The 57,671-nt window shown below is 72.6% G+C and carries 43 protein-coding genes and 1 pseudogene (1 of these 44 only partly in view); 19 read left to right on the forward strand and 25 right to left on the reverse strand.

All coding sequences use genetic code 11. The annotated features are described in order from the left end of the window. Window positions 1-300 carry the 5' portion of a YunG family protein gene (locus ACX9I7_RS18480; protein WP_459387930.1) on the reverse strand. The gene continues 99 nt to the left of window position 1, outside the view, so 300 of the gene's 399 nt are visible here — the first part of the coding sequence; the start codon lies at window positions 298-300; its stop codon lies off the left edge, out of view. A gap of 664 nt (window positions 301-964) precedes the next feature. Here ACX9I7_RS18480 and ACX9I7_RS18485 point away from each other — a divergent pair. Continuing rightward, entirely contained in the window at window positions 965-2,095 is a 1,131-nt protein-coding gene (locus ACX9I7_RS18485; RefSeq protein ID WP_459387931.1) for an FAD-dependent oxidoreductase, read from the forward strand. Window positions 2,096-3,274: 1,179 nt separating this feature from the next. Further along, window positions 3,275-4,024, forward strand: coding sequence for an SDR family oxidoreductase (locus ACX9I7_RS18490; protein WP_387571028.1), 750 nt, complete (start codon window positions 3,275-3,277; stop codon window positions 4,022-4,024). A 103-nt stretch (window positions 4,025-4,127) separates the two neighbouring features. Here the strand turns inward: ACX9I7_RS18490 and ACX9I7_RS18495 are convergent, their stop codons facing one another. Continuing rightward, the gene (locus ACX9I7_RS18495; RefSeq protein ID WP_387571025.1) at window positions 4,128-4,274 is read right to left on the reverse strand and encodes a DUF6191 domain-containing protein; all 147 of its coding nucleotides are present in this window, start codon (window positions 4,272-4,274) and stop codon (window positions 4,128-4,130) included. 411 nt (window positions 4,275-4,685) lie between these two features. Here ACX9I7_RS18495 and ACX9I7_RS18500 point away from each other — a divergent pair, with 411 nt between their 5' ends. The 7 genes from ACX9I7_RS18500 (at window position 4,686) to ACX9I7_RS18530 (ending at window position 26,487) form a co-directional block, all read left to right on the forward strand. Then, window positions 4,686-8,534 carry a type I polyketide synthase gene (locus ACX9I7_RS18500; RefSeq protein WP_459387932.1) on the forward strand — a complete coding sequence of 1,283 codons (3,849 nt, stop codon included), beginning with the start codon at window positions 4,686-4,688 and terminating at the stop codon, window positions 8,532-8,534. A 154-nt stretch (window positions 8,535-8,688) separates the two neighbouring features. Further along, complete coding sequence (locus tag ACX9I7_RS18505) at window positions 8,689-9,957, forward strand: cytochrome P450 family protein (RefSeq protein ID WP_387571019.1); 1,269 nt, start codon at window positions 8,689-8,691, stop codon at window positions 9,955-9,957. 121 nt (window positions 9,958-10,078) lie between these two features. After that, complete coding sequence (gene asnB / locus ACX9I7_RS18510; RefSeq protein ID WP_459387933.1) at window positions 10,079-11,893, forward strand: asparagine synthase (glutamine-hydrolyzing); 1,815 nt, start codon at window positions 10,079-10,081, stop codon at window positions 11,891-11,893. Window positions 11,894-11,982: 89 nt separating this feature from the next. Further along, entirely contained in the window at window positions 11,983-13,587 is a 1,605-nt protein-coding gene (locus ACX9I7_RS18515) for an amino acid adenylation domain-containing protein (protein ID WP_459387971.1), read from the forward strand. 36 nt (window positions 13,588-13,623) lie between these two features. Continuing rightward, window positions 13,624-15,417 (forward strand): acyl-CoA dehydrogenase family protein, encoded by a 1,794-nt coding sequence (locus ACX9I7_RS18520; protein WP_459387934.1) that lies wholly within the window; start codon window positions 13,624-13,626, stop codon window positions 15,415-15,417. Window positions 15,418-15,428: 11 nt separating this feature from the next. Next, entirely contained in the window at window positions 15,429-25,106 is a 9,678-nt protein-coding gene (locus ACX9I7_RS18525; protein ID WP_459387935.1) for an amino acid adenylation domain-containing protein, read from the forward strand. Window positions 25,107-25,209: 103 nt separating this feature from the next. Further along, window positions 25,210-26,487: an MFS transporter gene (locus ACX9I7_RS18530; protein WP_459387936.1), complete on the forward strand. Its 1,278-nt coding sequence runs from the start codon at window positions 25,210-25,212 to the stop codon at window positions 26,485-26,487. Window positions 26,488-26,502: 15 nt separating this feature from the next. On the opposite strand, the gene ACX9I7_RS18535 is transcribed toward ACX9I7_RS18530, so the two are convergent. The 3 genes from ACX9I7_RS18535 to ACX9I7_RS18545 are packed head-to-tail and all read right to left on the reverse strand — an operon-like array spanning window position 26,503 to window position 28,432. After that, entirely contained in the window at window positions 26,503-27,063 is a 561-nt protein-coding gene (locus ACX9I7_RS18535; RefSeq protein ID WP_358626661.1) for a CGNR zinc finger domain-containing protein, read from the reverse strand. Window positions 27,064-27,121: 58 nt separating this feature from the next. Next, window positions 27,122-27,331, reverse strand: coding sequence for a hypothetical protein (locus tag ACX9I7_RS18540; protein ID WP_459387937.1), 210 nt, complete (start codon window positions 27,329-27,331; stop codon window positions 27,122-27,124). A gap of 54 nt (window positions 27,332-27,385) precedes the next feature. After that, window positions 27,386-28,432 carry an alpha/beta fold hydrolase gene (locus ACX9I7_RS18545; protein WP_459387938.1) on the reverse strand — a complete coding sequence of 349 codons (1,047 nt, stop codon included), beginning with the start codon at window positions 28,430-28,432 and terminating at the stop codon, window positions 27,386-27,388. Between the two features lie 237 nt (window positions 28,433-28,669). On the opposite strand from ACX9I7_RS18545, the gene ACX9I7_RS18550 reads away from it, so the two are divergent. After that, entirely contained in the window at window positions 28,670-29,077 is a 408-nt protein-coding gene (locus ACX9I7_RS18550; protein WP_459387939.1) for a peptidase inhibitor family I36 protein, read from the forward strand. Window positions 29,078-29,124: 47 nt separating this feature from the next. Here the strand turns inward: ACX9I7_RS18550 and ACX9I7_RS18555 are convergent, their stop codons facing one another. The 3 genes from ACX9I7_RS18555 to ACX9I7_RS18565 all read right to left on the reverse strand — a co-directional run bounded on the left by ACX9I7_RS18555 (window position 29,125) and on the right by ACX9I7_RS18565 (window position 32,190). Next, window positions 29,125-29,922, reverse strand: coding sequence for a VOC family protein (locus tag ACX9I7_RS18555; protein ID WP_459387940.1), 798 nt, complete (start codon window positions 29,920-29,922; stop codon window positions 29,125-29,127). 234 nt (window positions 29,923-30,156) lie between these two features. Then, window positions 30,157-31,098 carry a carbohydrate kinase family protein gene (locus tag ACX9I7_RS18560; RefSeq protein WP_459387941.1) on the reverse strand — a complete coding sequence of 314 codons (942 nt, stop codon included), beginning with the start codon at window positions 31,096-31,098 and terminating at the stop codon, window positions 30,157-30,159. Between the two features lie 93 nt (window positions 31,099-31,191). Further along, the gene (locus ACX9I7_RS18565; protein ID WP_459387942.1) at window positions 31,192-32,190 is read right to left on the reverse strand and encodes a LacI family DNA-binding transcriptional regulator; all 999 of its coding nucleotides are present in this window, start codon (window positions 32,188-32,190) and stop codon (window positions 31,192-31,194) included. Between the two features lie 170 nt (window positions 32,191-32,360). Here ACX9I7_RS18565 and ACX9I7_RS18570 point away from each other — a divergent pair, with 170 nt between their 5' ends. Together ACX9I7_RS18570 and ACX9I7_RS18575 are read left to right on the forward strand one after the other, a co-directional pair. Next, window positions 32,361-33,368: a zinc-dependent alcohol dehydrogenase family protein gene (locus tag ACX9I7_RS18570; RefSeq protein ID WP_459387943.1), complete on the forward strand. Its 1,008-nt coding sequence runs from the start codon at window positions 32,361-32,363 to the stop codon at window positions 33,366-33,368. Further along, window positions 33,365-34,762 (forward strand): MFS transporter, encoded by a 1,398-nt coding sequence (locus ACX9I7_RS18575; RefSeq protein WP_459387944.1) that lies wholly within the window; start codon window positions 33,365-33,367, stop codon window positions 34,760-34,762. Before ACX9I7_RS18570 ends, ACX9I7_RS18575 begins: the two co-directional genes overlap by 4 nt. Here ACX9I7_RS18575 and ACX9I7_RS18580 read toward each other — a convergent pair. Then, a complete protein-coding gene (locus tag ACX9I7_RS18580) occupies window positions 34,740-35,162 on the reverse strand; it encodes a cysteine/serine endopeptidase inhibitor (RefSeq protein ID WP_459387945.1) in 423 nt (140 codons plus the stop codon). The two genes, ACX9I7_RS18575 and ACX9I7_RS18580, sit on opposite strands and share 23 nt — an antisense overlap. A 400-nt stretch (window positions 35,163-35,562) precedes the next feature. On the opposite strand from ACX9I7_RS18580, the gene ACX9I7_RS18585 reads away from it, so the two are divergent. Beyond that, a complete protein-coding gene (locus ACX9I7_RS18585; protein ID WP_459387972.1) occupies window positions 35,563-36,405 on the forward strand; it encodes a glycoside hydrolase family 19 protein in 843 nt (280 codons plus the stop codon). 77 nt (window positions 36,406-36,482) lie between these two features. Here the strand turns inward: ACX9I7_RS18585 and ACX9I7_RS18590 are convergent, their stop codons facing one another. The 6 genes from ACX9I7_RS18590 to ACX9I7_RS18615 form a co-directional block, all read right to left on the reverse strand. Then, complete coding sequence (locus tag ACX9I7_RS18590) at window positions 36,483-37,877, reverse strand: alkaline phosphatase (RefSeq protein WP_459387946.1); 1,395 nt, start codon at window positions 37,875-37,877, stop codon at window positions 36,483-36,485. A 186-nt stretch (window positions 37,878-38,063) separates the two neighbouring features. Continuing rightward, window positions 38,064-38,324 carry a hypothetical protein gene (locus tag ACX9I7_RS18595; protein WP_358626683.1) on the reverse strand — a complete coding sequence of 87 codons (261 nt, stop codon included), beginning with the start codon at window positions 38,322-38,324 and terminating at the stop codon, window positions 38,064-38,066. Beyond that, window positions 38,321-38,650 carry a DUF6247 family protein gene (locus ACX9I7_RS18600; protein ID WP_387570975.1) on the reverse strand — a complete coding sequence of 110 codons (330 nt, stop codon included), beginning with the start codon at window positions 38,648-38,650 and terminating at the stop codon, window positions 38,321-38,323. Before ACX9I7_RS18600 ends, ACX9I7_RS18595 begins: the two co-directional genes overlap by 4 nt. A gap of 121 nt (window positions 38,651-38,771) precedes the next feature. Further along, entirely contained in the window at window positions 38,772-39,959 is a 1,188-nt protein-coding gene (locus ACX9I7_RS18605; protein ID WP_459387947.1) for a GDSL-type esterase/lipase family protein, read from the reverse strand. A gap of 115 nt (window positions 39,960-40,074) precedes the next feature. Continuing rightward, complete coding sequence (locus ACX9I7_RS18610; RefSeq protein ID WP_358626689.1) at window positions 40,075-40,644, reverse strand: TetR/AcrR family transcriptional regulator; 570 nt, start codon at window positions 40,642-40,644, stop codon at window positions 40,075-40,077. 83 nt (window positions 40,645-40,727) lie between these two features. After that, a complete protein-coding gene (locus ACX9I7_RS18615; RefSeq protein WP_459387948.1) occupies window positions 40,728-41,984 on the reverse strand; it encodes a phosphatase PAP2 family protein in 1,257 nt (418 codons plus the stop codon). Between the two features lie 320 nt (window positions 41,985-42,304). Here ACX9I7_RS18615 and ACX9I7_RS18620 point away from each other — a divergent pair, with 320 nt between their 5' ends. Further along, a complete protein-coding gene (locus ACX9I7_RS18620) occupies window positions 42,305-43,012 on the forward strand; it encodes an SDR family oxidoreductase (RefSeq protein ID WP_358626691.1) in 708 nt (235 codons plus the stop codon). Between the two features lie 78 nt (window positions 43,013-43,090). On the opposite strand, the pseudogene ACX9I7_RS18625 reads toward ACX9I7_RS18620, so the two are convergent. Together ACX9I7_RS18625 and ACX9I7_RS18630 are read right to left on the reverse strand one after the other, a co-directional pair. Next, a pseudogene (locus ACX9I7_RS18625) lies at window positions 43,091-43,664 on the reverse strand (hypothetical protein); the annotation flags it as partial. Window positions 43,665-43,797: 133 nt separating this feature from the next. Further along, a complete protein-coding gene (locus ACX9I7_RS18630) occupies window positions 43,798-44,559 on the reverse strand; it encodes a class I SAM-dependent methyltransferase (protein ID WP_459387949.1) in 762 nt (253 codons plus the stop codon). Window positions 44,560-44,770: 211 nt separating this feature from the next. Here ACX9I7_RS18630 and ACX9I7_RS18635 point away from each other — a divergent pair, with 211 nt between their 5' ends. Together ACX9I7_RS18635 and ACX9I7_RS18640 are read left to right on the forward strand one after the other, a co-directional pair. Beyond that, window positions 44,771-45,079: a hypothetical protein gene (locus tag ACX9I7_RS18635; protein ID WP_459387950.1), complete on the forward strand. Its 309-nt coding sequence runs from the start codon at window positions 44,771-44,773 to the stop codon at window positions 45,077-45,079. A gap of 353 nt (window positions 45,080-45,432) precedes the next feature. Beyond that, the gene (locus ACX9I7_RS18640) at window positions 45,433-46,053 is read left to right on the forward strand and encodes a DinB family protein (protein WP_459387951.1); all 621 of its coding nucleotides are present in this window, start codon (window positions 45,433-45,435) and stop codon (window positions 46,051-46,053) included. Window positions 46,054-46,074: 21 nt separating this feature from the next. Here the strand turns inward: ACX9I7_RS18640 and ACX9I7_RS18645 are convergent, their stop codons facing one another. Then, entirely contained in the window at window positions 46,075-47,142 is a 1,068-nt protein-coding gene (locus ACX9I7_RS18645) for an alkene reductase (protein ID WP_459387952.1), read from the reverse strand. A gap of 279 nt (window positions 47,143-47,421) precedes the next feature. Between ACX9I7_RS18645 and ACX9I7_RS18650 the strand changes: the two genes are divergently transcribed. Further along, window positions 47,422-47,883 carry a MarR family winged helix-turn-helix transcriptional regulator gene (locus ACX9I7_RS18650; protein ID WP_387571225.1) on the forward strand — a complete coding sequence of 154 codons (462 nt, stop codon included), beginning with the start codon at window positions 47,422-47,424 and terminating at the stop codon, window positions 47,881-47,883. Between the two features lie 150 nt (window positions 47,884-48,033). Beyond that, a complete protein-coding gene (locus tag ACX9I7_RS18655) occupies window positions 48,034-48,981 on the forward strand; it encodes an NAD-dependent epimerase/dehydratase family protein (RefSeq protein WP_459387953.1) in 948 nt (315 codons plus the stop codon). 40 nt (window positions 48,982-49,021) lie between these two features. On the opposite strand, the gene ACX9I7_RS18660 is transcribed toward ACX9I7_RS18655, so the two are convergent. The 7 genes from ACX9I7_RS18660 to ACX9I7_RS18690 all read right to left on the reverse strand — a co-directional run bounded on the left by ACX9I7_RS18660 (window position 49,022) and on the right by ACX9I7_RS18690 (window position 57,078). Continuing rightward, entirely contained in the window at window positions 49,022-49,930 is a 909-nt protein-coding gene (locus ACX9I7_RS18660) for an RNA polymerase sigma-70 factor (protein ID WP_459387954.1), read from the reverse strand. Window positions 49,931-50,056: 126 nt separating this feature from the next. Next, window positions 50,057-51,811, reverse strand: a complete 1,755-nt coding sequence (locus tag ACX9I7_RS18665; RefSeq protein ID WP_459387955.1) for a protein kinase domain-containing protein — start codon at window positions 51,809-51,811, stop codon at window positions 50,057-50,059. A gap of 204 nt (window positions 51,812-52,015) precedes the next feature. Then, window positions 52,016-52,612 carry a dihydrofolate reductase family protein gene (locus ACX9I7_RS18670; RefSeq protein ID WP_387571223.1) on the reverse strand — a complete coding sequence of 199 codons (597 nt, stop codon included), beginning with the start codon at window positions 52,610-52,612 and terminating at the stop codon, window positions 52,016-52,018. Between the two features lie 199 nt (window positions 52,613-52,811). Beyond that, window positions 52,812-53,906, reverse strand: a complete 1,095-nt coding sequence (locus ACX9I7_RS18675; protein WP_387570947.1) for a mechanosensitive ion channel family protein — start codon at window positions 53,904-53,906, stop codon at window positions 52,812-52,814. A gap of 225 nt (window positions 53,907-54,131) precedes the next feature. After that, window positions 54,132-54,629, reverse strand: coding sequence for a hypothetical protein (locus ACX9I7_RS18680; RefSeq protein WP_459387956.1), 498 nt, complete (start codon window positions 54,627-54,629; stop codon window positions 54,132-54,134). A gap of 144 nt (window positions 54,630-54,773) precedes the next feature. Further along, window positions 54,774-55,457 carry a YoaK family protein gene (locus ACX9I7_RS18685; protein ID WP_459387957.1) on the reverse strand — a complete coding sequence of 228 codons (684 nt, stop codon included), beginning with the start codon at window positions 55,455-55,457 and terminating at the stop codon, window positions 54,774-54,776. 184 nt (window positions 55,458-55,641) lie between these two features. Beyond that, window positions 55,642-57,078, reverse strand: a complete 1,437-nt coding sequence (locus ACX9I7_RS18690; RefSeq protein WP_459387958.1) for a WGR domain-containing protein — start codon at window positions 57,076-57,078, stop codon at window positions 55,642-55,644. A 332-nt stretch (window positions 57,079-57,410) separates the two neighbouring features. On the opposite strand from ACX9I7_RS18690, the gene ACX9I7_RS18695 reads away from it, so the two are divergent. After that, a complete protein-coding gene (locus ACX9I7_RS18695; RefSeq protein WP_126917688.1) occupies window positions 57,411-57,644 on the forward strand; it encodes a hypothetical protein in 234 nt (77 codons plus the stop codon). Window positions 57,645-57,671 lie beyond the last annotated feature (27 nt).

The raw sequence follows: 57,671 nt of genomic DNA on the forward strand, positions 1-57,671 counted from the left end.
GACGACACGGGCGGCCGTGGTGGTCTGTCCGTGCTGGAACTGCTCGCGTGTCAGGTCGAGTTCCACCCCACTGGGCAGACGGTTCCACCAGTGGAAGCCTTGCTGGGTTTCGGCCAGGTACACCTCGCCCATCATGAGGTCGCCGCCGAATATGTCGTTGACGATCAAGGCTGTGATGTCACAGTGCCCCCAGGCCGGGTTGCCTGACTGCCACTCGGCCTGATTGTCCGGCGAGCAGGTGTCGGCGGCCCAGCTGGCTCGCAGGGCCTTGTCGAGCTCGAGTAGATTCCAAGGGGCCATGCCGCCACTATGGCAGCCACCACTGACATCGCTGACGGCACACGGCACAGTCTCACGACCGTCCCGAACTCACAGAGGCCCTCGAACAGGAGTCGAGCAGTCACATCGGGCAGCGAGATCACGGGGGTTTTGATCAACCTTTCGGGAAGGCGCCTCGGCTGGCGCGGGCACGGTAGACGATCTCGGTGTCAGGTGTTGATCGAGCCTCGGTCAAGGGGGCCGCGCGCCGTGTGGTCGGGCAGGAAGTCGACGGGACGCCCGGTCTGGATGTCGATCAGGATCGTGGCGTAGACGTGCCCGCGTTTGAGAGCGAAATCGTCAACTCTCAGTGCGGGGTAGCGCTGCCCTAGCGGTCCAAGCGACGGTGGCCCCGGCCGGCCCTCTGTCCTTATTGGCCCCATTGAACGAGGGCCGGGATTTCCTCGATGTCCGGACCGGCCGCACTGCCCACCTCCTGGCCGCCGTCATGATCGGCACCGCTCGGTGACGCCGTACTACGTCAGCAAGCTGGCGCCAGCGTGTCGGTAGCTGCTGGGGCTGATCTGCGGTGTCGGTCGTATGTCGGGGCTGTCGGTCCGATGTCGATGGCTCGTCGGAGGGGTTCGGCACCTTTGCAGAAACGGCCGGCCGGAGTCGCCCGGCGGCCCGACCCCGAGGAGCCACCATGCCCATTCCCGTCACGGTAATCGGCGCCGGACTCGGCGGGCTCGCGCTCGCCCGCGTACTGCACGTCCACGGAATACCGGTCACGGTCTACGAGGCGGAGCCCTCCCCCGACGCGCGTTCGCAGGGTGGGATGCTCGACATCCACGACTACAACGGGCAGCTCGCCCTCAAGGCGGCCGGTCTGATGGACGAGTTCCGCGCCATCGTCCTCGAGGGCCGCCAGGCGATGCGGGTCCTCGACCGGGACGGGACCGTTCTGTTCGACAAAGCCGACGACGGCACGGGGGGACGCCCCGAGGTGCAGCGAGGGGATCTGCGGCGGGTCCTGCTCGACTCGCTCCCGGCCGGCACCGTCCGGTGGGGGCACAAGGTCACCGGCACCCGTGCCCTCGGCGAGGGCCGCCACGAGGTGACGTTCGCCGGCGGCGGCACCGTCGTCACGAGCCTGCTGGTCGGCGCGGACGGCGCGTGGTCGCGGGTCCGGCCGCTGCTCTCCACCGCCACACCCCAGTACACCGGCACGTCGTGCGTCGAGACCTACCTGTTCGACGCCGACACCCGGCACCCGGCCGTCGCGAAAGCCGTCGGCGGCGGGTCGCTGATCGTTCCCACGCCTGGCAAAGAGATCTTCGCCCACCGGGAAAAGGGCGACACCCTGCACGTATATGTGGGGCTGTCCCAGCCGCAGGACTGGTTCACCGCCATCGACTTCACCGATGCCGCCGCGGCCACCGCGCGGATCGCGGCGGAGTTCGACGGCTGGGCGCCGGAGCTCACCGCTCTGATCACCGAGAGCGATACCCCGCCGGTCCTGCGTCCCTTCTACGCCCTGCCGGACGGGCACCGGTGGGACCGCGTCCCGGGGGTGACCCTCGTCGGCGACGCCGCCCACCTCGCGGCCCCGAACGGCGAAGGCGCCAACCTCGCCATGCTCGACGGCGCCGAACTCGGCAAGGCCCTCGCCGCGCACCCCGACGACATCGAGGCCGCGCTCACCGAGTACGAGCAGGCCATGTTCCCCCGCAGCGCCGAGGTCGCCGCCTTTGAAGGTGTCGAGGTTCACCGGATCGACGCTGGTGACAACACAGCCCACGGCCTGATCAACATGCTCGGCGAGAAGGGCCGATGAGCCACTCAAGCCCCGAACCGGGGCCGTCCTTACCGCCCGCGCTCGGCCCCTGCCTTCTCGGCGCTTTCGCTAGGTCGGCCACGGAGGCCGTCCGCGCCGTCCTCCGGGTCGCCTGAGCGAATGCCGTCGATCGCTGATCGGCGGCCCCCAAGCTGGGAGAACCGCAAAGGGGCTACGCGCCCTGGCGCATCCGGTGGGCGGGCAATTTTAGTCGCGTTGCTGCGGAAGTACGGCCCGTCGACGGCTACCCTCCTCGCGGAGCGGCTGAGCGTGGGTGCTGCGCGGTGCTGGCGTACGGAGTGGGGGTTGGGGCCATGTTCCTGTCCCCCTGGCCCGGCTGGTGCCCGGTGGTGAGGTTTCCCTACGACCCCGACCCGTCGGCCGTGCCCCCTCACCCCCGTGTGGAGAACAGTTGGTTCCCGCTGGAGGCCCGCTGCGTCTCCGACATTCACGCTCCAGTCGACTTCATTCCCGCGGCGGTCAACCCCGTTCTCTTGACCAGCCTCGCGGGGGCGGCGGGCTGCGCGTCGATGGCGGTTTGGCGTCGGCGCGGTGAGAAAGGAGGCTCGCAGTAAGGACGGTCGTCAGCTACTCGACTTCCTGGCATCGGCGTCGGGCAGTGCAACGGCTGCCACGGGATCGCATGCCGGTCGGGCGGCTCTCAAGCAGACCCGAGGCGTAGCCACGCGATACGGCAAGTTCGCGGTCCGCTACGAAGCGACCGTCCAGCTGACAGCTGACACTGATACGCCAGTCGCTATCGCATGCCGCCCGGAGCTGCCCATCGAGATGGTGCGGAGGCGGGCGGGGTCACCGGCCGGTGGGAAGAGCGAGGAAGCCATCGACTTCGCGTTGCAGGCCGGGAGGGATGTCGTCCATGGTGGAGAGGAGCAGGCGGGACGTCCCGAGTCAGCGTCGCAAGTGGCCCGCAGCCCAGGTACAGCGGCTCGGCGCGGCCAGGCGATGCCCGGCATCGGGAAACTACGCAGGCAGCGCCGTGGGCTCGCGATGGTGGGCGTCGTGCTCTGGCCGGGGAGGCGCGCGGCCACCAGGCTCATACCTGTGGGTGTGCCCGTTCGGTTCAGGACCGGGTCGTGCCGGCGCCCGAGTGCCGGAATGAAACGATCACCGGTGGGGTTCAGGCAGGCAGAGTCCGTGCCCCACCGAAAGGCGAACCGCATGACCACCCCCTCCGCCTCCACGCCCACCCCCGCCCCGCTCGCCGACCGCGACGTCGTCATCATCGGTGGAGGATCGGGCATCGGGCTGGAGGTTGCTCGCCGGGCAGTCGCCGGTGGGGCGCGCGTTGTGATCGGCGGTCGGAGCGCCGGGAAGCTGGAGGAGGCGGCCAAGTCGATCGGGGAGCAGGTGCGTTGGGGCGTGGTCGACACCACCGACCAGGACTCTCTGGCCGCGTTCTTCGCTTCCGTCGACCGGATCGACCATCTCTTCACTCCTGCCGCCTCCTACCAGGTGGGCCCCATGCGAGAGCTCACCGACAGCGAGGCCGAGAGCCCCTTCGTCTCGAAATTCTGGGGGCAGTACCACGCCGTCAAGCACGCGACCGCGAAGCTGACCGCCCACGCCTCCATCGTGTTGATGTCCGGCGCCGCGAGCGTCCGTCCCCCGGCCGCCGCACCCGCCTATGTGGCCTGCAACGCGGCCATCGAGGGGCTCGGGCGCGGGCTCGCGGTGGAGCTCGCGCCCGTCCGCGTCAACGTCGTCTCGCCCGGCACCGTCGACGGCAACCTCTGGGCGCAGCGGCCCGCCCATATACGCCAGGCCGGCTTCGCCCAGTACGAGCGCGACGCCCTACTGCACCGGCCCGGCACCGAGAGCGAGATCGCCGACGCGGTGCTCTTCCTGTTCACCAACACCTTCATGACCGGCTCGACGCTCTACCCCGACGGCGGCTACACCCTGCGCTGACAGCTCCCACCTCCCTCCGACGGTGGCCTCGCCGGCGCGTACGTCGAAACCCACCCGGCTCTGCCCAGCCCTGGCCCGCCGATAGGGATGAAAAATCGGGGCATCAGGCCGGCCCGTGGCGCTGAAGGCGTGCCACCCCGGCGTCGAGGTCGATCCCGGCTCTCCGCGGCGCGCCGTCCTGCTCGTCGTCCCGCAGCACCAACTCGATGCGGCGCTGTTCCAGTTGGGCCCGCTTGCTCGGATAGATCAAGGCATGCAGTTCCTCAGTCGCCGTGGCACCCATACCCCGGCTCCCCCACTCTCGTTCCCTGGAGCGGCCTGGCAGCCAACCCCGCCGCCGAGCCTGCCGGACGACGTACTGGACGGCTGCCAGAACGAACAGCGGTATCACCACGATCAGCACCACGAACGGGCTTGTCAGCAAGCGCATCATGAGCTGACAACGTCAGTCGTCGCACTCACGTTCCAACCGGTGGGGAACGGGGCTGATGGCTCACTCCACCCGTGCGGAGGCGTCCGTCGAAAACCGCCGCGCACCGCTCGCGTAGTGGCTGTCCTGGTGTGCGTCAACTTCTCGTAGATCTTCCATAGATCGTCCGTGGCTAGCGTCCCAGGACGTCAGCAGGCGAATACGCGTGTGCTGCGGAGAGGGGTTGTGCCGATGAGCCTTGACGACGCGACGGTCCTGGAAAACGCGATCGCGATCACCGGAATGTCCTGCCGTCTTCCCGGGGCCCGGGATGTCGAGGAGTTCTGGCGCAACCTGCGGGACGGTACGGACAGCATCAGCCGGTTCGGCCGGGACGAGTTGCTCGCCGCGGGGGTGGACCCGGCGCTGGCCGACCACCCCGACTTCGTGCCGGCCCGTGGTGTGATCGCCGACGGTGACCGGTTCGACTGGGAGCACTTCGGGTACAGCGCGTCCGAGGCCGAGGGGATCGACCCGCAGCAGCGGGCGTTCCTGGAGTGCGCGGCCCAGGCGCTGGACGACGCCGGGGTCGATCCCGCACGGGCCGAGGGGTGGATCGGTGTGTACGCCGGGTGCGACGTCGCCGCCGCGCCGCCGGTGGCCGGTGCGGACCCGGCTCGGGCCACCATGCGGATCATCGGGTACGAGAAGGACTTCCTGGCCACCCGCGTCGCCTACAAGCTGGGGCTGCGCGGGCCCGCCGTCACCGTGCAGACCGCCTGCTCGACCTCCCTGGTCGCCGTGCACCAGGCCTGTCGCGCGCTGCTCGGCTACGAGTGCGACACGGCGCTGGCCGGGGGTGTGACGGTGCGGCTGCCGGAGGCCGGGGGCTATCTGTACCAGGACGGGAACATTCTGTCCCGCGATGGTGTCTGTCGGCCCTTCGACGCTTCCGCCAGTGGAACGGTGAGCAGCAGTGGCGTGGGCGTGGTGGTGCTCAAGCGGCTGTCCGACGCCCTGGCGCAAGGGGACCGGGTCGTCGCGGTGATCCACGGTTCGGCGGTCAACAACGACGGCGGCGAGAAGATCGGCTTCACCGCTCCCTCGGTGACCGGGCAGCGCGACGTGATCGAGCTGGCGCTGGCCCAGGCCGGGGTGGAGCCGGAGCGGATCGGTTATGTGGAGGCCCACGGGACCGGGACGCGGGTGGGCGACCCCGTCGAGCTGGCCGCGCTCACCGCCGCGTACCGGACGGAAACCGGCCGCGAGGGCCGCGATGCGCCCTGTCTGCTCGGTGCCGCGAAGGCCAACATCGGTCACACCGGTGCCGCGTCCGGAGTCGCGGGGCTGATCAAGACCGCGTTGATGCTCCAGCACCGCGAGTTCGTGCCGACCCCGCACTTTGAGCGCCCCAACCCCGAACTCAAGCTGGACACCACCCCGTTCAGGATCAGCACGGAGCTGCGGCCCTGGGTGAGCGAAGGGCCGCGGCTGGCCGGGGTGAGCTCGTTCGGGGTCGGCGGGACCAACGCGCACCTGGTGCTCGGTGAGGCGCCGCCGTCGGCCGGGACGTCCGTGGGTGAGTCGGTGGCGGAGCCGGCCGTCCTGTGCCTGTCGGCGTCTTCGCCCGAGGCACTCGCCTCCCTGCGCGAGCGGCTCGCCGACCGGCTTGACGGTCAGCATGACGGTCGGCTTGGCGAACCGCTCGACGCGTCGGGCGCCCCCGTCCCCGCCCTCGTCGATGTCGCCCGCACCCTCGCCGCCCGGCGGCGGTTCCGGCACCGGGTGACGGTGGTGGCCGACCGGCCCGCCACGGCCGCGCGGCGGCTGCGCGAGGCCGAGCGGTCCGCGGTCGCCGGGCGGGATCCCGAGACGGCCTTCCTCTTCCCCGGCCAGGGCGCGCTCCGGGCGGGGTACGGGCGGGGGGCGTACGCCCTGTTGCCGGTGTTCCGGGACGTGTTCGAGGACCTCCGCGCGCAGGCGCGGCGCCGCTTCGGCGTGGACCTCGCGCCCGTGCTCGACCCGGCCACCCCAGCGGAGTGGTTCGCCGACACCAGGCACCAGCAGCTCGGTCTGTTCGTCCTGGGCTACGGACTCGCCCGGCAGTTGAAGAGCTGGGAAGTGCGTCCGGCCGCGTTGTTCGGGCACAGCGTCGGCGAGTACACCGCCGCCGCGGTGGCCGGGGTCTGGAGCCCGGCGGACGCGCTCGGTGTCGTCTGGGAGCGCGCCCGGGCCATGCACGAGGCCCCTCCGGGACGGATGCTGGCGCTGCGGATCGACGCGGAGCGGGCCGCGGCCCTGCTCGGCCCGGACGTGTCCCTCGCCGTGGACGGCGGCGACCACGTCGTCCTCTCCGGCTCGGTGCGGGCGATCACAGAGCTGGCCGTGGCGCAGCGCGGGCAGGGCGTCGAAGGGCGTCTCCTGACGACCGGGCACGCCTTCCACTCGTCGTCGATGGCCTCCTCGGCCGACGTGCTGCGCCGGGCGGTGGCCGGGACCGCGCACCGGGATCCCCAGGTGCCGTTCGTCTCCAACCTGACGGGCGGCTGGGCCGAACCGGCCACCGTGGGTGACCCCGCCTACTGGACCGGGCAGCTCCTGGGCACGGTCCGGCTGGCGGACGGGCTGCGCACCTTGACCGGCGGGGGCGCGCGGGTCCTGGTGGAGCTCGGGCCGGGCGACGGGCTGAGCCGGCAGGCCGTCGGCGGCGGTGCGGCGGGGGCGCGGGCCGATGGGGTCACGGCCGTGCCCCTGCTCGGCCGTGACCCGGAGCGGGAGGAGTCCGCCGTGCTGCGGGGGCTGGGGCGGCTGTGGGAGAGCGGGGTGGAGGTGCCCTGGGAGGAGGTGCGTCCGGGTGGCGGGCGGGGTCGGCTGGTGTCGTTGCCGCCCCATCCGATGGGTGGGAGCCGCTGTCGTCCCGCCCTCCACCGGGACCGGGCCGAGGTCGCCGGCGAGGCACCCGTCGGGGGCGGGGCCCTCGGGGACAGGACCGTCCGGACCGGGACCGTCCCGGACGGGCAGGCGCCGGTGCGCATCGCCACCGCCGTGCGGCAGCAGCCCGGGGCCGGCCCGGACCGTTCCGACGACCTGACCCGGCAGCTGGCCGAGGTGTGGCACGCCTCCCTCGGGACCGACTCGGTGCTCGACGGGGACGACTACTACGAGCAGGGCGGATCGTCCCTGATGGTCGTGGGCCTCCTGGCCGAGGTCAGGGCGCGGACCGGGGTGCGGGTTCCGGCCGCCGCCGTGGCCACCTCCCTGACCTTCGGTCAGCTCGTCGCCATGGTGCGGGAGCGCACACCGGACACCGCCAGCCCCCATCGAAACGCCGGCCCCACCGTGCCCGACGTACCGGGGCTGACCCTGCTGCGCGAGGGCGGCCCGCGCGCCCCGCTGTTCCTGATCGCGGCGTCGGACGGCGGCACCCTGAGCTACCGCCACCTGGCGGCCGCGCTCGACGGCTCTCGTCCCGTCTACGGCATCGAATCGCCCGGGATGCGCGACCGGCGCCGCACGCTGTACCGGCTGGAGCAGATCGCCGCCCACCAGATCGGCGTCCTGCGCCGTGCCCGCCCGGACGGTCCCTACCTGCTGGGAGGCTGGTCGTTCGGCGCGATGGTGGCCCATGAGATGAGTCGTCAGCTCGCCGCCGAAGGTGCCCGGGTGGAGCTGCTGCTGGCCATCGACGGCTACCTGCCGGACACCGGCGGCCGACCGGTCGCCACCCTGCCGGGCTGGCTGAAGCAAGCCCTGTCCTTCCAGCTGGAGGCCGGCGTCAAGCGCGGCCGTTCGAGGCTTCTCGGTGGCGGCGGCCCCGCCGCCCCGACGGCCGCCGGCGCGTCCGACCTCGTCCGCGTCCACAACGCGAACCTCACCGCGATGCTGCGGCACCGGCCCCGGCCCGCGCCGTGCGACCTGGTGCTGTTCAAGGCGGCGGCCGACGAGGCCGTGTGCGCCGAGCTCGCCCGGCGCCTCGCCCCGTTGTACGAGGGCGGGGTGCGGGTCGAGCCGGTGCCCGGCGACCACTGGTCGGCCCTGGGCCCCGCGCACGCCGCCACCCTCGCCGACCGGTTGAGCGCGCACCTCGACGCGGTGGCATAGCCCGAACCGGCCCCGCGCCCTCGGCCCACCCACCGCCAGTACCGCCCGGCCCGCCCGTATCGCCCGGCCGCCTCCACCGCCGAAGCGATTCCCCTCGCTCAAACGCCGACCAACCCGACCGACCCCGACCGATCCGATACAGACGAGGATTCCCGTGTCAGAGACCGACCGGGCGAGCTGCCCGCACCTCGCGGGCGCCGCCCCCACCGTCCACGAGCTCGACGCCGAGTTCACCCGCGATCCCTTCCCCGAGCTGGCCCGGCTGCGCGAGGCCGGCCCGGTCCACCGGGTGAAGCTGCCCAACGGCACCGAGCGCTGGCTGATCACCCGCTACGACGAGGTGATGGCCGCGCTGGCCGACCCCCGGCTCAGCAACGAGCTCGCCCGCGGTCTGGCGAAGGTGCTGCCGCCCGAGCCGCTGCCGCCGAGCTGGCAGGTGGCCCTGCGCACCAGCGCCCTGCTCGGACGTGCGATGGCCAACCTCGACCCGCCGGACCACGACCGGCTGCGCAAACTGGTCGTCCGGGCCTTCAGCGCCAAGCGGATCGAGGGCATGCGCCCGCGGATCCAGGAGATCACCGACGAACTCTTCGACGCCCTCGCCGGGCAGACCGAGTTCGACCTGGTGGAGACGGTGTCCAACCAGCTGCCGATCACGGTGATCTGCGAGCTGCTCGGCGTGCCCTCCTCGGACGCCGACCTGTTCCGCACCGCCGCGCGCGTCCTCGGCGGTTTCGTGCCGGACGACGAGGCCGCCCGCCGGACGATCGAGGCGCTGGACGCCTTCGACGCCTATGTGCGCTCGCTCGTCGCGGCCCGTCGCGCCGAACCCGGGCCCGACCTCTTCAGCGAGCTCGCCAAGGTGCCGGAGGACGGGCAGGGGCTGACCGACGACGAACTGGTCAGCATGGCCGGCCTGTTGCTTTTCGGTGGTTACGAGACCTCGGCCCAGCTGATCAGCAGCGCGGTGCTCTCGCTGCTGCGCCACCCCGACCAGCTGGCGGCGGTGCGCGCCGACTCCTCGCTGCTGGCGGGCGCCGTCGACGAGGTGCTGCGCTTCGAGGGCCCGGTCAACCCGGGCCTGAACCGCTACGCCCTGGAGGACATCGAGATCGGTGGTGTGACGATCCCCCAGGGTTCCTACGTGGTCCTCGGGGTTGCCGCCGCGAACCGCGATCCGCGGCACTGGCCGGAGCCCGACCGATTCGACGTGACCCGGACGGCGACCGCCAAGCAGCTCGGCTTCGGCTACGGACTGCACTACTGCATCGGCGCCCGGCTGGCCCAGCTCGAGGTCGAGATCACCCTCGCCACGGCGCTGCGCCGCTACCCGAGGCTGCGGCTCGCGGTGCCGGCCGACGAGCTCCGTTGGCGGGCCGGTTCGGTGCGCGGGGTGAGCGAGCTGCCGCTGCGCGTCGACTGACCAGGGCACCGGGGCGGGCCGGGGCCGGGCGCACCGGCGCCTTGCGCCGTACGTCGCAGGCCCCCGGCCCCCTCCCCCCTTCCTTTGGTTCTCCCCCGTTCTTCGTTCGAGAGGTACTGCTATGTCCGGGATCGCCGGTTGGGTCGACCGCGGCCGCGACCTGACCCGTGAAGGTGCGGCCGCCGCTGTGATGACGGCCCGCCTCGCAACTCGTGGCCGGCACGGCGAGGCGCTGTGGTCCAGCCGCTCCGCCGTGCTCGGCCACCGCGCCGACGCGCTGGACCGGGCGGGCGCGCAGCCCGCCGTCGTTCGCGAGGACGGCGAGCCGATCGCCGTGATCACCTTCGACGGCGTGCTCTACAACGCCTCCGAGCTCCGCTCCCTGCTGGCCTCGGACGGCCGCCGGGGGCCGCTGGAGACCGACGCCGAGCTGGTGCTGCGGGCCTGTCTGCGCTGGGGGCCGGCGGCGGCCGAGCGTCTGGAGGGACTGTTCGCGTTCGCGATGTGGGACGTGCGGGAGTCCGCGCTGCTGCTGTGCCGTGACCGCTTCGGGGTCAAGCCGCTGAGCTATCTGCCGTTGCCCGACGGGGTGCTGTTCGCCTCGGAGGTGGCCGCGCTGGCGGCGCACCCGCTGGTGAGCACCGAGCTGGACGCCGAGGGCCTGTGCTCGGTGCTGGCACAGGTGCGCCGCCCCGGGCACGCGGTGCTGCGCGGTCTGCGCGAGGTCAGGCCCGCGCACGTGATGCGGTTCGGCCGGGACGGGGTGACCGAGCGGCGCTACTGGGCGCTGGAGGCCCGTCCGCACACCCAGGATCTGGCGGGGACCATCGAGACAGCGCGCGGCCTGCTCGACGACGCCATCGCGCGGGAGGCGGGTGCCGGCACACCGTCGGTGCTGCTCTCCGGCGGGCTGGACTCCAGTGCCCTGACCGGTCTCGTCGCCGAGGTCGCGGACGGTGCCCCGCGCACGTTCACGGTGTCCTTCGGTGACAGCGCGGCGGCGGTGCCCGACCGGCCCTTCGCCCAGGCGGTGGTGGACCGCGTCGGCTGCGACCACCGCGAGGTGCTGGTCGAGCCGGGAGAGCTGACGGATCCGCTGGTCCTCGACGCGGTCCTGGCCGCCAAGGACTTTCCGTCCCCCTTCGGCGACAAGAACCTCACCCCGTACCTGTTCTACCGGCGCGTCGCCGAGCACTCGCCGGTGGCGCTCAGCGGGGAGGCCGCCGACGCGGTGTTCGGCGGGCTGATCAGCGAGCAGGAGCGGGCGTCCGCCGGGCACCGCACCTTCCCGTGGATCGAGCGGGCGCGCACCTTCGGCATGGCGCACGGCATCGGCAACGGGCTCTTCGACGCGGAGCTGCTGGGCGAGCTGGACTTCGCGTCCTTCTGCGCGGAGCGCTACCAGGAGGCCGTGGACGAGGTGCCGCACCTGCCGGGCGCGCCCGGCGACGACCGGCGGGCCCGCGAGATCGACCACCTGCACATGACCAGGCTGTACGAGCAGGCGGTCAACCACTCCGAGCGGCTGGGCGCCGCCGCGGGGCTCCAGGTCCGCTTCCCGTTCTCCGACCACCGGCTGTTCGGCTACCTGTACAACGTGCCGTGGCGGATGAAGTCCTTCGACGGCCGGGACAAGAGCCTGCTGCGGACGATCGCCAGGGACCTGCTGCCCGCCTCCGTGCTGGACCGGCCCAAGGTGCCGTTCCCGATCACCTACCACGCGGGGTACAAGCAGTCGCTGACCGCCCGGCTGCGCCGGCTGCTGGAGGACCCGGGCGCGCCGGTGCTGCCGCTGCTGGACCTGTCGGCGGCCCAGCGCACGGCGGACGATCCCAGGGCGCTGGACCGCGGCGGCTGGCTGGGGCGTGCCGACGTGGAGATGGTGCTCCAGATGGACGGGTGGATGCGCACCCGTCAGATCGTGCTGGCGCTGTGAGCGCCCGTCCCGTTTCCGTGTCCCGCGCCCCCGCCCCGACCGTCCCGACCGCCCTGACCGTTCCGACTCCAGTGAAGGCCCACGTGACGATGACCGGACCCGACCGTCCGCTGCTGCACGAGCTGTTCGACGAGCGCGCCGGGCGCCACCCCGACCGGGTCGCGCTGCGCGACGCCCACGGCTCGCTCACCTACGCCCAGGCCAAGCTCCGTTCCGACTGGCTGGCGGCCGAGCTGCATCACCGCTGCCCGCGGCCCGGAGCGCTGGTCGGGCTGCATCTGGAGCGCGGGGCCGATGTGGTCGTCGCGATGCTCGCGGTGCTCAAGAGCGGGCACACCTACGTGCCGCTCGACCCCTCGTACCCGGCCGAGCGTCTGCTGTTCACCGCCCGCGACGCCCGGCTCGCGCTGGTCGTCTCCGACCAGGAGGTGCCCTCCGAACTCGCGGAGCTGCCGGTCCTGCGCCTGGACGGACTCGCTCGGCCAGACGGCCCGGTGGCCGCTCCCCCGGCGGATGTGACGCCGGACGCGCCCGCGTACGTCATCTACACCTCGGGTTCCACCGGCCGCCCCAAGGGGGTGCAGGTGCCGCACCGGAACGTGGCGGCCATGGTCCGGGCCTGCGCCCGCCGTTACGAGCTGCGCGAGGGCGACGTGTGGACCCTCTTCCACTCGTACTCCTTCGACTTCTCGGTGTGGGAGATCTGGGGCTCGTTGCTGAGCGGCGGCACGCTCGTCGTGGTGCCGCACGCGACGGCGGCCTCGCCGCAGGCGACGCTGCGGCTGCTGGCCGACGAGGCCGTGACCGTCTTCAACGTGGTGCCCTCGGTGTTCCGCCACCTGACCCGGGCGGCCCGGCGCACCGGCGAGGTGCCGTCGGACCTGCGGTATGTGATCTTCGGTGGGGAGTCGGTCGACATCCGGGACGTGCGGGCCTGGCGGGAGGCGGCGGGCCGGTCGACCCGGTTCGTCAACACCTACGGCATCACCGAGGCGACCGTGTTCGTCACCTACCGGCTCTTCACCGACGAGGAGCTGGACCGGGCGGAGGACGCGCCCGGGGGCGACGCGTTCGCGTTCGACATCGGCGAACCGCTGGACGGCTGGGAGTTCCGGGTCGTCGGCGAGGACGGGGAGCCGGTCCGCCCCGGTGAGACCGGCGAGATCGTGGTGGCCGGTGACGGGGTGGCGCTGGGCTATCTGAACCGGCCCGAGCTGACCGCCGAACGCTTCCCGCTGCTGCCCGTCCCCGGGGGCGGCACCCGGCGCCACTACCGCAGCGGCGACCTGGCCCGGCTGCTGCCGGACGGCATGTACTGCTTCGCCGGGCGGGCCGACGACCAGGTGAAGATCAACGGCTTCCGGATCGAGCTCGGCGAGGTCGAGAGCAGGCTCCAGGACGCGCCGGGCGTCCGGGAGCTGGTGGTGGTCAGGACGCTCAGCCGGATCGGCGAACCGATGCTCACCGCCTTCTACACCACGCCCGACGCCACTGCGCGGGGGGACGGTGAGGGCGACGAGCGGGAGCACTCCGAGCGGCTGGCCGCGCACGCCCGCCGGGCACTGCCCGCGCACATGGTCCCCGGGCGGTTCGTGCGCCTGCCCGAACTGCCGGTCAACCCGTCCGGCAAGACCGACCGCAAGGCGCTCTCCGCGTGGCAGGGGCACGCGCCCCGGCCGGCGACCACCCACTGACACGACCCGACCTTCCGTACGTCCCGAAGGACCGTGATGGCTCCACGCACCCGCAACCTCGCCAGCGACCCCGACCGGCCCAGCTTCCTGGAGGAGCTGTACCAGGGCCGGTTCCGCTGGGACCTGATCCACCCCTTCCCCGAGCAGCGGCCCGAGGACCGTGAGCGCGGCGACGCGGCGGTGGCCGCCGTCGGCGCCCTGTTGCGCGAGCGGATCGACCCCGACGAGGTCGACGCCGACGGCGCCCTGCCGGAGGGCTTCCTGGCCGAACTGGCCGAGCGCGGCTACCTCAGGCTCCAGGCCGGCTCCGATGTGGGCGGTCACGGACTGTCCTCGTACAACACGTTCCGGGTCATCGAGGAGGCCGCCTCCCGGTGCTTCCCGGTGGCGGTGCTGCTGGGCATCGAGAACGCCCTCGGCGCGGGCGCCTTCCTGCCGGTGCTGCCGCCGGGTCCGCTGGCCGACCGGGTCAGGGCGCACGTGCTGGCGGGCGGCCTGTCCGGCAGCGCCGACACCGAGCCGGAGGGCGCCGCCAACCAGGGGCGCGCCACGACGGCGACCGTGGTGGAGGACGGCGCGGCCTATCTGCTCAACGGGCGGAAGGTCCAGGTCGTCAACGCCCCGGCCGGGGGCCTGTTCAGCGTCACCGCCTCGGTCCGGGATCCCGACGGCGCCGAACGCAACCGGCTGTTCTTCGTCGACGCCGACACGCCCGGGGTGCGGCGCACCGGCCCCCAGGAGCTGATGGGCATGCGCGGGCTGCCCTTCGGCGGGCTCGACCTGGACGACGTGCGCGTCCCGGCCGAGCTGGCGCTCGCCGAGCCCGACCCGGAGCACACCTCGCGGCTGACCCCGGCGGTCTCGCTGCTGGTGGTGCGGGGGCGGCTGTACATCATCGCCGCTCCTTCGCTGGCCACCGCGAAGCTCTGTCTGTCCTGGGCGCGGGACTTCACGGCCCGCCGGTCGGTGGACGGCCGGGGGCTCGGCGAGTACGAGGAGATCCGGCGCCGTCTCGCCAAGAGCCAGGCGGAGATCTTCGCGCTGGAGAGCACGGCCCGCTGGAGCCTGCTGGGCGAGGACAACGGCACGGACGTCAACCTCAAGTTCGAGCAGAACGCGTCCAAGAACATCTGCTCGGTCCTCGGCTGGCGGGTCGCCGAGCGGACCCTGTCGATGCTGGGCGGCGCGGGCTACGAGACCGCGCGGAGCAAGCGGGACAGGCAGGCGCCCCCGCACGCCGTGGAGCGGGCCTTCCGGGACGTGCGCGGCCTGCGGATCACCGGCGGGGTGGACTTCCTGCTGGACCACTGGAGCGCGTCGCGCACCCTGCTGTCCTACTACTACCCCGAGCCCGACCACGCCGCCGAGCTCGCCGCGGAACAGGCTCCGTCGCCCGTCGACTTCGGTGACGACCACGCGCTGTCGGCCCGCAACCTGGCGCACCTGGCGTTCGTCCGGGAGCAGGTCCACCGCTTCGGACGCGAATGTCTCGAACTGACGCGCCGCCACCCCGACCGCGCCGGACTCGCCGCCAGGCAGAGGCTGATGATCCTGCTGAACCGCACGGCCACCGAGCTGCTGACGATGTCGCTCACCCTGGCGCGGGCCGCGAGCCCCGGCACCTCGGGCGACCAGGAGGTCCAGGACCTGGCCGACGTGTACTGCGCCGGCGCCCGGGCCCGTCTCGCCGCGCTGCGCCACGAGCGCGCGCAAGAGGAAGAGGAAGGCGGCGAGGGCGCGGGCGACGTCTCCGCCGCCGTCGACCGGCTGAGCGCCGCCGTATCGAACCACCACCCGAACACCACCGGCACCACCGGGGCCGTCCGATGAACGAGGAACCGATGAGCGACGAACCGACCATGACCGACGCCCCCGGCACCCCCGCGACCGGCAGCGAACTCCCGCTGTCGGTCGGCCAGGAGGCCATGTGGATCTCCTGGCGGCTCGACCCGCTCCAGTGGACGCACATCATCCCGACCCCGTACCGCGTCACGGGCACGCTCGACCCGCAGCGGCTGCGCCGCGCCGTCGCCGCGCTCGGCGAGGCGTACCCGCAGCTGCGCGCGCGGGTCGTGGAGGGCCCGGGAGGCCCCCGGCTGAGCTGGGCCGACGCGCCGCCGATCCCCGTGACCGAGCACACCGTCCCGGGCGACCCGGTGGAGGCCGTACGAGCCACCTGGCAGCGCCCGTTCGACCTGACCGCGGGCCCGCTGGCGCGGGTCGACGTGCTGCACGGCGACGAGGGGAGCGTCCTGCTGATCGCCGTGCACCACCTGGTCCACGACGGCGCCTCGGTCCTGCTGCTGCTGGACGCGCTGCGCCGCGCCTACGCCGGGCAGCCCCTGGCCCCGGCCGACCACATCGGGCCGCTGACCGCCTTCGCCCGGCGCTCCCGCGAACTGGCCGACACCCCCGCCGGGGACGACCGGCGCGCCCACTGGCGCACGGCGCTCGGCGACGGCACCGGCTTCGAACTGCCCGCGAGCGTCGACGAGCCCGGCTACACCGTGCTCAGCACCGAGGTGCCCGCCTCCCTGGTGCCGCGCCTGCGGGCGCGGGCCGAGGAACTCGGCGTGTCGTACTTCACCGTGCTCCTCGGCGCGTATTTCGCGCTGCTGCGCCGCTTCGCGGGCGAGGACGACCTGCTGGCCTCGATCCCGTACCACGGCCGCTCGGCCGGGGAACTGCGCGACAAGGTCGGCTACTTCGTCAACGCCCTGCCCATCCGCCGACGGGTCGGGGGAACGGAGAGCTACGCCGAGCTGATCCGCGCCCTGCGCGGCGACGTCAAGGCCGCGATGGCCAACGGCGACCTGCCTCTGCCGGCGATCCTGCGCGAGGTCGGCCTCACCGGCTGGCAGGCGTACGCGCGCAGCCACCAGACGGTCTTCCAGTACTGGCACGCCGGGCTGCGCCAGGACGTCGACGTGCAGCGGTTCGAACTGCGGCCGGAGGGGGCGCCCGAGGGGGCGGGGTGTGTGCTGAGCCTGCTCGACATGGAGAGCAGCGCCGACTACACCCTCGCCGTGATGGTCCGGGAGGACTCCGGCGGCACCCACGTGCTGTGGAAGGACCCCGCCGGGGCCTGCGGCCCCACCCTGGTGGCGATGATGGCGGCGCACTACACCGAGGTGCTGACCGCCGTCGCCACGGACCCGCACGCGCCCCTGGGCGCGCTCGGCGAGCGCGTCGACGCGGTGACGGGCCCGGTGAACACCCGCGAGGTGGCCGCCCTGCTGCGCGACCACCCCGCCGTGCGGCACGCCGTGGTGACACCGACCGGCGGCGACGCCGAGCTCGCCGCCCGCCTGACCCTCGACCCGGCCGCCGCCACCGACGTACCCGCCGCGCGGCTGACCGCCCTGCTGCGCGAGCGGCTCGGTGAGCGGGCGCCCCGGGTCCGCTTCAGCACAGTCGGTTCAGACTCCGGCTTCGGTTCCGGTTCCGGCTCCGAGGTCGCCGCCGGGCAGGCGGCCCCGGCGGACAGCGCCACCACCGCCGCGCTGATCGAGCTGTGGCAGGACGTCCTCGGCATCGACGGCATCACTCCCGACGACTCCTTCTTCGAACTCGGCGGACATTCCCTCCTCGCCGCCGAGCTCGCCGACGCCATCACCCGGCGCCTCGACCTCGACACCTCCGTCCGCGCCGTCTTCGAGCACCCCCGCCTGGGCGAGCTCGCCGCCCACATCGACACCCTGCGCACCCCCGGACCGGTCGAGGAGGAGGCGGCCGAGGAAGTCGCGGCCGAGGAGCCCCGGTCGTCGTTCCCCGCCTCCGGCTTCCAGGAGCGGATCTGGCTGGCCGAGCGGCTGGAGCCGGGGAGCGCCGCCTACAACGTGCCGCTCGCCTGGCGCATACCCGGCGGGCTGGAGAAGGGCGCCCTCACTCGGGCGCTGGCCCTGCTGGTGTCCCGGCACGAGATCCTGCGCACGTCCTTCGTGGAGCACGACGGGCGCCTGCGGCAGGTCGTCGACGAGCCGTGGTCGCCGGAGCCGGAGTTCCTCGACCTGCGCGGCCGCGACGACCGCGAGGAGGTCCTGCGCGAGCGGCTGAACGGGCTGGCCCACCACGCGTTCGAGCCCGCCTCGGGACGGCTGCTGACGGCCGCGCTGGTCCAGTTGGGCGAGGACGACCAGGTGCTGTTCGTCTGTCTCCACCACCTCGTGTGGGACGGCGGTTCGGCCGGCGTCTTCCTGCGCGAACTCGCCGACTGCTACGCGGCCGTCGCGCCGGTCGAGCCGGTCGTGCAGGCCCCGGAGCCCGTCGAGGCCGGGGCGCTCCACCCGGCCTCCGCGCACCAGGGCCGGATGGGCTTCATCGACCACTTCGAGCGCGGTGTGGTCTACGACGGGCCGCCCGTCTACCACAACCTGCCGCTGTACGTACGGCTCGACCGTGCGCCCGAGCCCGAGGCGCTGCGCGCGGCGGTGACCCGGGCGGAGCGGGCCCACGAGGCGCTGCGGACCAACCTGGTCCTCGTCGACGACCGGATCGCCCAGTGCGTCACCTCCGGCACCCGTATCGCGCCGCACTGGTTCGAGCCGGTGGCCGACGACGTCAGCCCCGTCGACGCGGTTCCCGCCGGCCTGCGCGCCTGGGCCGCCGAGCCCTTCGACCTGGCCGCCGGGCCGCTGCTGCGCGTGGCCGTCCAGCCCGACACCGACGGCGGGGCGTGGCTCGCGCTGGCCGGGCACCAGGCAGTGGTCGACCGGGTCTCCCTGACCATCCTCGCCGAGCAGATCCTGGCCGCCCCCGACGCCGCCCCCGACGCCGCGCCGGACGCGGGCGCCGGCTATCGCGACTGGCTGGAGGCCCTCCCGGAGGACCGCAAGGAGCACGACCTCGCCGCCCGCGCCGAGGAGCTGCGCGGCGAGATCGACCCCCTGCGGCTGCCCGAGCGTCGCCCGCGCGAGGCGGTGCACGTCTACCAGGAGCAGTCCGTCCCGCTGCGCCTGCCCGCGAGCCTGCCGCTCGAACGCTTCGCGACGGAGCGGGGGCTGAGCGAGGAACAGGTGCTGCTCGCCGCCTTCTCCGTGCTGCTGAGCTGGTACTCCGGCCAGGACGAGATGGTGCTCGGCGTCGCCGACGCCAATCGGCGGGACGGATCCGGCACGGTCGTGGGGCCGCTGGCGAACCTGCTGCCGCTGAGGCTGGGCACCCCGGTCTCGGCCTCGTTCGACGACCTGGCCGCCGCGGCCGGCGCCGCGCTCGACCGCGCCCGCAGCCACCCGCTGGCCCCCTTCGACGAGCTCGTGGCACGGCTCGACCCCGGCAAGGACATGAGCCGGACCGCCCTGTTCGACGTGTTCTTCTGCTACGCCGCCGGGCCGCGCTCCCTCACCCTGCCCGACGGCACCGCCGCGCGGCTCATCGAGGAGGGCAGCGGCTACGGGAAGTACGACCTGACGCTCTTCCTGCGCCCCGACGGCGCCGCCCTGGACGGCCGGCTGGTCTTCAACGGCCTGTACTTCGACGAGCCGCAGATGCAGTTGATGGCCGAGCACTACGCCCGGCTGCTTGAGCAGCTGCTCGCCTCGCCCGGGCGGCCGGTCGGCGAGGCCGATCCGCTGACGGAGCAGGAGGCGCACACCCAGCTGGCGGTGTGGAACGCCACCGAGGCCCAGTACCCCCAGACCACGCTGCACGCGCTGGTGCGCGAACAGGCCGCGGTGCGGCCGCGGGCGGTGGCCCTGTCCTACGGGCAGGAGCACCGCACCTACGGTGAGCTGCGGGCCCGCGCGGAGCTGCTGGCCAGGGGCCTGGTGGCGCGCGGGGTCCGGCCGGGCGAGCTGGTGGCCCTGCTGCTGCCCCGGGGCCTGGCCCAGGCCGAGGCGATGCTGGCGGTCCTGCTGGCGGGGGCGGCGTATCTGCCGATCGACCCGGCGGTGCCGGCCGAGCGGCAGTCCTTCATCCTCGCCGACTCCGGCACCCGCTTCGTGGTGGCCGACGAGGACACGCCCGGGCGTGTTGACTTCACGGGCACGGTGGTGACGCCCGAGGAGCTCGCCGCGACGCCCGGCGCCGACGGCGCGGTGCTGCCCGACACCGGCCCCGACTCCCCCGCGTACTGCATCTACACCTCCGGCACCACCGGGCGCCCCAAGGGTGTCGTGGTCAGCCACCGCAACGCCGTCCGGCTGATCGTCAACGACCGTTTCCCCTTCGGTTTCGGCTCCGCCGACGTGTGGACGATGTTCCACTCGTACGCCTTCGACTTCTCGGTGTGGGAGCTGTTCTGCGGGCTGGCCCACGGTGGCCGGGTGGTCGTCGTCCCGGAGGAAGAGGCCCGCGACGCCCGGCAGTTCTGGCAGCTGCTGCAGCGGGAGCGGGTCACCGTCCTCAACCAGACGCCCAGCGCCTTCCGGCAGTTGCTCGCGGTGGAGGAGGAGTCGCCGGCCCCGCTCGACCACCTGCGTTATGTGATCTTCGGCGGGGAGCGGCTCCAGCCCGCGATGCTCGGCGGCTGGCTGGACCGCCGCCCGCAGGTCCGGCTGGTCAACATGTACGGGATCACCGAGACGACCGTGCACGTGACCGTCCGCACCGTCACCCGGGCCGACGCGGACGCCGACCGCAGTGTGATCGGCACCCCCATCCCGACCACCACCGTCCATCTGGTGGACCCGCGCACTCGCGGCCGGTTGCTGCCGGTGGGGGCCGTCGGCGAGATCCTGGTCGGCGGCGAGGGCGTCACGGCCGGCTATCTGGGGCGCCCGGAGCTGACCGCCGAGCGCTTCGTGCCGGATCTGTTCGGTGGGGGCACCCTCTTCCGCAGCGGTGACCTGGCCCGCTATCGCCCCGACGGCTCCCTGGAGTACCTCGGCCGCGGCGACTCCCAGGTCCAGTTGCGCGGTTACCGCATCGAGCTCGGCGAGATCCAGTCCTGTCTGCGCGAGCACCCGGCCGTGGCGGACGCCACCGTGCTGGTCGAGGACGACCGGCTCGTCGCCTATCTGCTGACCGCCGGTGGGCCGCCGACCGGGGCCGAGTTGCGCCGGCATCTGGGGGCCAAGCTGCCCGAGTACATGATCCCGGCCCGGTTCCGGACCGTCCCGGAGATCCGGCTGACCGTCAACGGCAAGCTGGACACGGCGGCCCTGCGCGCCGACGGCGTGCCGCTGGAGAGCGCCGGTACGGGCGAGCCGCGCACCCCGACCGCGCGGACGCTGGCCGCCCTGTGGGCCGGACTGCTGGGCGTGCCCTCGGTCGGCGCGGACGACTCCTTCTTCGCCCTCGGCGGCCACTCGTTGCTGGCCGTACGGATGCTGGGCCGGGTCACCCGCGACTTCGGCCCCTCCCTCCCCCTGCGTACCCTTTTCGAGAGCCCCCGGCTGCAGGACTTCGCCGACCTGGTCGACTCCCACACGGGAACGGCCCCCACGGGCGCCGCTTCCGCCGACGCGGATGGGGTGACGACGGGGCAGTTGCTGCCCGCCTCCGGTTTCCAGGAGCGGATCTGGCTGGCCGAGCGCGCCGCCCCGGACGACGCCCGCTACAACGTGGTGCTCGCCTGGCGGGCCGAGGCCGGGCTCGACGCCGGTCTGCTGCGCCGGGCGCTGGACGACCTGATCCGGCGCCAGGAGATCCTGCGCACCCGCTTCGTGGAGCACGGGGACCGGCTGCGTCAGCTGATCGGCGAGGCGTGGAGCCCCGAGATCGAGCAGCTCGACCTGCGGGCCGCCGTCGCGCCCGACGACGGTCTGCGGGACTGGCTCGACCGGGCGGCGCGCCGCCCCTTCGACCCGGCCTCGGGCCGGCTGCTGCGGGTGGCCCTGGCGGACACCGGCGGCACGGACCGCGTCCTGCTGCTCTGCCTCCACCACCTGGTGGTCGACGGCGAGTCGGTGCCGGTGCTGCTGCGCGAGCTGGAGCGGTCCTGGAACGCGGTCGCCCAGGGCCGGGCAGCCGAGCCGCCCGCCGTCCAGTACCGCGACTTCGTGGCCGACCAGGAGGCCGGGCGCGACGGCGAACGGCGCGCCGCCGACCTCGCCCACGCCACCGAACGGCTCGCCGGCGCCCCCGCGTACGCCCACCTGCCCGAGCCGACCGTGTCCGGGCCGAACGGCGCGGTCGCGATCCCGCTGCCGGCGAACGCCATGGAGCGGCTGCGCCGGCTGCAGTCCGAGCAGGGCGTGTCCTGGTTCATGGCCGCCGCCACGGCGCTGGCCGTCCTGCTGCACCGCTGGACCGGCCGCCCGGACGTCACCTTCGGCGTCCCCGTCTCCACCCGCGACCGAGGCCGTTTCGCCGACCTCCTCGGGCCGTGCCTGGACCTGACGGTGCTGCGGTCGCGTCCCGCCGGGGACGCGACGCTGCGGGACGCGGTGCGGGCGATGCGGTCCGAGGTGCTGGAGGCGTTCGAGCACCGCGGCGCCCCCTTCGACGAACTGATGGAGCGGCTGCGGCCGGAGCGGCGCCCGGGCCGGACGCCCTACGCCGACGTCGCGCTGAACATGAACCTGCTCAGCGGCCGTCGCACCGTGCTCGGCGGCGGTGAGCTGCGCCCGCTGTTCTTCGACTCCTTCTGGGATCAGGAGACCAAGTTCGCGCTGACCGTCACCCTCTCCGAGCAGGACGGCACGCTCTCCGGCGCCTTCTCCTACCGGGGCGACCGGTTCGCCGCCGAGGACGTCCGGCTGCTGGCCGAGGCGTTCGGCCGGCTGCTCTCCGGGCTGCCCGAGCTGCTGGACCTGCCCCTGGACGGTCTCGGGCTGCCTGCCGGCGACGACGGCGAGCCGCTCCGGCCGCTCCCCGTGGCCGCGGAGGCGGTCACAGACGTGGCCGTGTCCGGCGTGGCCGCCCCGCGCGGCCGGGTCCAGTACCGGGACTTCGTCGCGGCCCAGGAGGCCCGGCGGGAGGGCTCGCGGCGCGCCGCCGACCTGGCCCACTGGGCCGAGCACCTGGCCGGGGCCCCGCCGTACCTGGACTTCCCCGCGCCCCGGACGAACGGCCCCAACGGTGCCGTGCCGATCCCCCTGGACGGCGGCCTGCTGGAGCGCTGGCGTCCGCTGCAGCGCGAGCACGGCTTCACCCCGTATCTGACGGCGGCCGCCGCCCTGGCCACGCTGCTGCACCGCTGGACCGGCACGGACGACGTCGTCTTCGCCGGGCCGCTCGCCCACCGTGACGAGCCGGAGTTCGCCGATCTGCTGGGGCCGTGCCTGGACACGGTCGTCCTGCGGTCGCGTCCCGCCGACGGGGCGACGGTGCTCGACCTGCTGCACGCGATGCGCGCCGAGCTGCTGGGCGCCGTGGAGCACCGGGACGCGCCCTTCGAGGAGATCGTCGACCGCCTCAACCCGCCCCGCAGGCCGGGCCGCACCCCGTACGCCGACGTCCAGCTGAGCCTGGAGACCGCGAGCGACGGGCAGCCCACCCTGGCCGGCCGGCCGCTGACGCCCTTCGCCTTCGACCGGCAGGGCGCCGGCTTCCTCGGCAAGCTCGGGCTGACCGTGGTGCTCACCGTCGACGGAAGCACGCTGAGCGGTGTGGTGACCTACCGGGGCGACCGCTACCGGCCCGCCGACGTGGCCCAGTTCGCCACGCTCCTCGGCCGGGTCATGAACGCGCTGCCCGACCGGCTGGACCTGCCGATCGACGAACTGGACCTGGCCGGCACCGACCTCGCGCCGCTCCTGGCGGCCGAGCGCGGCCCGTCCGCACCGCCCGTCGCCACCGTGCCCGAGCTCGTGGCCCACTGGTGCGCGCGGCAGCCCGGGGCTCCGGCGGTGGAGACGGCCGACGGCACACTCGACTACCGGTCCCTGGCCGAACGTGCCACCGCGCTCGCCGACCGGATCCGTCCGCGTCTGCGCGCCACCGACCCCGTGGTCGCGATCGTGCTCGGCCGGGGCGCCGCACTGCCCGTGGCGATGCTGGCCGCGTGGCAGGCCGGGGCCGCGTTCTCCCCGATCGAACCGGGACACCCCGACGACCGGATCGACTTCATCCTGGACGACCTGGACGCCTGCGCCGTCCTGACCGACGACCCGGCGTTGCGCGAGCGGCTCGCCGCGACCGGCCGTCCGGTGCTCGACGTCAGCGACGTGGGAGGCACCGTTACGGACGCCACCGCCCCGGTGGCCCTGCGCGTCCCCGATCCCGACTCGACGGCCTACGTCATCTACACCTCCGGCACGACCGGCCGTCCCAAGGGCGTCGCCGTCCGCCACGGCGGCCTCGGCCGGCTGGTGCTGTGGGGCCGCGAGTCGTTCGGCCTCGGGCCGCACGACCGCGTCGCCCAGGTCCTCAGCCCCGGCTTCGACGCCTCGCAGTGGGACATCTGGTCGGCCCTCGGTTCGGGCGGCTGCGTGGTCCCGCTGGAGGGCCCGGTGCTCGCCCCGGAGCTCGCGGGCTGGCTGGACGAGCGACGGATCTCGACCTGCCTGGTGATGACCCCGCTCGCCGAGGCCATGTGGAACGCGGACACCCCCACGCCCCGTCACCTGCGCCACCTCCTGGTGGGCGGCGCGGCCTTCACCCAGTGGCCGCCCGCCGGCCTCCCCTACCGGGTGCGCAACGTCTACGGCCCCACCGAGACCACCGTGTTCGCGCTCCACCACGAGTTCGCCGACGGCCAGGAGGGCCCGCTGAACCGGCTGGGCCGGCCGCTCGCCGGGGTGGAGGCCCTGATCCTCGACGCCCGGGGCCGGCGCTGCCCGGCCGGTGTGGTGGGCGAGATCTGCCTGGGCGGCGCCCTCGTCGCCGCGGGCTACTGGCGCCGGCCCGAACTCACCGCCGAACGCTTCCGCCCCACTGGGCCGGACGGCGCGCCCGGAGTGGTCTACCGCACCGGCGACCTCGGCCGGCGGCTGCCCGACGGCACCGTCGAGTTCCTCGGCCGCGCCGACCGGCAGGTCAAGGTCCGTGGCTACCGGATCGAGCCGGGCGAGATCGAGGCCGTCCTGCTGGCCGAGCCCGAGGTGGCCCTGGCCCGGGTGCAGGCGGACCCGAAACGCTCTCCGGCGCTGACGGCCTATCTGGTGCCGGGCACCGGGCGGCGCCCGGAGGCGACGGAGCTGCTCGGGCGGCTGCGCGCCAAGCTGCCCGCCTTCATGGTCCCGGAGGCCGCCGTCTGGCTGGACGCGCTGCCGCTGACGCCCAACGGCAAGGTCGACGAGGCCGCGCTGCCCCGGCCGGGGCGCGAGGACCTGGCGACCCGCTCCGACTGGGTCGCGCCGAGCACCGGTCTGGCGCGGCGGATCGCCGAGGTGTGGTCGGAGGTCCTGGGCCTGGCCGAGGTCGGCGCCCACGACAACTTCTACGACCTGGGCGGCAACTCCCTGCTGCTGGCCAAGCTGCACAGCCGGCTGACGGCCGTGCTCGAGCGGGACCTGCCGATCTCGCGGCTCTTCGAGCACCCGACGGTCGCGGCCCTCGCGGACGCCCTCGGCGACCACCCGAGGCCGGCGGACGGGACGGGGGCCGACGGCTCACGGACCCGGATCGACCTGCGCGACCGGGCGGCCCGCTCCCGCGGCGCCGCCGCCGCGCGGCAGGCACAGCGCCGCCGCTGACCGCCCCCGCCGGCCCGGGCCGCGCCCCCGAGACCACCTCGGGCGGCGCGGCCCGGGCCCCCAGGGGCCCGGGGATCCGCCTCCACCAACCGAAAGGGACGACATGGAATCCGCGAAGGGCGACATGGAATCGACGCCTCCCGCCACCTCACCACCGGCTCCGGCACCCGCGACGACCGCGGCCGACCACCGGGCCACGCTCCGGACGCTGCTGTGCGCGGAGGTGCTGTCGATGACGGGCTCCCAGCTGAGCGCCGTCGCACTGCCGTGGTTCGCCCTGCAGAGCACCGGGTCACCCGCCGCCATGAGCAAGGTGATGGCCGCTCAGATGGTCGCCGTCGCGGTCTTCGGCCTGCTGGGTGCCTCCCTCGCGGGACGGCTGGGCCCCCGGAAGGTGCTGCTGCTCGCCGACACCGCCCGCGCGCCGCTGATCGCCCTGGTGCCGCTGCTGCACTCGGCCGGACTGCTCGGCACGCCGGTGTTCATGGTGCTGCTCTTCGCGGTGGGCTCCTTCTTCGCGCCCTACGTGGCCAGCCAGCAGGCCATCCTGCCCGCCCTAGTCGGCGACGACGAGACCCTGCTCAGCAAGGCCAACGCCCGTCTCCAGGGCGCCACCCGCCTGACCATCCTGCTCGGACCGCCGGCCGCCGGACTGCTCATCGCGGCGATGGGGGCCCCGGCCGTGCTGTTCCTGGACGCGCTCAGCTTCCTGTGCTCCGCGATCCTGCTCCGCTGGGGCCTGCCGCGCGACCTTCCCATCGCCGTGGCACCGCGCCGCGGCCGGCTGCGCGACAGCATGGCCGTCCTGTTCCGTGACCGGATGCTCGGCCACTGGACGCTCGCCCAGATCCTCGGCGAGAGCGCCTGGCAGGCCCTGTTCGCGCTCATCCCCGTCTTCGTCCTGCTGCGGCACGGATCGTCCACCCTGTCCGGTGTGCTGCTGGGCGCCTTCGGCGGCGGCGCGCTGCTGGGCACCTTCCTGGTGGGGCCCGCCCTGCGCCGGCTGTCCAACCTGCGCCTGGCCGTCCTCGGCCGGGCGGGCCAGGGCATCGCCTTCCTGGCCCTGCTGCTCCCGCTGGGACCGGGCGCGCTGACGGTCTTCCTGGTCGTGGTGGGGCTGTTGAACGGTGTGTCGAACGCCCCGATGGCGGCGGTGCGCACCGCCGCCATCCCGGCGCCGCTGCGTTCCTCCACCCTCACCGTGATCGCGGCGGGCGCGCTCTCGGGGGGCACCTTGGGCCTGGCGGCGGCGGGCACCGCCGTGGAATCGGCGGGCATCCAGCGGACGTTCATGGGGCTGGCGATCGTCCAGGCCTGCGGGGCCGCGCTCTTCCTCGTGGGCGCCGCGTCCGCCGCCCGGCGACGGGAGGTGGACGGCTGAGCGGGGCCGGGCCGGTCAGTGGGGCGTCGCGGGCGTGCTCTTCTTGCGGGCCCGGTACGCGGCTGCCTTGATCTTGTTGCCGCAGGAGTCCATCCCGCACCACTGCCGGCGCATGCCCCGCGAGCGGTCGATGTAGGTGCGGGTGCACTCCGGGTTGCCGCACTCCTTGAGCAGGGGCACGTCCGCCCCGTTCAGGAGCTCGACGGCGTGCCGCGCCACCATGGAGAGGGCTTCTTCCGGCGTCGCCTGCGTCCACCGTCCCGACGGAGTGAGCTGCGGCACCGCGGGCGGCTTGCGGGCCGCGTTGTTCACGACGGCCAGCGCCGCCCTGTCGTACTCCTGCCCGAGCCTGCGGGCCGTGACGAGCTGGTAGATCGCTTCCCGTACGGACCTCGCCCGCTCGACGTCGGCCTCCTGCCCGGGGGAGACCGCGTCGACGAGGCCGGACTCCACGTACCAGGCGTTCAGCCTGTCGGGCGTCGTGAACATCTCGAAGCGCACGGAGCGGCGCGCCCGCAGCGTCGCGGCGAAGTCAAGTGCCGGATTGCCGCATACGAAGACATGGTCGAGATTCACATCACCAGTCTGGCAGGTGACGGTGGCGCCGGGCAAGATCCGTCACCGCCTCCTCCGCTCAGAGGCCGAGGTCGACGGCGAGGCAGGAGAAGAACTTCCATGACCCCTCGGGGTCGTGGGCGTGGCGCGCCGAGTCGTGCGCCGAGGCCGCCCTTTCCTCGACCATGTCCTCGTAGCGGATTCGCTCGGGCAGCCGGCCGAAGCGCGCCCGGCGTGTCGCCGCCGTAGTGGTATCGGTGGTGGTGTCGGTGGTGCTGCCGTGCTCCATGTCGAACTCCGTTCCGTCTCGGGCGGATGCTTCCGGGTGCTTCCGGGTGCTTCGTCAGGACCGGTCCGCGTCGACGACGGCCCGGGCGAATGCCTCGGGCGCCTCCTGGGGCAGGTTGTGGCCGATCCCCGTCAGGGTTCGGTGCTCGTACGCGCCCGTGAACCTGTCGCGGTACGAGGCGCCGTCGCCCGGAGCCGTGAAGGGGTCCCGTTCGGGGTCGAGGGTGATGGTGGGCACCTCGATGACCGGCCGCGCGGCGAGCCGCTTCTCGAGTCCGTCGTAGCGGCGCTCGCCGTCGGCGAGGCCCAGCCGCCAACGGTAGTTGTGGATGACGACGGCCGCGTAGTCGGGGTTGTCGAACGCTGCCGCGGTGCGCTCGAACGTGGCGTCGTCGAACTCCCACGTAGGGGAGACGGTGTCCCAGACGAGCCTGGTGAGGTCGTGCCGCAGGGTCTTGTCCTCCATGGCGAGCCGGCCTCGCTCGGTGGCGAAGTAGTACTGGTACCACCAGGCGTGTTCGGCTTTGGGGGCCAGCGGCTTCAGATTCGCCTGGCGGTCGGTGATGAGATATCCGCCCACCGAGACGAGGGCCTTGCAGCGTTCGGGGTGGAGCGCGGCGACGATGTCGGCGGTGCGCGAGCCCCAGTCGAAGCCGGCCAGCACAGCCCTCTCGATCTTCAGGGCGTCCATCAGGGCGAGGAGGTCGAGGGCGAGGGCCGACTGCTGGCCGTTCCGGAACGTCCGGCCGGAGAGGAAGCGCGTCGCGCCGTGACCGCGCAGATACGGGACGATCACCCGGTAGCCCTCCCCGGCCAGCAGAGGGGCGACGTCGACGTAGCTGTGGATGTCATACGGCCAGCCGTGCAGACAGATGACCACCGGGCCGTGGGCGGGGCCCAGTTCGGCGTAGCCGACGTTCAGCAGGCCGGCCTTGATCTGCTTCAGCTGCGGAAAGGTGGATGTCGGTGCCGATGTCGACGTCGTGGATGCGCTCCGAGTGTCGGCGGACGCGCTCCGCGAGCCCCCCAAGCCGGTCAGTGAAACGGCGGCCGCGCTCGTGCCCAGTCCCAGGGCCTTGCCGAAGCCACGTCTGTTGATCATGCGAATCACTCCGTGCGTTCATGTGCGCAGGCTTCTTCGATGACCGACTGTCGCACAGGCTGGCGTCACCGGTCAAACAGGTGACGCGAAATCGGCGGCCGGGGCGAGAAGTTCACGACATATATCCCCAAGGGTGAACGTGGGCACAGCCCTTGGCGCCGAGCGCGGGCTCCTCGATCCTTGACGCAACGGCTCGTCAACGCGGCTTCGCCATCCGGCCCGGGGAGACACACGAACATGAGAAACATCTTGCGCACACTGCTCGTTCCGGTGGCCGCCCTGGCCGGCACCGTGCTGCCGGTCTCCACAGCCCACGCCGCCGACGGGTATGACCGTTGCCCCGTCGGCTACTACTGCATGTTCTCGGGCCTCGACGGCACCGGCGACATGATCCGGCTACGCGGGAACACACCGGGCCTCGCCCCTCTCGGCATGAACGACAGGGCCAAATCGGACTGGAACCGCACCTCCTCGACCATCCGTCTCTGGTCCGACGCCAACTACACCGGCTGCACGACCGTCACGTCCGCCGGGCCGACCGGCAAGGGCAACTTCTTCCCCGCCTACCGTGACTTCTTCAGCTCCGTGCAGTTCGACGGCCCGGGCGGCCCGAGCTGCGGCACGCCGCCCGGCGAGGGGCGCTGACCGGCGAGGGGCACTGACCACGCCGGGCCGCAGGGCGGGGCGAGTTCTCAGGACTCGGCGTTCCTCTCGGCGCTTCTGATGACCGCGAACGGGGCTCCGAAGGGGTCGAGGAACATGCCCACGCGCCCGATGCCCGGGGCGTCCATGGCCTCGATGAGGACGACGGCCCCGTGCCCCGCCGCCGCGGCCACCGCCGCGTCGCAGTCGGCGACCTCGAAATAGGGGTGCCATTCGGAGCGGGAACCGGCGTCCAGGTGCCCCTCGGGCAGCTGCATGAGGCCGCCGTGCACGGTCTCCACTCCACCGCCGGCGGGCCCGGCGACCTTGTACTCGAGGCCGCCGCCCACCGGCAGGTCCCGGGTGTCCCAGGGCAGGACGGCACGGTAGAACGCGTCCGCCGCGGCCAGGTCCGTCGTGTACAGCTCGACCCAGCTGACCGAGCCCGGCTCGTTGACCAGATCCAGCCCCCGCACGTCACGGGCCTGCCAGACCGCGAACTCGGCGCCGGTGGGGTCGGTGAAGCCGGCCATCCGGCCGGCGGTGAAGACGTCACCCGGCGCGATGCGGACCGTGCCGCCCGCCTGCTCCACGGCCTTCGCCGTGGCATCGGCGTCCTCCGTGCGGAAGTACACCGTCCAGGCCGAGCCGGCGCCCTCCTCCGTCAGCGGTCCGACACCGGCGACGGTCCTGCCGCCGAGCCGGAAGAAGCCGTAGCCGACGGCGGGGCCGGCCGAGGCGTACTCCCAGCCGAAGACCGCGCCGTAGAAGGCGACGGCGGCGTCGATGTCGGGGGTGCCAAGGTCGAGCCAGGCCGGCCCGCCGGGGACATGGGTGGACGTCAGCATGGGTGCCCTTTCGGCCGCGGGAGCGTGTCGGTGCGCCCGGCGGGGGCCGGGCGGGCCTTGCGGGAGACGATCGGCTCTCAGCATGGCAGGGGGCACTGACAATCCCGCCGAGGCGCCGTCCGGCGTGCCGGGGCCGACGCGCTCCGGTGCGCGCGTATCCCGCTTCCCGGCGGTCCTCGCCGCCCGGGCCGGGCGGAAGGGGGACGGGCGCCGGTTCGTCACGTCCCTCAGCGGTCAGCGCGGGACCGGGCCCGCGAGTTCCGAGGCGTACGGCGGCTGGGCGCCCGCGCGGGAGCAGGTCAGCGCGGCGGCGCGGGCGGCGAAGGCCAGGACGTCGCGCCATTGACCCGCGTCCAGGGCGGGCGTGCCCGTGAGCGCGCCGTGGTGGTCCAGGCGGTGCAGCAGCGCGGCGTTGACGGTATCGCCGGCTCCTATGGTGTCCACGACGTCCGTCTCCGTGCCGGGGACGGACACTTCGACGCCGTCGCGGGTGCGGACGGTCAGGCCGGCGCCGCCCCGGGTGAGGACGACGGCGTACGGACCCGACGCGAGCCACTGGTCGACGGCGGCCTCGAGGTCGGTGGATTCCGCGAGCCAGGCCGCGTCCTCCTCGGAGAGCTTGAGCACGGTGGTGTGGGGCAGCCAGGAACGGAAGCGGGCCCGGTAGACGTCGGCGTCGGGGATGAGGCCCGGCCGGATGTTCGGGTCGAGCGCGGTGAACAGGCCGTCTCCGGACGCGCGGCGCATCAGCTCCTCGTAGGCCCCGGCCCCCGGCTGCAGGACGAGGGAGCAGGTGCCGAAGGAGATGGCGCGGGCCGCCGGGGGGAGGCCGGCGGGGAGCCGGAAGAGGCGGTCGGCGGTGCCCTCCGCGTGGAAGGTGTAGGTGGCCGAGCCGCCGTCGCCGATGTGCGCCACCGCCAGGGTGGTGGGTTCGGGGCCGCGCTGGACCAGGGAGGTGTCCACGCCGTCCGCCGTCAGGGCGCGCAGGAGGGCCTCGCCGAAATGGTCGGTGGACAGCCGGGAGCAGAAGGCGGCCGGGGAGCCGAGGCGGGCGAGGGCGACGGCGGTGTTGTAGGGGCCGCCGCCGCGCCGGGGCAGGAGGGCGGGCAGCTCGTCGTCGGCGGCGGGCCCTGCGGGGACGAGGTCGATGAGGGCTTCCCCGGCGACGATGATCATGGGCGGTCGGTGCCTTTCGACAGGTGTGGGTCAGAGATGTGAGCTTCGGTCAGGGCTTCGGTGAGCGCCTCGGCCAGTACCTTGATCAGCGCGTCAGTCCGTGCAGCCGCAGGAGCCGCGGTGCACGAAGGCGCAGGGCAGCCGGAGGGTGCGGGGGGCGCGGTCGGGGTCGGCGAGCCGGTCCAGGAGCACGCGGACCGCCGCCGCGCCGATGTCGCGGCTGGGCTGGGCGATGGCGGTGAGGCGGGGTTCGAACAGGTCGGCCCAGGAGAAGTCGTCGAAGCAGGCGAGCGCCATGTCGCCTGGGACGCGGCGGCCCGTCGCGCGCAGGGCCTGGAGGGCGCCGATGGTCATGGCGTTGTTGGCGGTGACCAGGGCGGTGGGCGGCCGGTCGAGGCCGAGGAGGTGGTGGGTGGCCCGTTCGGCGCCGGCGGCCTGGGAGTCGCCGTCGACGACGAGTTCGGGGCGGTACGGGAGGCCGGCCTCGGCCAGGCCGGTGCGGTAGCCGGCGACGCGTTCGGTGGTGGTGCTGAGGCCGGGTGTTCCGGCGATCAGGGCGATGCGGGTGTGTCCGCGCTCGGCGAGGTGGGCGACCAGCCGGGCCATCGGCGCCTCGTTCTCCGCGCAGACCTGGTCGTGGGCGTCGCCCACGAGGCGGTCGAGGAAGACGGTGGGCACCTTCGCGTGGGCGAGGTGGTCGAGCAGGGCGCCGGGGGCGGCGGACGGGGCGACGATCATGCCGTCGACGCGCCGCTCGTGGAGCAGCCGGACGGCCTTGAGCTCGTGTTCCGGGTCGTCGTGCGGGTCCACGACGAGGAGGCTGTAGCCGGCTTCGAGGGTGCTCGCCTCGACGCCCTGGAAGATCTCGGTGAAGTACGGGTTGCTGATGGCGGAGACGGCGAGCCCGATGGACTTCGTACGGGAGGTCACCAGGGAGCGGGCGAGGGTGTTGTGGGTATAGCCCAGTTCGTCGATGGCGGCCTGCACGGCGTCGCGGGTGGCGGGGCGCACGGGACGGGTCGCGTTGAGGACGTGGGAGACGGTGGCCACGGAGACGCCCGCGTGCCGGGCCACGTCCGCCATCGTTGCCATGGTCCCCGAGCCTCCTGTGCGGCGGAGTGCGCGCCGCTGTCGTCGTCGATGCCGATCTCGAAATTACCTCATGGCTTCTTCGGCGTAAACGCTTGCGCAAGCGTTTACGCCGAGGTTACGGTCCCGCCACCGCACTAGGAAGTCCGCACGAGGAAGTGAGGAGCGAGCCGATGCGAGCAGTCCTGGTCACCGGTCCCGGTGAGGCACGGTCGACCGAAACAGCCGATCCCGTCCCGGCCCCCGGCGAGGTCGTCGTCGAAGTGTCGTCGTGCGGCCTGTGCGGCACGGACATGCACATCCTGGGCGGCGAACTCCCCTCTGCCACGTATCCGCTGGTGCCCGGGCACGAGCTGACCGGGCGGGTCGTGGCCCTCGGCGCGGGCGTGACGGCACCGGCGGTGGGCGCCCGGGTCGCCGTCGACCCCAACCTCCCCTGCGGGGCCTGCCACTACTGCCGCGTCGGGCGCGGCAACCTCTGCGACGACTACAGCGCGATCGGCGTCACGCGTGACGGCGGCTTCGCCGAGTTCGTCGCCGTGCCGGCCCGCTGCGCCTACGTCCTGCCGGACGAGCTGTCCGACGCGGCCGCGGGCCTGGTCGAACCGCTGTCGTGCGCGGTGCACGGCCTCAACCGGCTGCCGCGCCGCCCCGGCGAGCACTATCTGATCTACGGCGCGGGCACCATGGGGCTGATGATGGCCGCGGTGGTGCGCGGCGCGGGCGCCGCGTCCGTCTCGATGGTCGACGTCAACGCGGAACGGCTGGCCTTCGCCGAGTCGTTCGCGGCGGACGCCGTGGCGACGGGCGCGGACGTGCTGGACCGGCCGCAGGGCTTCGAGGTCGTCATCGACGCGACCGGCGCCGTCGCCGCCATCGAGGACGGGCTCACCCGGGTCCGCAAGGGCGGCACCTTCCTCCAGTTCGGTGTCGCCGACCCGGCGCGCACCGCCGCCTTCTCCCCCTTCGCGGTCTACAACCGCGAGATCGACATCATCGGCTCGATGGCCGTGCATCACAGCTTCCAGCCCGCCATCGACCTGCTCGCTGCCGGGCTCGACCTGGATCCGCTGGTCAGCGACGTCTTCGGGCTGGAGGGCTTCGACGAGGCGGTGGCCGCCTTCCGCGCCGGAACCGGCCGCAAGCTCCACATCGCGCCGGCGCGAACGGGGACGTCATGAGCGGGCGGAACGAGCCGGGTGGCCCCGCGCCCCACTCCCCCGCCGCGCGGCACACGCTGGACCGGTTGGGCATCCCCCGTCACCTCTTCTGGGGATACGTCGGCCTGTTGCTGTTCATGATCGGCGACGGGGTGGAGACGAGCTATCTGTCGAAGTACTTCGGCGACGACCTCGGTTTCTCCGCGACCGGCGCCGGCGCGATCATCACCGTCTACGGCGTCACCGCGGCCGTGGCCTCGTTCCTGGGCGCGGGTCTGCTGTCGGACCGGTGGGGCCCCAGGCGGGTGATGGCGGCGGGGGCGGGGATCTGGGTGCTGTTCCACGCCCTGATGCTGGGGGTCGCCGTCCCGGCGGGGAGCTACTGGCTCGTCATGGCCACGTACGGGCTGCGCGGCTTCGGCTATCCGATGTTCGCCTACGGCTTCCTGTCGTGGGTCATGGCGGTGGCGCCGAAGGACCACCAGAGCAAGGCGGTCGGCTGGTTCTGGTTCTGCTACAGCTCGGGGTACCCGATCGTCGGCTCCTTCGTCTTCGCCGCGGTCACGCCGTCCCTCGGCTTCTACCGGACGCTGTGGCTCTCGCTGGCGGTGATCCTCGCGGGCTCCCTCGTCGTCCTGCTGCTGCTCCGCGAGCGGACGGGGTTCAGCGGCCTGGCGCCGGGCCGGGACGCGCGGGCCGAGCTGGCGGGCACGTTCCGGATCCTGGTGGAGAAGCCGAAGCTGGGCGTCAGCCTGGTCATCCGGCTCATCAACACCACGCCGTCGTTCGGCATGTGGGTCTTCATGCCCTTCTTCGTGCGGGACCTGGGTTTCAGCGACGGGGAGTGGAACTCCCTGCTCGTCGTCATGATGGTCGCCAACCTGGGTGCCCTGCTGGTGTTCGGCGTGCTGGGCGACAACTGGAGCGGGCGCAAGACCTGTGCCCTGTTCGGTGGCGTGCTCGGCGCCGTCGGCTGTCTGCTCTGCTACTACCTGCCCGCCGCGGCCGGTTACGACTTCCCGGTGGCGGCGGTCGCGGTCGCCGTCTACGGCGCGGGGCTGGCGGGGTACGTACCGCTGCCCGCGATGATGATCGCCCAGGCGCCGGAGCGACGGGGCCAGGTGATGGGGGTGTACACCCTGGGCGCCGGACTGAGCGTCGCGGTCGGCCCGCTGATCGGAACACTGACGTACGGTTCGTTCGGCTTCCGGGGCCTGGTGTGGGTCTACGCGGCACTGCTGCTGCTCAACGCGGTGCTGTGCCTGCGGGTCACGTCCCCTGGGGACGGGCTGCCCGTGCCGCCGGGGAACGGCGCCGGGGACGCGTCCGGTGGGGGCGGGGAACGCCGTGCTCCCCGCCCCCGAGGTCAAAAGCGCCGGGGGCCGGCCTCGGTCAGCGGACGAACTTCCAGGTGATGCCGTTGACCACGCCCTTGTCGAGCGGTGCCAGCTTCTGGAAGGCCGTCCGGCTCAGGTCGATGTGGCTGCGGTCGCACGAGGGGCACTTGTCCTTGACGGGCACTCTGATGGTCCTGCCGTTGTAGCTCACTTCCACCGATATGCCCTTGCAGAGCGGGTCGTTGTTGGGGTTGCCGGACGTCCACCACGCGGCCGAGACCGCGACCAAGTCCTGGGAGGTCGCGTCGATGGGGGTTCCGCAGGCGCCGTAGCCCTTGTCGGTGTAGTAGGTCATCTTCCCCGTCACGGTCTGGCCGATCGGGACGTCCGCCGCCGCCGGTCCCGCGCCGATCGCGATGCCAGTGGCCGCGGTGGCCAGGACGGTGGCCGCGTAGCGCGCACGCCTGAAGTCACGCATAAAGCTCTCCTCGATTTCAAGGGCCATTCGGGCAACTTTTCGCCCGGAGCGGTGTCAGTGGCGGCTCGTCGCCGCACGAAGCCTTGGGACGGCGGCATTTCCTCGGCACGCGTCCGGCTTCCGGCATAGGGATGCCACGCCGCTCAAGACCCTCGCAAGCCCCTTCCGCCGCAGTTGTCCTGAAGTCATGGGTAAATGCGGCGAGTTAGGCCGGTGGTGATGCCTGCTGTTGACATCCAAACTCGCATGGATATTCACTGCACTTCGCGATGACGAGAGATTCCGTAGACCACTCGGGACTCTGATTCGCCGTCAGCGATTCGCTCGATCCCCACTGGGAGCCATCGTGAGAAGAAACCGCGTCGCGGCCCTGTTGCTGGGCTTACTGGCCCTGGTCGGCATGGCCCTCCTCGCCCCCGCCACCACGGCGAGCGCCGCCGGCCCCTGCGACAACGCGAAGACCTGGACCGCGGGTACCTGGTACACGACCGGCACGATCGTCCGGTACACCGACGGGCGGTACTACATCGCCGAGCACGACAACCCCGGGTACGACCCGGTCATCAGCACGTGGTACTGGGATCCGTACACCTGTCAGGGAGGCGGCGACCCCGGTAAGCCCGGCGCTTTCCCGGTGAGCGAGGCGCAGTTCAACCAGATGTTCCCGAGGCGGAACGCCTTCTACACCTACAGCGGGCTCGTCGCCGCGCTCAGCGCGTACCCGGGATTCGCCAACACGGGCAGCAAGGAGACCAAGCAGCAGGAGGCCGCCGCCTTCCTCGCCAACGTCGACCACGAGACCGGTGGACTGGTCTACGTCGTCGAGCAGAACACCGCCAACTACCCCCACTATTGCGACCGCAACCAGCCCTACGGCTGCCCGGCCGGCCAGAGCGCCTACTACGGCCGGGGGCCGCTCCAGCTCAGCTGGAACTTCAACTACAAGGCGGCGGGTGACGCCCTCGGCATCAACCTGCTCAACAACCCCTCGCTCGTCCAGACCGACGCGGCCGTCTCCTGGAAGACCGCGCTGTGGTACTGGAACACCCAGCGCGGCCCCGGCACCATGACCCCGCACGACGCCATGGTCAACAGCCGTGGATTCGGGGAGACGATCCGCAGCATCAACGGCTCCCTGGAATGCAATGGCGGCAACCCCGGCCAGGTCCAGAGCCGGGTGTCGAGCTATCAGCGATTCACTTCGCTCCTCGGTGTGACGCCGGGTGGCAACCTGTACTGCTGACGGCGGGAATCCCGCGGCGGTTTCCGGGAATTCATTTCCCGGAAACCGCCGTCGGCTGCCCGGATTTCCTTGCGCGGTCAGCGCAGTCCGAGCGCGGTCGTGATCGTGGTGAACAGCTCGGTCTGGTCGGTGACTCCCTGGACGCGGTCGGAATTCGGGCCCCGGGCCGAGATGCCCACCTGGGTGCCGGTGTGCTCCTGGCCGTCCTCGGGGGTGTCGGTGGTGGAGTAGCCGACCTTGATCCTGCCGCCCTCGTCGGTGACAAGGGTGGCCGACAGCCCGGGCGGGTTGACGTCGACGGGCAGGATCTGGGTGCTGTGGGCGTGGTCGGCGGTGGCGACCACCAGGGTGTCGGGGTGGCGGGCGGCGTAGTCCTGGGCCACCTTGACGGCGCGGTCGAACGCGGCGGTCTCCCCGATCTGCCCGCAGGGGTCGGCCTCGTGGGCCTGTTTGTCGATGGAGGCGCCCTCGACCTGGAGGAAGAAGCCCTTGTCCGGCCCGCTGCGGTCCTTCGTCCTGGCCTCCAGCAGCCCGATCGCCTTGGTGGTCAGCTCCGCCAGCGTCGGGGTCCCGGCCGGGCGGGCGGGGTTGGTGACGCAGCGCTGCGGCGGGGTGCCGCCGGCGGCCGCGCGTTTGCCGCTCCACTCCACCGGGAGCGAGTCCGGCGAGAACAGGCCGAGCAGCGGGCGGTCCGGCCCGGCGGCCCGCAGCCCACGGGCATCGGTGACGACGCGGTAGCCCTCCTTCTCCGCCTGCTGGGTCACGGTCAGCCCCCGGTACGGGCCTTCGGTGATCCTCTGGTCGAAGCGCTGCCGGCCGCCGCCGAGAAGCACGTCCGGGCGCAGCCGTACGGACTGTTCGGCGATGGAGCCGGGCCCACCGCGGCCGATGGTGTCGCGCGGGCAGCCGGCCATGTCGGCCGGGCCCTGGCAGCCGCGCTCGGTGACGTGGGAGGCCATGGCGGCTGGGGTGGCGCCGGTGAGTTCGTCGGTGGTGACCGATCCGGTGGCCAGGCCCTCGCGGCGGGCGAGTTCGAGGACGGTGGGCACGGCGACGTCGGTGTCCGGTGTCTTCGAGACGCGGCCGTTGACGGTCTTGCGGCCCGTGGACCAGCCGCTGGCGCTCGCCGCCGAGTCGGTGACGTAGTCGGGGCGGCCCTTGCTGTCGACGGAGTACGTGGTGTATTTGCCGGTCGCGGGGAAGCGGTCGAGGGCGAGGCGGCCGCCTGCGCCGACGGTGTAGTCGCGGGCCAGGGTGACTTCCTGGTCGCCCATGCCGTCGCCGATCAGCAGGATGACGTTTCTGGCCTTGCGGGGGTGGTGATCGGCGTTCCCCCCGCCCGTCGGCGCGGCCGCCGTGGGCAGGGCGGCGCCGGCGACGAGGAGTGCCGCGGCGCCCCACACGAGGCGGGCGCGACGGGCGCGTGTGTTGCGGGAGGTACGGAAGAGCCGTAAGTGGGTGGCTGCGTTCAATGTGCTGACCTCCGGGTTCGCGGACCGGGTTCGCCGGACCGTGGGCGGCTCGGAGCCACGCGCCGCCCACTCGAGCGAATGGGTTGGCACGCGAGCGTACGCCGTGCCACGGATCAATTGTCAACAAGGGGGGACGGTGGTACCGATGAGGAAATCAGTCAACGCTGGAGCGGGCTTTGTCGTCCGTCAGCCGAGCCAGACGATGTCGATGACGTGCAGACGCCCAGCCGCGCGGTTGATCCAGTAGACGGCGGTGAGGTGTCCGATCGCGGCGGAGCGCACGTCCTCGCCCTCCGGATCCCGGCGGTCGAAGGCCGGGAAGGACCACGGGTCACGGGAGGCGATGTCCAGCACGTCGCGGAGTGTCTCGCGGACGGGCTCCGGAAGGGCGTCCAGCACGCCCAGGGCCTTCGGCGACAGCCGCGCCGGCCAGGCCGCGTCGCTCACGGGCGGATCCCGAGCGCTTCCTCCGACGCGACGCCGTCGGAATCGTCCATGCCGGCGGCGAGGAACGCGTCGACGGCCGGGGTGACGGCCAGGCGCGCCTGCCACGCGCGCACGACGTCGTGGACGGGCGTGAGGCTGTAGCTGTAGCGGGCGTCCTCCAGGGCCTTCGCCCAGTCCCGCTCGAAGGCCGGTACCCACCGCTCGGCCCGGCGGTCGGTACGGATGCGCGCGAGCAGTCGCGCGGCCGCGGCCGGAGCGGGGACGGACGGCGGGGCAGGCCGTGGAACGGACGGCGGGGCTGGTGCGTCGTCGGGCCGGGCGCTCATGGGATCCTCCATGCGAATCTCAACGCCACAGTAGCCGCCGGGGATACGACAGGCGTGACGGGAACGGAGCACTTCGGCCATCCCTCCGTCTCCCCCTTCCCGGTGGCAGGCTCCCCCGGTGTCAGGCGGCGTGGTCCGCGAAGGGGCCGCCGGCGGTGAAGGCCAGTCCGGCGAAGCGCTCGCCGATGAGGCGGTGGGTGGCGGCGTCCGGGTGGAGCCGGTCGGGCAGGGGCAGTTCGGCGGAGTCGGCCGGGCCGTAGAGGTCACGGCCGTCGAGGTGGTGGAGGTTCGGGTCGTCGGCCGCCCGCTGCCGCACGATGCGGGCGAGTTCGTCGCGGATGGCGGTGAGGGTCAGCTTCCCGCTCGCGCGCTCCGCCGGGTCGCCCGTGGCCCGGAAGAGCAGTCGCCCGCCGCTCAGGGCGGCGAAGTCCGGGGCGCTGGGCCCGGGGGTGTCCTCGTGGATGGGGCACAGGATGGGCGAGACGACCAGCAGGGGTGTGGTCGGGTGGCCGTCGCGGATGGTGTCGAGGAAGCCGTGGACGGCGGGGGTGAAGGCGCGCAGGCGCATCAGGTCGGTGTTGACGAGGTTGATGCCGAGCTTGAGGCTGATCAGGTCCGCGGGGGTGTCGCGCAGGGCGCGGGCGGTGAACGGATCGAGCAGGGCGCCGCCGCCCAGGCCGAGGTTGATCAGTTCCACGCCGCCGAGGGAGGCGGCGAGCGCGGGCCAGGTGGTGCTGGGGCTCGCGGCGTCGGAGCCGTGGCTGATCGAGCTGCCGTGGTGCAGCCACACCCTGCGACCCAGGTCCGGTACGGGCTCGACGGGGGCGTCGGTGCGCAGGGCGACGAGTTCGGTGGTCTCGTTGTGCGGCAGCCAGATCTCGACGTTCTTCACGCCTTCGGGCAGGCCGGTGAAGCGGACGGTGCCGGCCGGGCCGGGCCGGTGCTCGGCGGTTCCGGTGGCCATGTCGATGGTCAGGGTGTTTCCGCCGGTCACATGGGCCTGGCCGGTCGGCCAGCCGTCGACGAGGAGGTCGTACACGCCGTCGGGGCGGGGCGGCACTCCCACGTAGACGCGCTTGGTGGGCAGCGTGTCGAGTTCGACGGCGGTGGCCCGGGTACGGAAGGCCAGCCGTACGCCGGAGGGCTGGGATTCCGCCATGGCGAGTTGCCCGTCGGCGCACTGGGCGCGGGCCCGGGCGGGCAGCCGGTGCGGCAGCAGGCCGTGGGGGGTGCGTTCCAGGTCGAGGGCGCCGCGGAGGAGGTCCGCGGTGATGGGCGTGGTGATCCAGTCGTGCTCGGCGGTGTGCATGCTCTCAGCCTGTCGGTCGGCGGTTTCGGGTCGCGCGGAGAGATCGGGGACGCCGGTGCCCGGAGCGGCCGACGGCGGTCTCCGCACGTACCACGCCGGGTTCGGCGTGGTCGGATCAGGAGGAGGGCCGGGCGCGCAGCAGGGCGTCGAGGGCGTCCAGCGTCCACTCCCAGGACTCCTGCGAGCCGGGGGCACTGTGGCTGAAACCGCCGCTCGCCTCCAGGCTGACGTAGCCGTGGAAGACGCTGCCCAGCAGCCGTACCGCGTGGGTCTCGTCCGGCTCCGTCAGGTCGTAGCCGCGCAGGATCGCCCGCATCATCCGGGCGTGCCGGACGCCGGCGCTCGCGGCCGCCGTCTCGGGGTCCAGCCTGAGCCGGGCCGCGGTGTAGCGGCCGGGGTGCTCACGGGCGTAGTCGCGGTAGACGTCGGCGAAGGCGGTCAGCGCGTCCTTGCCGGCCCGCCCGGCGAGGGCGTCGGCGGCGCGGTCGGCGAGTTCCTCCAGGGCGAGCAGGGCGATCCTGGTCTTCAGATCCTGGGAGTTCTTCAGGTGCGAGTAGAGGCTCGCGACCTTGACGTCGAACCGCCTGGCGAGCGCCGAGACGGTCACCTCGTCGAAGCCGACCTCGTCGGCCAGCTCCGCTCCCGCCTGGACGAGGCGTTCCGTGGTCAGTCCCGCGCGTGCCATGACGCCCCTCCCGTTCACCTGAACTGATTATGCAGTTACCTAAAGGCTTTAGGCAAGCGGGAGGGGCGCATGGCTCCAGGGGCTCAGACCAGCTCGGGCTGCGGCTCCGGCTGCCGTGCCGGCGCGGCCTTCGGTTCCCACAGCTGGGTGGTCCGTATGTAGCCGTAGATCACCGAGAGCATCGACAGAATGATCAGCGGCCCGGACACCCACGGCTGGTCGGCCATTTCCACCGACAGATAGCGGTACGACAGCAGGAGCGCGGTGAAGACCGTCGCACCGTAGGCGACCAGCTGGATTCCCGCCCGGTCCCAGCCGCGCTCGAGCGAGCGCAGAGCCGCCTCGATCGTGAGCGTGAAAACGACGCCGGCGACGATGTCCGTGCCGTAGTGGTATCCGAATCCCAGCGTCGCGCCGAGCGTGGCGATCAGCCAGAACACACCGAAGAAGCGCAGAATGCGCGGGCCCTTGCGGGAATGGATGAATATCGCGGTGGCCCACGCCGTGTGGAGGCTGGGCATGCAGTTGCGCGGGGTGATCTCGTTGAACGGCATGTGGTGCGGCACACCGGTGGGCGGCGTGTTCGGCCACAGGTCGGCCACCGCCCAGTGCCCGCCGTCGGCGCCGTAGGCGAAGATCGGCCCGACCACCGGGAAGATCATGTAGATGCCGGGGCCGAGGAGGCCGATCACCAGGAAGGTGCGCACCAGGTGGTGGCTCGGGAAGCGGCGCTCGGCCGCCACGTTCCGCAGCTGGTAGAGCGCGACGACGACCGCCGCCACCGCGAGCTGGATGTAGACGTAGTCGAGGATGTGGTCGCCGATCGGGCCGGTGGCCCTGACGATCCGGCCCGCGAGCCACGACGGGTCGCCCAGCGCGTGGTCCGCGGTCGCCACGTACTGGTCGAGGACCGTCGGGCGGGTCTTCGACGTGACGAGCAGCCAGGTGTCGCCCGTCTTGCGACCGGCGACCAGCAGCAGGCCCAGCCCGACGCCCTTCAGCAGCAGGGCGCGTTCCCGGCCCGTGCGGCGCGTGACGGCGATGACCGCGTAGCCCAGGACCACCCACAACGCGCCGTTGCCGAACATCATCTTGGCGTCGAGCGCCCATCGCACCAGAAAGAAGACGACGTCGATGCCGACCGCGACACCGGCCGCGATCATTCGCTCCCGCCAGGTGAGCACCACCATCATCAACGCCATGCTGGCGTACAGCAGCGGCCCCGATTTGGGAGCGAATATCACCTCGCGCGCCTGGTTCGTTATCGGCCCCCGCATTCCGTAGTGACGCGCGGCGATCTCCAGCGCGACAAGGAATCCAAGGGCCACCACACTCGCCACGGTCCACAGTATTACCCGTGGTTGACGCCACGCGGAGAACGCGGATCTACGGTTTATTCGCGAGTCTGTAGATATCAATTGTCCGGCCGTTTTGTTAGATATTGGGTAAAGGGATTGCTCATCGCGCTGGGTGACAGGTTTTCGGATGCGGGGCGGGCGTCGGGGGCGGTCGTCTTGTGATCGAACATGCTATCGGAGCGGTTGGGGGCGGGTTTGGCCGGTCATGGGTGGCGCGAAGGCCACTCCCGTGCCGGGGGTTCGGCCCGGACTCGGACGGTACGCCCTTGGCCCGTCGGGCCGCCCGGGAGAAGACTGGGATCATGACGACAACACTGATCACCGGAGCGAACAAGGGTCTCGGCCACGAAACCGCGCGCCGTCTTCTCGCGGCGGGCCACACCGTCTACGTCGGCAGCCGGGACGCCGAGCGGGGCCGCCGGGCGGCGGAGCGGCTGGGGGCACGGATGGTCGTCCTCGACGTCACCGACGACGCCTCCGTCGCCGCCGCCGCGAAGACGATCGAGGCCGACGGCGGACTGGACGTCCTGATCAACAACGCCGGCATCGAGGAGCGGACGCCGGACGGAGGTGTGGCCGGGCCTGCGGAGATCACCGCCGACATGATGCGACGGGTCTTCGACACGAACGTCTTCGGCGTCGTGCGTGTCACCCACGCGTTCCTGCCGCTGCTCCAGCGGTCCGCCGCGCCGGTCGTGGTCAACGTGAGCAGCGGCCTGGCCTCGCTGACCCGCGCCGCCGACCCGGACGCCCCGGGCTTCGGTTACCCCGGCGTCGCCTATCCGGCCTCGAAGGCCGCGGTCAACATGATCACCGTGCAGTACGCGAAGGCCTTCCCGAACATGCGCGTGAACGCGGTGGAGCCCGGCTACACGGCCACGGACCTGAACCAGCACTCCGGCACGCAGACCGTCGAGGAGGGCGCCGAGATCATCGTCCGCATGGCCCGACTGGGCCCCGACGGCCCCACCGGAGGCTACTTCGACGTCGACGGCCCCATCCCCTGGTGAGCCCGGACGGCCGACGGCCTGCCCCGGCTCGGTGCCCGTAGCGCGTCCTCCCGCTCGTACAGCTGCCGCCGCATCGCGACGGAACGCCGCGTCGGTGAGGCCGCCGAAGGTGTGCCGGCGGGCGGACCCGGACGGGCCGTGGCCGGGTCGGTAGCCGACGAGGTTCCAGGTGTGGACCGGGATGTGGGCCGGGGCCGGTCGGACGGCGGCGACCACATGGAGCCGGAGCGGTCGACGAGGATCAGGGTCCGGCCGGGGAGCGCCGGGACGTTCGCCAGCGAGTGGCCGAGGGCCCGCTCCAGCGGATCGGCGATCCGGGCGGCCATCTGCTGGGCGACATCGTCGGACGCGCCGGCCTCGTCGACGTTCCGCAGGTTGCGGGCCAGGGCCATCGTGCCCATGGAGGGTATGGCGGCCTCCCACACCGCCGCGTCCATCGGTCCCTGGAGCCCCCCGCCAGGGCCGCCCAGGTCATGCTTTCGTCCACGAGCCGCTCGGCGGCGCCGACGAGGAAGGCGGTGCGCATCCGGCCGGCGCCGCGCAGCCGTCCCAGGAGGCCGACGGTCCGGCGACCGCGAGCAGGAACAGCTCGGAGCGGTCGTCGCGCACGTACCCCTTGCCGCCGAGGTGGGTGCGGGTGCGCCCGGTCGGGGTCACGGGCGAGGCCGGGTGGGCCGGTGTGGCGGGGGCACGGGTGTTGAAGGGTGCCATGCGAATTCCCCCGCATTCTTCCTGGCTCATGGAGATGCATGCGGGGAAGCGCGGCGGATGCCCACCCCGGCGGGTCAGTAGGGCTTGCGGGCCTCGATGAGGAACCGCGCGGTGTGTGCCACGAAGGGGCCCTCGCTCCGGATGCGGTCGTGCAGCTCGCGCAGGCGGTCCCGGTACCGGTCGACGGTGAAGTCCGGGACCATCCAGATCACCTTGCGGAGGAAGTAGACGACCGCGCCGACGTCGAGGAACTCGGTGCGCAGGGATTCCGCGCGGACGTCGACGACGTCCAGCCCGGCGGCCTCCGCCGCGCGGCGGGCGTCGTCGGGGTGCCGCTTGCGGCGCACCTCCTCCGGCTGCCGGCCCAGGAAGTACTCGACCAGGTCGAAGACGCTCGCGGGACCCACCTGCTGGGAGAAGTACGTGCCCCCGGGCCGGAGCACCCGGGCGATCTCCTCCCACCACACCGTCACCGGATGCCGGCTGACGACCAGGTCGAAGGCCTCGTCGGCGAACGGCAGCGGTGGCTCGTCCTCGTCGTGGACGACGGCCGCGCCGAGGGGGTGCAGCAGCCGGGTGGCCTTGGCCACGTTCGGCGGCCAGGACTCCGTGGCCACCACCAGCGGCGGTAGCTTCGGCACCCCGGCGAGCACCTCTCCCCCGCCGGTCTGGATGTCCAGGGCCGCCGCGGCATGCGCCATGCGCTCGCCCATCATGTGCTGATAACCCCATGACGGGCGCTGCTCGGTGGCCCGGCCGTCGAGCCAGGAGAAGTCCCAGCCGGCCACGGGGGCCGCTTCCGCCTCCGTCACCAGCTCCTCGAAGGTTCGTCCCATGTCTGGATCATTCCAGTGTCGATCCGCTGTCGCACCGCGACACCAGGCCGGGCGAAAGCCGTCGCGTGACAACCCACCTCCTTCCCCACGCCGCGTGAGGTTCGAGCCCGCCCGCGCGGGCCGTCCTCGGCGTCCCGCCCCCGTACGCCCGTTCCGGCGGCCGCGTTCCGCGCCCACTATCAGGGCAGATGCCAAGGAAAGAGGTAACCCCATGAAGTCGAGGACCTTCCGCCTCGCACCGGCGGTGGCGACCGTCACCGCGGTGCTGTTGCTGGCCGGTACGGCGGGGGCGGCCGTCGCGGCTCCGTCGGATGAGTCCCCGAGCCCGAGCGGCAGCACCACGAGCCAGCAGGTCGACCCGGTGAAGGAGCACTGGGACAAGCATGGCCCGTACGCCGACGAGCAGTCTTGCCGCAAGGCCGGCAAGGACGGCCAGGACCACGGCAACTGGCACGAGTACCAGTGCAAGCGCGAATACAACGACGACTACCGCTATTACTGGTGGCTGTACACCCACTGACGACGAGTGGCTTGGCCCTGTGATCCGCCCCGTGTTCTCCGGGTGACCGCCCGGAGGGCACGGGGCGGTGGTCGTCGTCGGGGCGTTGCGGGCCGGGCAGGGGCGGGGCCCCGGCTCCCTCCCCCTCGGAGCCGGGGCCCGGGCCCTGGCCGGGCCGCTCATCGACGAGAATCCCGCATGCTCGCGGGCGTGAACATCCCCATATCTAGGGGGTTGACACGGTACGGGCCGGGATACCCGGACGTGCCCGAGCCGGGAAATGAGAGGCGGTGCCGGTGCCGGCTCTGGCAGGCTGGCGGGTCAGCAGATCGTCCTTCGTCCACGGGCCGACCCGCCGGCCGCAGGAGCGCCTTGTGATCCCGTCCCGTCTGGCCCCCTTGCTGAGGCAGTTCGACTTCGCGCGGAAGCGCCTCGCCGACCGGCTGACGGGCCCCGTCATGGACAGCGGCGACGGGGCCGACACCGAGGTCGGCCCCATGACCGATGCCGAGTTCTTCTGGGAACCGGTCCCGGGCTGCTGGTCGGTCCGGCGGCGCGTGGACGGGCCAGGGCCACGAGCGACCCTCCTGGCCGGTAGCGGCGAATGGGGCCGCGACGCCGCACCGTACCCCCACCCCTCGCCGCCGCCGTTCACCACCATCGCCTGGCGCCTGAGCCACCTCAGCGAGATGCTGACCCTACGCGCTGACCACACGGCGGGCGGCCACGTGCTGACCCGGGACGGGTATCCCGACCACGGAGAGGTCGCGGGGGCGATCGCGGCGTTCGACGCGGGCGCGGCCGCCTGGCGAAAGGCGCTGCTCGGCATCGACGACGATTCCGTGCTCGACACCGTGGGGTACTGCACCTATCCCCATGGGAGCGACGCCGAGGAACCGTTCGTCGATGTCGTGTGGTGGGTCAACCAGGAGTTGCTGCACCACGGCGCGGAGATCGCGCTGATACGGGATCTGTACCGGGCACGACAGCGGTGACCCCGCGGGGACGGCCCAGGGTCAGGCAGTGAGTGACGGGTAGTCGGTGTAGCCCTGGTCGTCACCGCCGTAGAAGGTGGTCGGGTCCGGCGTGTTGAAGGGGCCGCCCTGCTTCAGGCGGTGGGGGAGGTCGGGGTTGGCCAGGAACATCGAGCCGAAGGAGACGAGGTCCGCAGTGCCGTCCTTGATCAGGGCGAGCGCGTCGGGGCCGGTCGCCTCCGGGTGGGTGAAGGGGTTGAGGATGAACGCGCCCGGCCAGTTCTTGCGCAGGTTCAGGGTGAGGTCCCGGTGCGGGCCCTCCATCAGGTGGAGGTACGCCAGTTCCAGCGGCGCGAGCGCGCGCACGAGTGCGCCGTAGGTCTCCTCAAGGTTTTCCTCGGCGATGTCGTTGAACGGGTTGCCGGGAGAGATGCGGAAGCCCACCCGGTGGCCGCCGATGGCCTCCGCGACGGCCGTGGCCACCTCGACCGCGAAGCGGATCCGGCCCTCGGTCGTGCCGCCCCACGCGTCGGTGCGCCGGTTGGCGTTGGACGCGAGGAACTGGTGGACGAGGTAGCCGTTCGCACCGTGGATCTCCACACCGTCGAAGCCGGCGTCGATCGCGTTGCGGGCGGCGTCGGCGAAGTCGGCGATGGTCCGCCGGATCTCCTCGTCGGTGAGCTCACGCGGCGTGACGAACTCCTTCGGGCCCTCGTGGGTGAAGACCTGGCCCTTGGCGGCGACGGGTGACGGGCCGACGGGGACGACACCGTCGGGCAGGAGGCTGGGGTGGCCGATGCGTCCGGTGTGCATCAGCTGCGCGTAGATCACTCCGCCGTCGCGGTGCACGGCGTCGGTCACCGGCCGCCACGCGGCGACCTGTTCGGCCGAGTGGAGGCCCGGGGTGTCGGGGTAGCCCTGGCCGACGACCGAGGGCTGCGTCCCCTCCGTGACGATCAGCCCCGCGCCGGCGCGCTGCGCGTAGTACACCGCCGTCGATTCCGTGGCCGTGCCGCCCTCGCCGGCGCGGCTGCGGGTCATGGGGGCCATGGCGATGCGGTTGGCCAGGCGCACGCCGCCCAGCAGGAACGGTTCGAACGCAGTGGTCATGTCACTAGTCCTTTGCTCGGGCCGGTGTCCGGGGACTGCCGGCCGTCGGCCGTGCGGATCGGTGGCGGAGCGCCAGCGGATCCGATTTACCTGTTCGAACAAGTACTTCTCACGCCGGCATTCCCGGCAAGGGGTGATCTGCGTCACGGCCACCTAGCGACTAGGCTTTTAGCTGTTCGAGCAGATATCGCTGCCAGAAGGGATGCCTGGTCCATGAAGGAAGCCGCCCACAAGGGGACGCGGCCCGACGCCGCCGGTACGACGGGGCGCGGCGCGGCCATGGTCACGGTTCCCTCGTCCGCCGGCGCCGGGCCGATCAGCCACGCGATCTTCCGCGTCGCCCGGCTGCACCGCATGCTCGCCGGGCAGCTCCTGCGCCGCGTCGGGCTGCACCCCGGCCAGGAGCTGGTGATGATGCAGCTGTGGGAGCTCGGCCCCCAGCGTCAGGCCGACCTCGTCCGGCTCCTCGACTCCGACGCCGCCACCATGACCCGTACCGTGAGGCGGCTGGAGAGCGCCGGCTTCGTCCGCCGCCGCCCCAGCCCCACCGACAAACGGGCCGCCATCATCGAGCCCACCCCCGCCAGTCAGGCACTGCGCCGGGAAGTCGAACGCGTCTGGGACGAGCTGGAGACCCTCACCACCGACGGCCTCACCGGCGCGGAGCGTGAGGCCGCCGCGGGCGTACTCGAGCGGTTCGAGGCCGGCCTCGCCCGTGCCAACGCCAGGATGAAGGCATGAACGACATCGTCGTCCGCCCCTGCCGGAGCGAGGAGTTGTCGGCGGTCGCCGCCTTTCGCTGTCCGGACCTCGCCGCGGCTGCTCCAATACGAGGTGGGCGGGGATCGTCCGCCTCGGTGCCGTGACGCCCACTCACGTTAATGTTCGCAGGTGAGCCTTCATGTCGTCATAGGATTCGGGCCCGCCGGGGCCGCCACCGCTCGGCTGCTGGTCGAGCAGGGGCATTCGGTACGGGTCGTCACCAGGTCGGGCCGAAGCCCGGAGCCCGGTACCGAGCACGTCGCGTTGGACGCCGCGGACAGCGAGCGGCTGAGCGTCGCCGTGCGGGGTGCGGCAGCGCTCTACAGTTGTGCCGCGCCGCCCTACCATCGCTGGGCGAGTGAGTGGCCGCCGCTGGCCTCGTCGCTCTGCGCGGCGGCCGAGGAGACCGGGGCCGTGCTGGTCATGCTGGGCAACCTCTACGGCTACGGGCCCGTGGAAGGTTCCGGTCCCATGACGGAGGAGCTGCCGCTCGCCGCCACCGGGCCCAAGGGGCGGGTGCGCGCGGCCGTGTGGGAGCAGGCGCGGAAACTGCACGAGCAGGGTCGTATCAGGGCGGTCGAGGTGCGGGCCTCGGACTTCTTCGGGCCCGGCGTGACCGACGGCGGGCATCTGGCCGCGCGGGTCATGCCGCGGCTGTTGCGCGGCAAGGCGGTCTCCACGCTCGGGAACCCCGACGCCCCGCACAGCTGGAGCTATCTCCCCGACGTGGCCGCGGCCATGGTCGAGGTCGCCGGTGAGGAGCGGGCGTGGGGGCGGGCGTGGCACGTCCCGACGGAGCCCGCGCTGTCGGTCCGGGACATGGTCGGCCGCCTCGCGGATCAGGCGGGAACGGGGCCGGTCGCGGTGCGCGGGCTGTCGCCCGCCGTGCTGGGTGTCGCGTCGGTGTTCTCGCCGCTGATCCGCGAACTCAAGGAGATCCGGTACCAGTTCGACCGGCCGTTCGTCATCGACGCGAGCGCTTACGAAGCCGCGTTCGCCGTGCGCGCCACGCCTGTCGCCGAACAGGTGAAGGCGACGGTGGACTGGTGGCGTGAGCGACTGGCCACCACCCGGTAACACCCCGGCACCCGGGGCGGCAGCGGCGGCTCCCCTTCCGTCATGGGTTCCCGGCCACCGCCTCGTCGCCCCTCCCCCGGTCGAGCGGGCGCGGGGCGACGGCCGCCCCGAGTTTGTCGGGGTTGCGCACGGCGTACATGCCCTGGATCAGATTGTCCTCGATCTCGAAGATCAGCACGTTGTCGAGCCGGTCGTCCAGGCTGACCAACAACGCGGGCAGGGCGTTGCAGTTCGTGAACTCCACCCGGGCCCCGGCCGCGCTCGTCCTGGCGAGCCCGGCGACGAACCGTGCGACTTTCTCACGTCCCACGACCGGACGGCGGGCGGCGCTGACCCGGACTCCGCCGTCGGAGACGTGGACGACGCCCGGCGCCATGAGGCTCATCAGGGCCGCGACGTCACCCGTGCCGGCCGCGCTCAGGAAGCGGCCGACGATCTCCTGCGCGGCACGGGGGTCGTGGCGGAAGCGCCTGCGCCTCGACCGCACGTGCTCGCGTGCGCGGTGCGCGATCTGACGGGCCGTGGTCTCGGTCTTGCCGACCATGTCGGCGACCTCCCGGTGGGAGTAGCCGAACACCTCGCGGAGCACGAACACCGCGCGCTCGTCCGGGCTCAGTGTCTCCAGCACCAGCAGCATCGCCATGGACACCGACTCCGCGAGCACGGCGTCCTCGCTCACGTCCGGTTCGGTGCGAACCGGTTCGGGAAGCCAGGGGCCCACGTAGTCCTCCCGCCGGCGCCGGGTCGTGCGCAGGTGGTTCAGCGCCTGCCGAGTGACCGTACGCGCCAGGTACGCGCGCGGGTGCTCGACGTGCTCCTGGTCCACGCCGTGCCAGCGGAGATAGCTGTCCTGCACCACGTCCTCGGCGTCCGCCGCGCTGCCGAGGATCTCGTACGCGATCGTGAACAGCAGCGGCCGGCACTCCGCGAAAACCCGCCCCTCGCTCAACGCCCACCCCGCTTGTCGATTGCCGCCTCTCCCATGCATATATGACCCACCCCATGGAGACACCGCACGGGCCGGATTCGTGACGCCGATGCCAGTGAGTTGTGCCACAGGGTGCGTATTCCCGTGTCACAGGAGTGTCACGCACAGGGCCATGTCGCCCCAGTCGGTCGTCCGGTACCCGGCCGCCGGGTCCGTGACGTGTCGGGCGCAAACGTCGTCGATCGACTTGCCGGACGGCGCTTCGATGCGGTGGAACACCTTGAAGAAGTGCTTGGAGCCGTCGTGATTCCAGGAGTCGCGTGCGCGCATGAGGAGGCAGGGCATGGTGTACCACTCCGTGTGGGTCGGCTTGATCTCCTCGGCGACGCAGTCGCCCGCCCGGGCCGTGTGGATCCCTTTCTCGAAAAGGCCGCTCTCCACGCTCACCGGGACCATGACGGCCAGCGCGAGGGCGAGGGTGAGGGATCCGATCAGCGCGTGGCGCGCGGAAGGGCGCCACCGGACGTGCCGTCCGCCGGGGGTGGGGCCGACGGTGGCGGCTCGGTTTCCGTTCTTCTCGGGCGTTCCGTTCGTCTCGGGCGGCCGCCCGGCGGCGACGGCCGGGGTGGGCGCCGTACGGGCCCTGAACACCGCGATCGTGGCGCCGGTGCGCAAGGACTCGCCCGGGCGGTGGTACATGGCCCGCAGGACTCCGCGGACCGGTGAGGTGATCACGTACTCGTCGCGGTCCGCGACCACCTCGAGCAGGGGGTCGCCGAGGGTGACCGCCTCGCCCGCCCTCTTGCGTGGGCGGACCACGGTCACGTTCCGTATGCCGTCCCACCGGCCGACCGGGATCGTCGGCATGAAGAGGGTGTCGTAGCCGGAGACGACGCTGAAGCGGGCCCTGACGGTCCGGGGCTGTCGCGGCGGTTCTCTCACGGGGGCGGCGGGGGCGGGTGGTGGCGGTGGGAGAGCCACCTCCGTGGTCAGGGCCCTGGTGCGCGCGGCCTGTTCGGTGATCAGGTCGGTGACGGCGGGCGGGAGCCACATCGTGGTGGTGCCGACGTGCGCGGCGCAGTGGTCCAGGATCTCGCGGACGCCGGGCCGTTTGCCCGGGGCCTTGGCCAGGCCCGCCGCGATCAGTGGGGCGAGCTCGGGGGGAACGCCGAGCAGGTCGGGCTCGTCGTGGACGACGCGGTAGACGACGGACGCGGTGGGGCCGTCACCGAACGGGCCACGCCCGGTGGCGGCATAGGCCAGCACGGCGGAGAGGGAGAACACGTCGCTGGCCATGGTGGCCTCGCGGCCCTGGAGCTGCTCGGGGGACATGAAGGGCGGGGTGCCGATCACTCCCGACTGGGTGACGCGGGAGGTGGCGTCCAGTGCGCGGGCGATCCCGAAGTCGATGACGCGGGGACCGTCCTCGGCGAGGATCACGTTCGCGGGCTTGAGATCGCGGTGGACCAGATCGCAGCCGTGGATGGCGCCCAGCCCCTCGGCCAGCCCGGCCCCGAGCACGGCGACCGTGGCGGCGGGCAGCGGGCCGCAGCGGTCGACCGCGTCGCGCAGGGACGGGCCGGGGATGTAGGACGTGACCAGCCACGGCGGGTCGGCGCCGGTGTCCGCCTCCACCACTTGCGCGGTGTAGAAGCCGTTGACACGGCCGGCGGCGTCGACCTCCTGGGCGAACCGCCTGCGGAACACCGGGTCCCCGGCGAGCTCCGGCCGCACCAGCTTCACCGCGACCGTCCGGCCGCCCCGGGAGCGCCCGAGGAAGACCTGTCCCATTCCCCCGCCGCCCAGGCGTGCCACCAGCCGGTACGACCCGACCACCCGTGGGTCGGCGGGCAGCAAGGGTTTCATCAGGCTCATCAGGTCGCGCCCCCGTTGCGACGACACACAACTGCTTCCTCGATGCTGGCAACAAATCGTCCGCCTGTGAAGCATCACGACCCGATACAGGCCACCCAGGTCACGCTGGGATCGCCGCGCTCCGCTCGCGTGGGACGACCGGTCACAGCGCGGCGGCGCGCCCGCGTATCGCGGTCCCCAGCGGCCCGGCCCCGGCGGCGTGGTGGGTGCCGCTCACGGGAGCGTGAGGCGCTACTTCCCGGCCGTCGGCCGGTAGGTGCACACGTGGACGCCCGTGCCGCTGGTGACCGTGGAGACCAGCTCCAGGGAGCGCAGCGTTCCGTCGCCAGGGAAGATCGTCTTTCCGCCGCCGAGGAGCACCGGCATGATCATAAGCCGGAGTTCGTCGACCAGGTCCTCCCGGAGGAGGGTCCGGACGAGGGTGGGGCTGCCCATGACGAGGAGGTCGCCGCCCTCGGTCGCGCGGAGTTCGCGGATGCGGGCGAGCACCTGGTCACCGGGGATACGGGTGGTGTTGTGCCAGGCCAGCTGGTCGTCGCGCAGGGTGTGGCTGACGACGTGCTTGGGGATGGCGTTCATCCGGTCGGCGAACGGGTCGCCCGCGCGCTCCGGCCAGGCGGCCGCCATCGTCTGCCAGGTGCGACGGCCGAACAGCAGTGCCTCGGCCTTCGTCAGGGCGTCCGCGAAGGCGCCGCCCACCGTCTCCGGTTCGAAGAACGGGTGCGACCAGCCGCCGTGGGCGAACCCGCCGTCGGTGTCCTCCTCGGGCCCGCCCGGTGCCTGCACGATGCCGTCCAGGCTGATGAACTCGCTCACCACGATGCGCACGACTCGCTCCTCGTCCTCGATCCGCAGGGCCGCGGCACCCGCCGCGCGCCCCTTGAGGGATCGTCTCTTGAGAGATCGTCGCATCGACCACTGACAATGCCCGTGCGCCCGGCCCGTCTCGTCATTCGGCGACCGCGCCGGCGGGCCGGCCCGGCGTAGGGGGCTCGTGGGTGGGCGAAGGCCGCGCTGTGATCGTCGTTCAGACAGCGGGGCGCGGCAGGTCCGCGGTGTCGGGGGACACGCGGGGGTGCGGGATCACGGCCTCGCCGCCCTGGCGCAGGGAGACGGTGCGCTCCGGTGCGGGGATGCGGATGCCCTCGGCGCGGTAGCGCTGGTGGAGTCGCTTGATGAACTCGTGCTTGATGCGGTACTTGTCGCTGAATTCGCCGACCCCGAGGATCACCGTGAAGCCGATCCGGGAGTCGCCGAAGGTGTGGAACCGGACGGCCGGCTCGTGGTCGGGGACGGCGCCGGGCACCTCCTTCATCACCTTCTCGGCCACCTCGATGGTGACCTCCTCGACGTGCTCGAGGTCGCTCTCGTAGCCGACGCCCACCTGAACGGTGACGGACAGCTTCTGCTCGGGCCGGGTGAAGTTGGTCATGTTGGTGCCGGCGAGCTTGGCGTTCGGGATGATGACCCGGTTGTTGTTGAGCTGCTCCACCACCGTGTTGCGCCAGTTGACGTCGACGACATAGCCCTCCTCACCGCTGCTGAGCCGGATGTAGTCACCGGGCTGGACGGTCTTCGAGACGAGGATGTGCACGCCCGCGAACAGGTTCGCCAGGGTGTCCTTGAGCGCGAGGGCGATCGCGAGACCGCCCACGCCGAGGGCGGTGAGCAGCGGGGCGATGGATATGCCGAGGGTCTGGAGGACGACGAGGAAGCCCATCGCCATCACCACGATGCGCGTGATGTTGACGAATATGGTGGCCGATCCGGCCACTCCGGACCTGGACTGCGCCACGGTCCGCACCAGGCCGCCGACCACGCGGGCGGCGGTGAGGGTCGCGGCCACGACGATGGACGTCGTCAGGGTCTCGTTGACGATGTGTCCGACCGGCCGGTTCAGCGGAAGGGCCGCGGCCGCCGCGGCCAGGCCGCCCGCCACCGCGGACCACGGGGCGATCGTGCGCAGGATGTCGACGATGATGTCGTCGCCCTCCCACTTGGTCCGCAGGGCCCGCTCGGCGAGCCAGCGCAGGATCACCCGCAGGACGAGGGCCGCGGCGAGGCCGACGGCCACCCAGATGCCCGCGACGATGGCGTCGTGCAAAGTCAGCGTCCGGTTCACCGGCGTCCTCCCTCGGCTCCGGAGAGCGGAGCGACGGCGTCCCACGCCACTGCCGGAGACGGCGATCCGGAGTAACGATTCATCAAGTTGTACCTGCCTGTCCCGAAATCACGGTCGCGCCGGGTCCGGGGACGGCCCGGCGCGATCATTCATCCTGCACCACGGGGGTACCGGGCCCGTACGCCCGGGTCGGGTAAGCGGAAGGCCGTTCGCCGCCCGCCCGGGTCAGTTGACGACCGTGTCCACCAGCAGCGTCACGGCCACCGCGACGGCGAAGAAGGCCACGACGCCACCGCAGCCCTTGGCGAGCACGGGGCGCGCCAGACCGCCCGGGCGGCCCTGCGCCGTACGGAGCGCGGAGAGGCGGGCCAGCAGTGCCGCCGGAACGACGAGCGCCGTGACGGCCAGCCACCACCACGCGTACACCCCGGGCGCGCCGACGGCCCCGGCGCCCACGCCCGCCGCCAGGCCCGTCGCACCCACGGCCGCGCCCGCCACCGCGGCGGCTCCGGCGGGCGTCCACCACCAGGCGTCGCCGCCCCCGCCCCGGGTGCCCACCAGGTGTGCCAGGCCGGCGGCGGGCATGACGAGCAGCAGGGTGAGGATCGCGGAGAGGACCGCCAGGACGCCGAGCCAGAGCGGCAGGGTGACAACGGTGAGCGCGGGGCTGTCCGCGTCGGGCGGGAGGTGCGTGATTCCCCACAGGAACAGGACAGTCGCCACGAGCGATGTCTCCACGACCAGCCCCGCCCACGAGGCGGCCACCGCCGACCACGTCCATACGCTACGACCTGCTGTTTTCGTGTGCACGCACTCATGATGCGCGGCCCGTTCAGGCACTCGTGCGCCGGGGCGCCCGACCCGTCGTCAGGTCAGCGCGGCCACCGTGACCGAGGCCAGCAACGCCGTCGCCGCCGCCAGCGCGGCGGCGGGCCCGGGGCCGAGGTGGAGGGCGGCGCCGCACAGGGCGCCCGTGAACATCGCCGCGAGGGAGGCGAGACGGCGCACCCTGGGGGCGCCGAACGGGTCGTCGGCGAGGCCGGTGATCGTGAAGGTGAGGACGGTGGTCTTCAGGTCGGGCACGGCGATCCTGCGGACGACAGCGTTCTGCATCCCCATGCCACCGCCGAGAAGTGCGATGAGCGCTGCCTGTACCTCGCCACCGCGGTGCCCGGTCGTGAGGACCACGGCGAGCGCCGCGCCGACGAGCGTGGTGTGGGCGGCGGTGACGGAGACGAACAGCCGTCCCTTCGCCGTGATGCGGCCGGCCGCGCGTCCGGTCGCCCATGCTCCCGCGACGAAGGAGCCGACGGCCAGCAGGGAGTGGCGGGCCGACAGGTCCGGGGCGCCGGCCAGGGCGAAGCCGAGGAAGACGACGTTCCCCGTCATGTTGGCGACGAAGACATGGCCCAGTCCGAGGAAGCTCACGGCGTCGACGATTCCGCTGACGACCGTCAGCAGGACGAGGAGGGCGGGCAGGGCGCCGTACCGGTTGGTGTCGTCCGGGAAGAGCCGCTCGGCGGCCCGGTGCAACATCTTCGTCTTCGCCATGCGGTGTCCTCGGCCGGAGCCCGTGCGGTGCGGTGCGCACCCGGCGGAGGCACGCGCTCCGCTCGCGCCGAGCACGATAGCGGAGCCGGGCCGGGGTTCCCGGCTCATCCCCCGGCGGCGCGATCAGGCCGTCAGCCTCAGCCGTCTGTCGTCCGTCGTCTGCCGTCAGCCGGGCCCCCAGCCGTCACAGGACGCGCTTGATCTCGCCCCGGACCCGGTAGAACCCGCCCGACGCGGGCGAGAGCTCCTCGACGACGTAGCGGGCGCCCGGCAGCCGTACGGAGCGCGGGAACTGGACGTTCCACGTGGGGTCGTAGCCGTCGGAGACCACGTGGACGCGCAGCCTGCCGCCCTGCTGGACGCATTCGACGACGATGCCGCCGGCGGGCACCGCCGACACGCTCTGGACCGTGGTGGCGGGCGCGTACGTCGGCAGGGCGGCGGCCGACTTGATGTCGAGGGGCGTGGGCACGGTGCCGGACTGGGCCGCCGCGATGGCCGTCTCGCTCGCGTCGACGCACACCAGGGAGCCGTCGGTGGTGACCATGTACAGGTTCTCGTCGAGGTACTGCATGGACAGGGCCGAGCCGCTGCCCGTGCCGAGCTTCCACAGCCGTGTGCCGTCCGCGGCGAAGCAGTAGACGGACGAGGACGAGTCGCCGGCGAAGACGTAGCGGCCGTCCGGGGCGGTCGCGCAGGAGTAGACCGCCGAGTCGCAGGCGTAGGTGGCCTCTATGGCGCCGTCGGTCTTGGCCAGGCGCTGGACGACGGTGCGGTTGGTGCCCGCGTAGACGGCGTGGTCCTCCTGCCAGCCGAAGAGCACGGCGCCCGTGGTGGGGGTGTGCCACAGCTCGCCGCCGCCGTCCTGGGCGTAGGCCGTGACGCCGGCGCTGTGGCCGTGGTAGACGGCGCGCGCGTCGCGGCGGACCATCCAGGCGTGGCCGCCGCGGCTCTTGCGCGACCACTGGTACTCGTCCTCGTGGTCGATGACGGTCAGCCCGCCGTCGCGGTCGGCGACGTTGAGGACGCCCTCGTGGATGTCGAGCCAGAAGATGTCGACGTCGGAGGCGATCCGGTAGGCGGCGAAGGGCAGTTTGGCGGAGAGGTCGTAGACGGTGCCGTCGTCGCAGCCCGCGTAGATCCAGAAGTCGTCCGCGACGAGGCACTTGACGCCGTCGGGGAGCCGGTAGCGGGCGAGGACCTCGCCGTCGTGGCCGAGGGTGTACACGTCGCCGTCCTGGTTGCCGACCCAGCAGCGGTCCTCGTCGATGTGGATGCCGAACGCCGGGGCGCCCGTGCGGAACCGCCACAGCACCGGCGCCACGGCCCGGGCGGTGGAGGGCGCGGAGGCGACCTGGCGGCGGGTCACCGGGCGGGCGGCGCGGCCGCCGGGCACGGCCGGGGCGTAGCCCTTGCGGACCTTCTCGCCGACCTTCTTCGCCGCGGCGGCCCGGGCCCGCTCGGTGCTGGGGAAGGTGGAAGTCTGGGTCTGGCCGGCGGCACCGATGCGTCCGTAGCGGACCGTGACGGTCGTCGCGTCGACCGTCACCTCGTAGAACTTGTGTGCCCCGCCGCCCTCCTGGGACAGCTCCAGGTAGGTGGTCGTCCTGGTTCCGGACATGGCTCGGCCCCTCTCCCCGCCGGTCACGGTGACCGGCTGTCAGCTGGGAGAAACGCTAGGGCCGACCACTGACAATCGACCCGGCCCGCGAGGCCCGGCCCACAAAGCTCGACGCACGGGGGGCGACGCACGGGCGCGACGCATGGGCGCGCTGCGCGAGCCTCCGTGGACGCTTCAGGCTCACCTCCCCCACCGTCCCGTTACGGGTTCTCCCTCGATCGGGCGAAGACCACCCGATCGCCTTCCAGGCCCCACGGAGCCCGCACTAGGGTTCGGGAACCCCACGGATTCCCGGCGATGACGCGGCAGCGCGTCGGAAAGGGGGAGGCACTGTGTCCGTGTACAAGTACCGGTGCGACAAATGCGGTATCACCTGGGACGAGGTCTCCACGAAGCACCAGGCCGAAGTGGAGCGGGACCAGCACCGCAGGGACGCGCACGGGGGCGGGGCCCCCGACGGCGACAGGATCGAGGGCGCCACCGACCCGGGGTCGTGGCCCTCCGCGAGCACGCTGATCGTGACGCTGGTCGCCGTCGTGCTGCTCCTGGCCTACAGCCGCCGCTAGGTTCCGCACCCCCGGCGGAGGCCGGGA

This window comes from Streptomyces sp. L500 (assembly GCF_054551825.1).

What these genes read in the sequence shown, in the direction of transcription:
- ACX9I7_RS18485 (WP_459387931.1), top strand. Translation starts at nt 965, where the DNA reads ATGCCCATTCCCGTCACGGTAATCGGCGCCGGACTCGGCGGGCTCGCG.
- ACX9I7_RS18490 (WP_387571028.1), top strand. Translation starts at nt 3,275, where the DNA reads ATGACCACCCCCTCCGCCTCCACGCCCACCCCCGCCCCGCTCGCCGAC.
- ACX9I7_RS18500 (WP_459387932.1), top strand. Translation starts at nt 4,686, where the DNA reads ATGAGCCTTGACGACGCGACGGTCCTGGAAAACGCGATCGCGATCACC.
- asnB (WP_459387933.1), top strand. Translation starts at nt 10,079, where the DNA reads ATGTCCGGGATCGCCGGTTGGGTCGACCGCGGCCGCGACCTGACCCGT.
- ACX9I7_RS18515 (WP_459387971.1), top strand. Translation starts at nt 11,983, where the DNA reads ATGACCGGACCCGACCGTCCGCTGCTGCACGAGCTGTTCGACGAGCGC.
- ACX9I7_RS18520 (WP_459387934.1), top strand. Translation starts at nt 13,624, where the DNA reads ATGGCTCCACGCACCCGCAACCTCGCCAGCGACCCCGACCGGCCCAGC.
- ACX9I7_RS18525 (WP_459387935.1), top strand. Translation starts at nt 15,429, where the DNA reads ATGAGCGACGAACCGACCATGACCGACGCCCCCGGCACCCCCGCGACC.
- ACX9I7_RS18530 (WP_459387936.1), top strand. Translation starts at nt 25,210, where the DNA reads ATGGAATCCGCGAAGGGCGACATGGAATCGACGCCTCCCGCCACCTCA.
- ACX9I7_RS18540 (WP_459387937.1), bottom strand. Translation starts at nt 27,331, where the DNA reads ATGGAGCACGGCAGCACCACCGACACCACCACCGATACCACTACGGCG.
- ACX9I7_RS18545 (WP_459387938.1), bottom strand. Translation starts at nt 28,432, where the DNA reads ATGATCAACAGACGTGGCTTCGGCAAGGCCCTGGGACTGGGCACGAGC.
- ACX9I7_RS18550 (WP_459387939.1), top strand. Translation starts at nt 28,670, where the DNA reads ATGAGAAACATCTTGCGCACACTGCTCGTTCCGGTGGCCGCCCTGGCC.
- ACX9I7_RS18555 (WP_459387940.1), bottom strand. Translation starts at nt 29,922, where the DNA reads ATGCTGACGTCCACCCATGTCCCCGGCGGGCCGGCCTGGCTCGACCTT.
- ACX9I7_RS18560 (WP_459387941.1), bottom strand. Translation starts at nt 31,098, where the DNA reads ATGATCATCGTCGCCGGGGAAGCCCTCATCGACCTCGTCCCCGCAGGG.
- ACX9I7_RS18565 (WP_459387942.1), bottom strand. Translation starts at nt 32,190, where the DNA reads ATGGCAACGATGGCGGACGTGGCCCGGCACGCGGGCGTCTCCGTGGCC.
- ACX9I7_RS18570 (WP_459387943.1), top strand. Translation starts at nt 32,361, where the DNA reads ATGCGAGCAGTCCTGGTCACCGGTCCCGGTGAGGCACGGTCGACCGAA.
- ACX9I7_RS18575 (WP_459387944.1), top strand. Translation starts at nt 33,365, where the DNA reads ATGAGCGGGCGGAACGAGCCGGGTGGCCCCGCGCCCCACTCCCCCGCC.
- ACX9I7_RS18580 (WP_459387945.1), bottom strand. Translation starts at nt 35,162, where the DNA reads ATGCGTGACTTCAGGCGTGCGCGCTACGCGGCCACCGTCCTGGCCACC.
- ACX9I7_RS18585 (WP_459387972.1), top strand. Translation starts at nt 35,563, where the DNA reads ATGGCCCTCCTCGCCCCCGCCACCACGGCGAGCGCCGCCGGCCCCTGC.
- ACX9I7_RS18600 (WP_387570975.1), bottom strand. Translation starts at nt 38,650, where the DNA reads ATGAGCGCCCGGCCCGACGACGCACCAGCCCCGCCGTCCGTTCCACGG.
- ACX9I7_RS18605 (WP_459387947.1), bottom strand. Translation starts at nt 39,959, where the DNA reads ATGCACACCGCCGAGCACGACTGGATCACCACGCCCATCACCGCGGAC.
- ACX9I7_RS18610 (WP_358626689.1), bottom strand. Translation starts at nt 40,644, where the DNA reads ATGGCACGCGCGGGACTGACCACGGAACGCCTCGTCCAGGCGGGAGCG.
- ACX9I7_RS18620 (WP_358626691.1), top strand. Translation starts at nt 42,305, where the DNA reads ATGACGACAACACTGATCACCGGAGCGAACAAGGGTCTCGGCCACGAA.
- ACX9I7_RS18630 (WP_459387949.1), bottom strand. Translation starts at nt 44,559, where the DNA reads ATGGGACGAACCTTCGAGGAGCTGGTGACGGAGGCGGAAGCGGCCCCC.
- ACX9I7_RS18635 (WP_459387950.1), top strand. Translation starts at nt 44,771, where the DNA reads ATGAAGTCGAGGACCTTCCGCCTCGCACCGGCGGTGGCGACCGTCACC.
- ACX9I7_RS18645 (WP_459387952.1), bottom strand. Translation starts at nt 47,142, where the DNA reads ATGACCACTGCGTTCGAACCGTTCCTGCTGGGCGGCGTGCGCCTGGCC.
- ACX9I7_RS18650 (WP_387571225.1), top strand. Translation starts at nt 47,422, where the DNA reads ATGGTCACGGTTCCCTCGTCCGCCGGCGCCGGGCCGATCAGCCACGCG.
- ACX9I7_RS18685 (WP_459387957.1), bottom strand. Translation starts at nt 55,457, where the DNA reads ATGGCGAAGACGAAGATGTTGCACCGGGCCGCCGAGCGGCTCTTCCCG.
- ACX9I7_RS18690 (WP_459387958.1), bottom strand. Translation starts at nt 57,078, where the DNA reads ATGTCCGGAACCAGGACGACCACCTACCTGGAGCTGTCCCAGGAGGGC.